Source organism: Natronobacterium texcoconense, assembly GCF_900104065.1.
GTDB classification, from domain to species: domain Archaea; phylum Halobacteriota; class Halobacteria; order Halobacteriales; family Natrialbaceae; genus Natronobacterium; species Natronobacterium texcoconense.
Genome location: NZ_FNLC01000002.1, coordinates 725,379 through 779,352 on the forward strand (window position 1 = coordinate 725,379; position 53,974 = coordinate 779,352).

Genomic DNA, 53,974 nt, shown 5'->3' on the forward strand with positions numbered 1-53,974 from the left:
CCGTCCGATCCTCGAGCGCCTCCTATTCAGGTAATAATCTTGTCATAATAGGTGGCGGAACTTACACGTTCGAGTTGCTGAGTCAATACAAATTCCGTATTCAATATAACTAAAGACTGAACATTTATGAGTTATGCTAATCTAGGCGATAGTATGCCAATCATTTCGAAGGACGATTTCTCCTATCACACCAACGACTGTCCCGACGTCGGTGATGGAATGCGAACGACATCTCTCCCGGAAGAAGTAACGTCGATCGACGACCTCGAGTGTGGCTGCTGGGACGCGTACGACTCGCTCGACGAACTGGAGTGACCCGACACCGACTGCGGTAGCGGCCGATTTTACTCCCTGTGACGTCTTCTCGAGTCCGGTGAAGAATCCGTTATCGACCAGCAGGACGGGAGTCAGTTACGTCCCTGCACCAGTGTCTTCCGCCTACCTGATCGTCGTTCCCGACTCCGCCCCCTCGAGAAACGCCGCCAGGTCGTCGAGACCGAAGATAGCAGCGTCGGCCTCGAGTTCGAGCAGCGCCTGTACCTTCGCGGCCATCCCACCGGTGACGTCGGTTGCCTCGCTCTCCCCGAGCACGTCGGCCGCGTCGTCGAACGTCGCGATCTCGTCGATTACCGCGTCGTCCTCGTCAAGGACGCCCGGAACCGTCGAACAGAGGCCGATCCGGTCGGCCTCGAGTTCCCGCGCGAGTTCGGCGACGAGTTCGTCGCCGCTGACGACCGTCGCCCCGGCACCGGCGTGAGGGATCATATCGCCGTGGAGAACGGGGACGAACCCTTCCTCGAGTATCGTCCGAATCCCGTCGATGGGCAACTCGAGGTTGCCGTCTTCGTCCCGCGAGGCCATCGAGAACGGATGGACGGGCACGGCGTCGACGTCCCGGTCGAACAGTCGACGGAGGACGAACCGGTTTAGCGTCACCATCGCGCCGTGGACGTCCATCAGGGCCCCGACGTCGTGGGTACCCTCGGTCGTCGTGATACCGTGCTCACTGGCGTTGTGATGACCGAAACTACCGCCGCCGTGGACGATCACGAGGTCTCCCAGGCCGTCCTCGCTGGCGGCAGCGACGGCGTCGGCCGCCCGCTCGAGTGCGTCGCCGTCGAGCGTCTCCGGTCGATCCTTCTCGGTGATAACGCTCCCGCCGAGTTTCAGGACGATCATTCGAGTTGCTTCACCCCCTCGTCGGCGAGTTCGGCCCGGAACGCCTTCTCACAGCCCGGCGTGAACGACAGCGCCGTCTCGGTCTCGTCGGTCGGGTCGAGCGCGACGATACAGCCACCGCCGCCGGCACCCGTCAGCTTCGCGCCGTAGGCACCGGCGTCACGGGCCGACCAGACCATCGTATCGAGCGACCGCGATGAGACGCCCAGTGCCGACAACAATCCGTGGTTGAAGTTCATCAGGCGGCCGATCTCCGCGACGTCGCCGTCGGCGAGAACCTCCTCGCCCTGCCGGACCACGTCGCCGATCGTCTCGACGGTATCGGCCGCGAACTCGTACTCTTCCCGCAGGTTTCGCACGCCAGCGACGAGTTCGCCGGTGTCGCCCGCACCACCGTCGAACCCGATCACGATCGGCAGATCAGGAGCCTCGATCGGTCGACAGTCGTCGCCCTCGACCCTGACCGCACCGCCAGTCGCCGAACAGAACGTGTCCGCGCGGGACGCCTGCCCGTCCTGAACTTCGTACTCGGTCCGGTAGGCTCGTTCCGCGAGTTCGTCCGTCTCGAGCGTGACGCCGAGCTCCCTGGCAGCAGCGTCGATAGCGGCGACGACGACCGCTGCCGAGGAGCCGATCCCGGCACCGAGCGGAATGTCGCTCTCGATGGTCACGTCGAATCCGACGTCGTCCTCGCCCGTTACGTCCCGGACCTGTTCGATCGCACCGTCGACGTACCCCATCGCCGCGCTGACCAGCGATTCGGAGGCATCGATGTCCGGGTGTCCGTCCGTCGGCCCGCCGTACTCGACCGTGAAGCCGTCGAGACTGAGATCCTCGGCGTGGACCCGGAGCTTGCTGTCGTCGCGCTTCTCGACGCCGACCCGCGCCCGTAACTCGATAGCACACGGGACGGCAGGTTCGCCGTAGACCACTGCATGTTCCCCGAAGAGATAGACCTTGCCGGGGGCACTCGAAACTGCCATAGGCGGCCGTTCGCACGACGACGGTTAATAGCTATCCTCTCGAGTCGGCCGCGTGTAGTTTAAGCCACCACCGTTCGAACGCGAACCCATGTCTCTGGTCTTGCCGAGCGAACTCGTCGTCGATCGGTTTCTCCCGACGGTGCGTGCGATGATCGCGCGGCGCCTCGCCGATCGCGGTATGACCCAACAGGAGATCGCGACCGAACTCGGCGTCACCCAGGCCGCCGTCAGCAAGTACCTGAGCGGCGACGGCGGCGGAGACGACCGGTTTCGCAACCACTCCGAAACGGTCGCGACCGTCGACCGGATCGCCGACGGCCTCGCGAGCGACGAGATGGACGGCTACGACGCGCTCGCGGAACTACTCGCACTCGTCCGCAGCCTCGAGGACCGTGGCCCAATCTGTGAGATTCACGAAGAAGAGATGCCCGAACTCGAGGGACTGGGCTGTGATCTCTGCGTCCGGGGCCTCGACCCCGACGTCAGAGTCGAGCGCGACGTCCTCGCGAACGTCCGGACCGCCGCGCGGACGCTCGCGTCGATCCCCCGGATGACCGACTACGTCCCCAACGTCGGCACCAACGTCGGGATGGCACTGCCCGACGCCGAGAACGTGACCGACGTCGCTGCCGTCCCCGGACGCATCTACGCCATGGGCGGACGGATCGAAATCCCGGCAAACCCCGAATTCGGCGCGTCACAGCACGTTGCAACCGCCGTCCTCGCCGCCAACGCCGTCGATCCGGACGTACGAGGCGCGATCAACGTCGCAACCGACGACCGACTTCTCGAGCGAGCAGCCGAACTCGGGTTCGAACCGCTCGAGTTCGACGCCGACTACGACGACCGCGGTCGGCACCTCCGGGAGCGGTTCGCCGACCACGGCGGAGTCCCGCCCGTCGCCTACCACCAGGGTGCGTTCGGCATCGAGCCCGTCACCTACGTCTTCGGGCGGACGGCACAGGAGGCAGCCGAACTACTCGAGGGACTGGTCACTGCAGCCGGTATCGACGACGTCCGGCTAGAACCCGACGAGTATCCGATACGGGATCCCGAGCGCGAAAATAGCGATTAGCGCGACCGCCGCGAACACGACTACCGGCGGAATCTTCTCTTCCTCGAACTCGAACACCTTGTCGATCATACCGGACGGTTACGACGGAACGCAGGTAACTCCTTCGTCCTGGCGAGTACACGAAACCGATCTCGAAAGCCACGGCTACACGTACCGGTCGAGACGTCACAGGAGAGAACGGAAAACGAACAGTTCTGGAACTTAGACGCCGCTCTCGAAGTCCTCGAGCGAGTAGGACGGCTCGGCACCGCGGCGGTCGAGGACCTCGTTTGCGAGCAGCCAGTAAACGACCGAGAGGGCCTTGCGACCCTTGTTGTTGGTCGGGACGACCAGGTCGACGTTGCTGACCTGGTTGTTCGAGTCACACATCGCGATAACCGGGATACCCACCGTGATGGCCTCCTTGACGGCCTGGGCGTCGCCGATCGGGTCCGTGACGACGACCACGTCGGGTTCGATGTAGCCGTCGTACTTGGGGTTCGTCAGCGTGCCCGGGATGAATCGACCCGTGCGTGCTCGAGCGCCGACCGCTTCCGCGAACTTCTCGGCCGGGAAGCGACCGTACTGGCGACTCGAGGTGACCAGGATCTGTTCGGGGGAGTAGTTGGCGAGGAAGTCCGCGGCCGTACGGATGCGGCCGTCGGTCTTCGAGACGTCCAGTACGTAGAGACCGTCGGTTCGGACGCGGTGGATGAACCGCTCCATGTCCTTGGTCTTCTGCTGGGTCCCGATGTGGACACCGGCGCCGAGGTAGTCCTCGACGGGGATCAGCAGGTCGGCTTCCTCGTCGGACATCACGTCGTCGTCGAGGGCCGGGCCTGCCTCTTCCTCGGGTTCTTCTGCCTCGGCGTCGGCCTCGTCGGCCTCGGCGTCGGCGGTCTGTTCCGCTGGCTCGACGTCGTCCTGATCGGCGGCGGGGCCGGTTCCTTCGGCCGGCTCCTCGTCGATCTCTTCTTCGGCGGCGTCGAGCCCTTCCTGAGATGCGTTGTCGTCTGTCATGTCGCGTCGTCTGCGATTCTGATGAGCTCGTTGAGCTTTGCGGTTCGCTCGCCGCCGACGGCACCCGTCTTGATGAAGGGTGCGTCGGTCGCGACGGCGAGGTGTGCGATAGTCGTGTCCTCGGTCTCGCCCGAACGGTGGGAGACGACCGAGTCGTAGCCGTTTGCGGTCGCGAGTTCGATCGCGTCGAAGGCGTCGGTTAGCGTCCCGATCTGGTTTGGCTTGATCAGGATGCTGTTTGCCGCGCCCTGGTCGATCCCCTCGTGGAGCCGATCCGTGTTCGTGACGAACAGGTCGTCGCCACAGATCAGCGTCTCGTCGCCGACCTCGTCGGTGAGTTCGGCGAACGCGTCGTAGTCGTCCTCGTCGAGCGGATCCTCGACGTAGACCAGATCGTACTCGTCGACGAGTTCGGCGATGTAGGCGATCTGTTCGTCCGTGTCGCGGCTCTCGTCGCTGTACTCGTAGGTCTCCGAGTCGGAATCGTACAGCTCCGCGCCGGCGACGTCGAGTCCGAGTCCGATCTCGAATCCAACGTCGTCTTCGACCAGCGAGACCGCTTCGTCGACGATCTCGAACGCTTCCGCGTCGTCGATCGACGGCGCCCACGCGCCTTCATCGCCCTTACCGCAGGCGATTCCGCGTTCCTCGAGGAGGTCCGCGACGGCCTCGTGGACGGCGGCGTTGGCGAAGACTGCGTCTTCGACGCTCGGTGCGCCGACCGGCGCAGCCAGAAACTCCTGGATGTCGGTCGCGTCGGCGGCGTGTTCGCCGCCACCGACGACGTTGCCGAGCGGGACCGGGAAGTTCTGGCCGCGGAAGGTGCCACCGAGGTGCTGGAACAGCGGCGCGCCGAGCACGTCGGCACCGGCTTTCGCGGCGGCCATCGAGATCGCGACCGCGCTGTTGGCACCGATCTCCGAGAAGTCGTCGGTCCCATCGGCCGCGTGCAGGATGGCGTCGACTTCGCGCTGGTTACCGGCGTACGCCTCGCCGACGAGACGCGGGACTGCGTGTTCGCGGGCCGCTGCAATCGCTTCGGACGGTGGCCGTTCGACGGCCTCGTACTCGCCCGTACTGGCACCGCTCGGTGCTGCCGCACGGCCGAAGCCACCGCTCTCGGTGAGTACGTCGGCCTCGACCGTCGGGTTGCCACGCGAGTCGAGCGTTCGGCGGAGCCGAACGTCGGTAATCAGCGTCATTTTCGATCCTTCCCTCGCTTGACCGTAAAGGGCAACACGCCAGCGTCGTACTCTTCGGCAGCGATCAGGATCGGTTCGGCCTGATCCGTCTCGATCAACACCGGTGCCCCGTACGATACCTGCAGCGCTCGCGCGCCGAGGATGCGGGCTTTCTCGTATCGGTTGTGACGTTGCTGTTGCATGTTACTGGTACGGAGAGACGACGTCGACGAGGTCGGTGTGACTCACGAGCATGCGCCGACAGCAGTAGCGGTCGACGCCGAGGTCGTCGAGCACTTCCTGGGGATCTTCGTCGCCTTCGTTCGCCCGCTCGTCGAACTCCTCCCAGTGCTCGCCGACGACGCTGCCACAGGTGAAACACCGAACCGGTACCATCATGAGTTGATCACCTTAACGGTAGGACTTCTGGTAGCGAGCCCGAGCGCCCGGGCCGCCCCACTTCTTTGGTTCGGACTGACGAACGTCGTTGACCAGCAGCGACCGGTCGAACTCCATGAACGCATCGCGGAGTTCGGCGTCGTTCGTGTGCTGGACGATACCGCGAGCGATGGCGGTACGGACGGCGTCTGCCTGTCCGCTAATTCCGCCACCCTCGACGTCGACGTCGATGTCCATCTCGCTGCGCAGCTCCTCGCCCACGATGCGGAACGGCTCGAGCATCTTGAGCCGCGACATCTCGGGCTCGACGAGCTCGACGGGCTTGGAGTTAACTCGTACGCGGCCCTCTCCCTCGCGCACGGTGGCGCGAGCGACGGCCGTCTTTTTCTTGCCACTCGTGTTGGTTACCATGTGACGTTAGCACCCAGTTGGTCGGAGACTTCGCCCAGTTGGACGAAGCGAATGTTCGAAAGCCGATCCAGCGACGTATCCTCGAGGACTTCCGCCTCCTGTTCGTCCTCGTAGGGGTTGCCGACGTAGACGCGGACGTTCTCGAGTGCTTCGCGACCGCGGGGCTTCTTGTACGGAAGCATGCCACGGACGGAGCGCTTGAAGATCGTATCCGGTCGCTTCGGGTAGTACGGCCCGCTGTCGGAACCGAGCTGGAGACGCTTCCGGTACGTCTGGAAGACGTCTTCCTTGCTACCGGTGATGACTGCGTCTTCGGCGTTGACGATGGCGACGCGCTCGCCGTCGAGCGCACGCTGTGCGACCTGGCTCGCGACGCGACCGAGAATACAGTCTCGGGCGTCGACGACGACGTCTGCGTCGAACTCTGCGATACTCATCGAATCACCCGTACGTCGGATCCATCGGGGTTCTCTTCGAGCACCTGCTCGAGCGGTACTGGGTCACCGACCTGGTCGATCTTCGTCTCTGCGGACGAAGAGAAATCGACTGCAGCGACGGTGACGTTCTTCTGTAGTGCGCCGGATCCCAGCACCTTGCCGGGAACGACGACGGTCTCTTCTTCGCGTGCGTATCGCTCGATCTGTCCCAGGTTCACCTCAGCGTGAGTGCGCCGGGGCTTCTCGAGACGATCCGCAACGTCTCGCCAGACGTCGGCGTCCGTCTCGCGGGACGTCGACTTCAGGTCGGCGATGAGATCGTTAAGTCTCGGGTTAGTCTTGCTACTCATTGGTTGCCTCCAAATCTGCAATCGACCGGCGACGGAGCGTCACCGGTCGTGGTCGTTGTACTGACCGTGGAATCAATTCGAGAGAAGTGATGCAGGGAGCAGGATTTGAACCTGCGGACTCCTACGAGACAGCGCCCTGAACGCTGCGCCGTTGGCCAGACTTGGCTATCCCTGCTTGCACTTCTGTCTACCCGCCGCCCCTTCAAACCCCTTTCGATTCCATCGGACGAAACCGAGCCGCGAGACGCGAACGCGTCAGCCTCGTAGCACACGGCACTGACGGCTCTCCGTGCGTCCTCGCGCTCGATTTCGTCGGATTCGGGTCGGGGGCGTGGGTTCATACTAGTCTATAGCTGTACTGCTTCTTCGAGTTCGGTCGCGCGCGTCTCGATCGTGTCCGCGGCACGCGTGACCAGCTCTTCGACGGGGAACGAGCCGTCCGTCTCCACGCGGAAGACGAAGGCGTTCGGGACGTCCTCGACCTCGACCTCTTTACCGGGATATCGGTTCGAGAGGTCGTGATCGAACTCGCTCGTCGGAACGAGCTCTCCGTCGTCCTCGATTACGCCACGGACGATCCGGCTTTCTTCCTCCTCGAACTCCGGTACGTCGCCTTTCACCTCCACGCGCTGGAGGTGTCGGTAGCCGACGGCCACACCGCCCTGGTGTTTGGCGTGTTCCTTGCCGCGATCGAGCATTGCCTCGGCTTCGGCTTCCAGGCGCTGGCCGTCCTTGAGTTCGATGATCGGGACGTTCTCGTCCGCTGGCTCGACGAGCTCGTCGCTCGTCTCGAGATCGCCGGAGTAGGCGGTGGCTGGTCCTTCGACGTCGATCGAGAGCGTGACGGTGTCGTCCTCGCCGAACTCGCCTTCCGGTGGGGTCGTCAGCGGGACGAGCCCCAGTCGAAGTGCGAGTTGTTCGTCGAACATGACCGACGAGTTCTCGATGAACCGAACGGTATCGATCGCCATCGTGGGCACGTCGGCGAGCATCGCGCGACGAATCCCGTTGGCGAACGCGGGCGTAACGCCGCGAACGAGAAACCGCGCGTCTCGGTCGTCGCGTTCGACGAACTCGACGTCGTACTCCTCAGTCATGGTCTAGTAGCCGCCCTTGCCTTTGGGAGCGCGCGATCCGTCGTGTGGGATCGGCGTGACGTCCTCGATTCGTCCGATCTCGATACCGGAGCGAGCGAGCGCACGGATCGTCGCCTGTGCGCCCGGACCGGGGGACTTCTGGAGGTTTCCGCCGGGGCCACGGACTCGTACGTGGAGTCCGGTGATGCCTGCGGCCTTGACCTCTTCGGCGACGGATTCGGCCATCTGCATCGCAGCGTACGGCGATGCTTCGTCGCGGTTCTGCTTGACCGCCGTTCCACCGCTGGACTTGGCGATCGTCTCCGCGCCCGTGAGGTCCGTCACGGTCATGATGGTGTTGTTGAACGATGCGTGCACGTGGGCGATGCCCCACTTTTCGTCGTCCTGGCTCATGGTTTACTGACCCTCCGCGCGTTCCGGGTGAAGCTCGTCCGCGAGCGGGCTGTTCTCGTCGAACTCGACGAGGTTCTCCTCGTCGACGTCGACGACGTAGGATGGCACCTGGTGGCGCTGGCCACCGACCACGATGTGACCGTGCGTGATGAACTGGCGAGCCTGCTCGGGCGTGTTCGCGAATCCCTTGCGGTAAACGACCGTCTGGAGTCGGCGTTCGAGGACGTCTTCGACCTCGAGGCCGAGGACGTCGCCGAGTTCGTCGGCTTCGTCGAGGATGCCGACGCGCTTGAGTCGTCCGAGGAACTCCTCGGAGCGGCGGGCGACGACTTCGTCGCCCTGGGCCTGGCCGAGCAGTTCCCGTGCCTCGCGCCGGTAGGAACGAAGCTGAGACTGGGCACGCCAGAGCTCCTCTTTGTTCTTGAGGCCGTAGCGGTCACTCAGGGAGTGTTCGGTGGCGATGCGTTCACCCTGGTAGGGGTGATTCGGCGTCTCGTACTGTTTGGTGTCGGTTCCGAGTGGCATCGTTATTCACCCTCCCCTTCGTCGTCGCCTTCTTCGGCAGCCTCTTCGCGGATCTCTTCGACGTTGACTCCGATGGTGCCCTCCGTACGACCGGTGGACTTGGTTCGCTGACCGCGAACCTTCTGGCCGCGCTTGTGACGCACGCCCCTGTAGGAGTCGATCATCTTCATCCGGTTGATGTCGTGCTGACGAGTCAGCTGGAGATCGTTGCCGATCTCGTGGGTCGTTTCGCCGGTGTAGAAGTCCGACTGGCGGTTGTTGAGCCAGTCAGGAACTTCGTCGGCGTAGTTCTCTACGAGTTCGACGACCTCGTCGATGACGTCGTCGTCGAGTCGACCGAACGTCGCCGTTCGATCGACGCCCGCTTCGTCGGCGATGATTCGGGCGGTCCGTCGACCGACTCCGTTCATCTCCGACAGCGAGCGCTCGACCGACTTCGTCCCGTCGAGGTCGGTTTGACCGATACGGACGAAGTACTGAAGGTCTTCGTCCTCCTCTTGTTCTTGGGGTTCTTCTGCGCTCATGTGTCGTGTATCTGTGTCTGGTCTGCAGGCGTTGCAAAGTCGACTGGCGAAAGGCCAGTCTCGGTAAATCCGACGTCGTGGCGGGGATTCGAACCCCGGAGGCTTGACGCCACATGGTTAGCAACCATGCGCCTTGGGCCGCTTGGCTACCACGACACCGTTTCTGTCTGGTATCGTCGCCCTCTCGGACTCGGGGATCACTCCCCTACACGTATTGCACCCGAACGTACCCCGGTCGACTACTTAAGCGCAACGAAAGTCTCGGGCCGTCGGCGGGATATCCCATGCCAGCCACCAGCACGCCGACGAACCTACTAGTGGGCTGACTTTATTATGGCGGGGCTGCTGGAGGTAACTAGTGCCCCGAGATCGACTCCCCTCCGTCGTTCGGCTGGCCGCCGCCATCGGCGGTATCGCCGCGATCGCTCTGGCCGCTGCGACCGTCGAATCGCCCGTCGAGTTCGGCGATTCGGGCGGTGCCGGCCCCGGCGACGGCGAGGGAGTCGGCGTCACCGACCAGCCACCCGGTTCCCAGCCAGCCGACCCTCTCGACGTGCCACCGTTTCTCGAGTACCTCATCTACGCCCTGCTGATTCTCGGCGCGATTATCGTGGTCTGGTATCTGCTTACCCACAGACGCGACGCCCTCCGCGTGATCGCGCTCTGTCTGTTCGTCGCCCTCGCCGTCTTCGCAATCGTCCAGTTGATGCCCGAGTTACCGCCGCCGGAAGGTGCCGTCGAAGAGCCAGTCGGGGGATTCGACGGCGGCGACGGTGACGGGTTCGGAACCGGGAACGGCGATGCGGTCGCCGGCGAACCGCTGCTTGCGGTCCTCGCGCTCGTGACCGCGATCGTCGTCGGCGGACTCTTTCTCAGCCGTCACAGGGATTCGGAAGCGACTCCCGGCGAGACGCCGGCCGAACCCGACGACGGCGAGGACCGAGTCCCGGGTACCGCAGCCGTCGGCTCCGCTGCAGGTCGAGCAGCCGACCGGATCGAGGGCGGGACCGACGTCGACAACGAGATCTATCGCGCCTGGCGGGAGATGACCCGCCCGCTCGAGGTCGATCGGCCGGAGTCGAGCACGCCTCGCGAGTTCGCCGATGCTGCGATCGAGGCCGGCATCGACCGCGAGCACGTCGAAGAACTCACTCGTCTGTTCGAGGACGTCAGGTACGGCCACGAGGAAACGACGCCGGAGATGGAACGGCGGGCGACGACCGTCCTCCGGAAGATCGAATCGGTCTACACCGACGTCGACGACGAGCCGACCGATTTCAGCGAGCCAGACGATAGCGGCTGGGGGGACAGTCGATGAGGACCGACCGTCGTACCACGTTCCTGTTCCTGGGACTTGCCGCGTTCGTCGGCGCGATAGCGGTCAGTAGTGGCCTGCTGACGATCGGGCTGAGCGAGATGACCGTCGTGGTCGTCTCCCTGGCCGTGCTCGCGATCGCCTACCGGAGCCTCTCCCGGCGACGCGGCGCCCGGACACAGATCGGTACGCCGGAGCCGGAACGAACCGTTACCGTCGAGGTTCCCGGTGAAACGGTCGTCGACGCCCTCTCGACGTTCCGGCGCGTTTCCAGCCGCCACGGAAGCGTCAGTCGGCGGATCTCGGACGGGCTCCGGGACGCCGCCGTCGCCGTCCTCACCCGATTCGAGGGCGACTCGCCGGAGACGGCCGAACGGCGACTCGAGGACGGAACCTGGACCGACGACCCGCTCGCAGCCGCCTTTCTCTCGCAGAAACTCGAGTACACCGACGATTCGATCCGTGCTCGTGTCGGCCGGTTCTTCGGATTCGAGGGGTCGCGGTTCCAGTCGGGCGTCTCCCACACTGTCGCCGAGATCGCTGCGATCGGATACGAGTCCGATGCGGACGCCGACGAGGGGGAGCGGAACCTGCCGAGTTACAGCTACTGGCGCGGATCCGCTTCGAACGACGAACCGTCCCGGCGAACGACCGACGATACGGCCGACGGAATCGAGCCATCCCGACGGGCCGCGACCGGCTACTGGACCGGGATCGGCGTCGTCGCGCTGACTGCCGTCGGGATCGGCGCGATCGCCGAATCGCCGGCCGTCGTTCTCGCCGGCGTCGTCGGCGTCGGCTACGCGGGCTTTGCCCGGGCGTTCGACCCGCCGACGCTCGACCTCTCCCTCGAGCGCGAACTCAGCGAGACGCATCCGGAACCCGGCGACGAGGTCGACGTCACCGTCACGATCACGAACGACGGCGGCGGGTTCGTTCCCGACCTCCGGATCGTCGACGGCGTCCCCTCCGGGATGGTCGTCACCGAGGGGGCGAGTCGGCTCGGGACCGCGCTTCGCCCCGGCGAGTCGACGACGCTCGAGTACACCGTGACGGTCCAGCGAGGGAGCCACGAGTTCGACCCCGCGCTCGTGATCGCGCGCGACCTCTCGCGGTCGACGGAACGGGAGTTCTTCCTCGGCTCCGAACGCGAGGCGGAGACGACCGTCGTCTGCGAACCGGAACTGCGCCCGATCGCCACGTCGGTCCCGATACGGGCGACCGCGACGTCGTTTGCCGGCCGGCTGACGACCGCCGACGGCGGCTCCGGGACGACGTTTCACTCCGTTCGGGAGTACCGCCCCAGCGACCCGCTCTCGCGGATCGACTGGAACCGCCGCGCGAAGACCGGCGAACTGACGACGGTCGAGTTCCACGAGGAACGCTCGGCCCGCGTGATCGTTCTCGTCGACGCCCGGAAAGCAGCCTACGTCGCGCCGACAGCCGACGGCACCCACGCCGTCGACCGCTCGATCACCGCTGCAGGTCGAATCGGTGCCACCCTCTTAGAGGACGGCCACTCGGTCGGACTCGCCGGGATCGGGCCGGTCGGTTCGGGCAAGCAGCGCCGATCGAGCGACGAGGCCTGCTGGCTCGCTCCCGCCTCCGGACGCCACCACGAACTGCAGTTCCGGGAGTTGCTCGCGACGCATCCCCAGTTCGACGCCGCTCCGCCCGAGCGGGAGGTTCCGTGGCTCACCCAGTTGCGAACCCTTCGGCGGCGGCTCTCGGCCGAGACCGGGATCGTCCTGCTCTCGCCGCTGTGTGACGGCGGCTCGGCCGACGTCGCCCGCCGACTCGAGGCGCGTGGTCATCCAGTGACGGTCGTCAGCCCCGACCCGACCGCCGACGAAACTGCCGGCCAGCGACTGGCCCAGGTCGCCCGGCGCGTCCGTCGGTTCGACCTCGAGCGGGCCGGCGTCCGGGTCGTCGACTGGCCCGACGACGAATCGATCGACGAAACGTTCGCTCGGTATGCCCACGCCGGAGGTGGGCTCTAATGAGCGACGCCGACGACCCGGCCGTCGACGACGTGGACGTCGGGCGTCCGGATCCCGACGAAGGCGTCGACCTCACACGTAAACCGACGATCGCCTCGAGCGTCGCCGCCGTCGTCACCGCGACCGTCGCGGCGCTCGTCGCCGGTCTCGTCTCCGTCACTGCACTCGGGGTCGGCGTCGCTGGCGTCGTCGTCCTCGCCGTCGGCCTCGCGATTGGAAACCGGGACGCCGTCGACGTCGGCGCGCTCGTCGTCTTCCTGGGCATCCTGCTCGCTGGCCTCCAGGGTGGTGCAACCGCAGTCGAACCGACGCTCGTCGGTACGATCGCGACGGTTCTCGCCTGGGACCGCGCCCACGCCGCGATCGACCTCGGCGAGCAACTCGGCCGCGAACCACCGACGCTCCGCCTCGAGGCCGTCGGCTTCGCCTCGAGTCTCCTGGTCGGGCTACTGGCGGGCACGTTCGGCTACGCCGTCTACGTCTTCGGTGGCGGCGGCCAGCCCGTTCCCGCGCTCGTGTTGCTGTTGCTCGCGGCGCTTTTCATCACGATCGGGTTAGGTGCCGGGAAGGAACGGGGAGACTGGCGCTCGAGTCGCGGGTACTAGCGGTGGCTGACCGTACATACGTTCGGACCGAGTGTGAAATTCGGGTGCCGTTCGGAATAGGCGATTATTGGAGTTTCCGTCGATCGCCCCGCTGTCAAAAGCCGCGTGCTGCATACGGAGGGTGAAGTCAGCACGAAGTCGTGAAGAATTGTCGTCGCAGACGGACGGCCTCAGTACTCGAACCCGGGCGGACCACTGATGCCGATCCGGTTCCAACTAACGGTGCTGAATCCGCAGGTGTGGCGATTCAGGCGACGTTCCCGCCAAGGTCCGCTCGGATCGGTTCGATATCCTCGCCGTCGAGTGCGCGTCTGTGGAACTCGACAATGTCGCTCACCGCTGGCTCTGGCGTGTGCCCTGTATTCTCGTATACCCTGAAGACCGCGTTTACGTTGTATTCTTCGTAGACGGACTTGCAGTACGGAAACCGCTCTTCGTGAACGTCTTCCCCGTAAGTGAGTACAGCGACTCCACGGAGTTCCGGATCGGTCCATGCGTCGGGGTACAGAAGTGCGTCCTTGTCGTCGTCTTCACCCATGTACAGAAACTGGTCTACGTTGCGGAACGCTTCCAGGTCGAATGGCTTTCCGACTAACTCCTCGACGTTCGCGATACCCACGGGATAGTCCAGGTTTCGTTCCCCGAATCCACGGATCTCGGCACGCTCTTCTGGCAGAATCACCAGCCCATTGATCCCACCGGCCGACACCGAGCAAACGCGGTCGGGATGCAAGGCAGTAAATCGGTTGACGAAGGCTGCTTGCGAGGAGAAACCGTTCAGCATGAACTCCTCGGGAACCGGATAGCCGGCGTCCGCGAGTCGCTCCCGTGCGTCCTCGACCATACAGAGCAGTTGTCGGTCCACGCGCTCGAGTGGCCCCTCGTCGAGTTGCATCGTTCTGGCACAGAGCATGTGGATCATGTGCGTCCAGTCGACTGGTTCCTCGAACGGACGAGGGAAGACGGGAATCAGATATGGGGATCCGAGTTCGTCGGCGATCCGGCGGCCGTATCCGTTCTCGATTCGCTGTCCGGCCAGTTCGAGATGCTCCTCGAAGTCTTCGATCTGTTGTCCGACGTTGTGGGGTTCGACGAGTAAGGGTCTCGTCCCGGAACCGCACTCCGCCCACCGGGTACTCGATTCGCTTCCGATCCCTTCCGGCATGGCGAGATAGTAGGGGTAATTAAACCCACGCTCGGGGTCTGCTTCGACGAGTGTCGCCTCGTTCGACCTGTGACGCTCTTCTTCGCCCCGATCTACCGACGCGGTGTCACTGTTTCCGTCTTGCATGGAATAACGGGCGGACTGCACCCCCATAAACATAATTTGAAAAACATTTCTGTGAGGTCTGTTACTGAACCCCTTTTCAATAGTATTTTTGAGAGTTCCGGCTCGGACGACTGTCGACGGGAACACTGAAAACTGAACCACCCGAAGGACGACCATGGTCGGGGAAGATTCGACAGCGGAGCTCGAAGAGACGTTCAGCGTGGTCGCAAACGATATCCGACTCGACATTCTGTGGACGCTCTGGGAGATCTACACGGACAACCCATCTCCTGACCCCGGCTCTGTTCCGTTCTCGACACTCAAAGACCGGGTCGGTGTCCGGGATTCGGGTCAGTTCCACTACCACCTCGACGAGTTGGTTCCCCGGTTTGTCACACGTCACGAAGATGGCTACACCCTGACCTACGCCGGTGCACGAATCATCGGGGCAGCAGTCTCCGGTATCTACACTGATACGCAAACGACGCTCGAGACGACGGCGGCGGATTCTTGCCCAGATCCCTCCTGCGAGGGAGAGCTCGAACTCGGGTACCACCAGGGTCACGTGCGCGCCACCTGTAACTCCTGCGAGGAGAGACAAATCATGTCTGCTCCCCCGATTCTCGTCGGCGCACACGATGTCGACCGGAATCCGGGACTGCTCGGGTCGTTCACTCTGACGCAGCTCCAGAAGACCGTACGCGGGTTCTGCCATCTCTGTAGCGGTCCGGTCGAGGGAAGCGTAGTCCAGCAGTCCCTCGACGACGAGGTGGAGACCGGCGAGAACGTCGAGATCGTCTACGAATGCCAGGAGTGTGAAGCGGCGTCGTACACTGCTGCAACGACGGCAATTCTGGGCCATCCGGCCGTCGTGTCGCTGTTGTACGACGCAGGTATCGACTACCGAAAAATTTCGCCCTGGCACATCACGCGGACTCTCAACTCCAAAGAACGTGTCAACAGCGAGGATCCAGTCCGGGTAGAAGTTACGGTGTCGATCGCAGACACGAAACTAACTGCCATATTGGACGAGAATCTCACAGTTCTCGACTGTTCCGAGCAGTAGAGGTGCCCTGCTTCCCTCGAATATTCCGAGCAAGAGGGCCGTACTCGACTTCTGACCGTGCCGGCTACCATCGGAGATGAAGATACTCTCGCACTCGTAGGGTTTTTATTGGGTGGAAATCGACACATTGGTCGATGAAGCGGCGAGTCGAGACGGCATGCTCGCCGCGGCCTCATTCAACCCCACACGATCCAGGTCGAAACCTCGCCGAGAGCGTCTAACCGTGGCCCGTGTCCGCTATTCACCAAGTCGTGAAGAATCGGTCCTGAAATCGGTAGAATAACTGACGTCAGTCCGCACGCGCAGCCACGGAATTCCCCATCGAGTAGAAATCGTGCTCCTAACCCTTGCTAAACCCGAACCGACTCCTCGAGGTACTTCTCGTTGATCTCCCACTCGCCGTCCCCGTTCCTGATCATGTACTCGCCGTAGTAGGGGACCCGGTTTGCGACGGTCTCGCGGAACGTCTCGCGGATCTCCGGTTTCGTCATCTCGCCCATCGAACGGAGGTCGTCGTTGCGGTTGAGACAGCCCTTGAGATAGCCCTCGTGGGTTACCCGAACGCGGTGACAGTTGGCACAGAAGGTGGGGTTCTCGACGGGGTCGACGATCTCGACCATCCCGCGGCCGGCGTTGGGGTCGTCACTCGAGTCGCCCTCGCCGATCCAGTAGCGCTTGCGGTCGTGCATCTCCCGGTGTTCGATCTCGTCGGCTTGCTCGGCCAGCCAGTCGTGGACGCGCTGGATGTCGATGTTCCACTCGGGCTTGCCGGTGAGTTCGGGCATGTACTCGATGAGCTGGAGCTGCAGGCCGTCGTTTTCCGCGACGTGGTCGACCATCTCGGGGACGTAGCCCGCAGTGTGCTCGAAGACGACCATGTTGAGCTTGACGGGGTCTAAGCCAGCGTCGAGAGCGGCCTCGACGCCCTCGAGCACCTTCTCGTAGGCACCGCTCTGGGTGACCGCAGCGAAGTCCTCGGGGTCGAGCGCGTCCTGGGAGACGTTCACCCGCTCGAGGCCAGCGTCGACGAGATCCTCGGCGCGACCGGGGAGGAAGGTGCCGTTCGTCGTCAGCGAGACCTCCATCTGGTCTGGCGTCCGTCGGATGATCTCCTCTAAGTCCTGTCGGAGCATCGGTTCGCCGCCGGTGAACTTCACCGAATCGACGTCGAACTCGACGGCGACCTCGAGAAACCGGACGACGTCGTCGGCGCTCATCTCGTCGTCCTGTGGGTCCATCGGGCCGCGGGTGTCTCCCAGCCCCTCGTTGTGACAGTAGACGCAATCGAAGTTGCACCGATCCGTCAGCGAGACGCGTACCCCCGTCACCTCGCGCCCGAACTCGTCGGTGAGCATGCCACACTGTTGCAGGCGGATCCGCTTAAACTCGCCGGGTAAATCGGGACCATCGTAACCAAATTCGGTTTCGTAGAATCGGCTGGCGCCGACGGCACAACACATACCCTCGACCGTCCCGAACCGACACCCATGGACGACGAGATGCTCGACGACCAGCGACGACTCGTCGAACTCATCGAGGAAGAGGGCTGGGACGTAACCGACCTCGAGATTTCCGCCTACGACAGCCCGTGGGCCGACGAAGACGATCCGGAAGCGACGGTGACGATCACCGCTCGAAAGCCCTACGAGAGCGACGGCGAAGAGGGGGACGGTGACGACGAGAGCCCGTTTCGCGTGAACTAGCTACTCTCGAGTTCGAGCAGCCGATCGTACCGCTCGTCGATCGACGGATGCGTGTTCGGAAACCGAAGTGACCGGCTCGCGTCTACCGCCTCGGTCGCCCGGTCGAGCGTCGATCGGGACCGGAACTCGTACTCCCCCGCGTCGATCGGCCCGTCGTCGAACCACTCCGACGACTCGTCCTCGCCGTCGGTCGACTCATCCCCACTCGATCCGGAGAACTGGTAGTCGACGTCCCGAAGGTAGAACTCTTCGTCCTCCGACTCGTCTTCCTCGAGTTCGAACGCCTGTGGCAGGATACACATCGCCTGCGTCCCGTCGCGTGCCCGGAGGTCCGCGTCTTGCGGTGTCGCCTCCTCGAGCGTGACGAGTGCGCTCGCGAGCGCACCGGGCGATCCGGCCAGCACGGCACCTGCACGGTCGGCTGCGAGTTCGCGGTACTGCGAGAGCAGACGATGAACGCTGCGGGCGCCGATCCAGAACGGTGCCGCGACCGTGAACGTGACGACGGAGATTCCCGCGATCCAGAGCGCTTCGCCGGGGCGCTTGCGCCAGTGGCCGTCGGAGAAGTCGATCGCCCAGTCGCGAAGACAGTTACTCACCCGGACGATCGTCTCGGTGATCCCGGCGAGCGCGCCGGCCAGTTCCATGACGAGCGCGTCGCGGTTCGCGACGTGTGCAACCTCGTGGGCGAGGACGGCCTCGAGTTCGTCGTCCGACAGCGCCTCGAGCAACGCCGTCGAGACGACGATCGTCGCGTTCGACGGCCGCCCGACCGCGAGCGAGTTCGGCACGTCGCTGTCGATCACCGCGATCGTCGGCGTCGGAACGCCAGCGCTGGCTGCGAGCCGGTCGGCGATCGCGTACAGTTCCGGGCGATCATCCCGCGGCGTCGGTTCGGCTCCAGTCCGCTCGAGCGTTCGGTGGTAGCCGTAGACGGTCCCGGCAGCCAGCAGCCCGACCGTCACCAGGCCGAGGACGAGCGGCGACCTGCTCACGTGTGTCAGGTCGGCCGAGACGAGTGAACCCGTCCACTCGAGCAGCCGAAGAGTGACCCAGACGAACGCGACGGTCAGTGTCGCGAGGACGAGCAACGACGTGCCGATCCGGACGGCGAGACCACGATCGGCAGTAGCGAGCAGGGAGGGACTCACGACCTTCGTTTGACAGGTCGGAAGAATAATGGTTACGTTCGGTTCTCGAGTTCGATCCGATCGGAGCATCCATCGTAGTCGGACTCGCTCGAAACGATCGGATCGTCTCCAGACGCGACCAGATGGAGCGCATCGAAGGGCGTAAATCCGTCGTCCTCTACGTAGCTGGCCGCTGCGAGAACGTCTTCGGTCTCGCTACGGATATCCACGAGCGACCGAGCAGCCGTCACCGTTCGAAGGACGTCCCAGTTTTCTCGATACGCAACCAGCATCAGTTCGATCAGCGTTTCCCGGCCGGTCCACAGCTCGTCTTGCCGCTTTTCGTATACCTCTTCCGCGGCTTCCTGGAGCCAGTCGTCATCTTTGATCAAAGCGAGCAGAAAGTCCGTCTCGGCGTACGTCACTGTCCAGCCTCTTCGAGCGCTTCGTCAAGTGCGCCCTCTTTGAGTTCGTCGGCCGTTTTGTCGCTCTTGCGGGCCTCTTCGCGAAGTGCCTCGAGCGGATCGTCGGGAACGGGAACGAGAACGAGACGGTCACCCCGGTCGATGAGTTCGAACTCCTCCCCGAACTCCTTCCGGACGGACTTGGGGAGATAGATACGCCCGTCGTCGGTGCTGACTCGCATAGTTGCCAGTACGCGCCAAAATGGCATTATTCTTCCGCCAGCACGAATAGAATGGAAACACTAGCAATCGAGTGGGAAAATAGGGCGGTGTTTTCCGTCAGTTTATCAGCCCTTGATGTTACAGACGGGGAACGTCCGTGCCACCTTGTCGCCGATGCCCAGCGCGTCCGAGACGCGGACGACCTCGTCGACGTCCTTGTAGACGCCCGGCGCCTCCTCGGCGACCGTCGCTCCGGACTGGGCCTTGACGTAGATCTGGTCTTGCTCCTCGAGTTGCTGCTGGACGTCCCCGCCCCAGAACTCGTCTTTGGCCTGGGTGCGACTCATCAGCCGACCTGCGCCGTGGGCGGTGGAGCCGAAGGTGAGGTCCATCGAGTTCTCGCCGCCACGGAGGACATAGTTACCTGCGCCCATGCTGCCGGGGATGATGACCGGCTGGCCGACGTCGCGGTAGGCCTTCGGGACCTCGGGGTGGCCGGCGGGGAAGGCTCGAGTCGCGCCCTTGCGGTGGACGAAGAGTTCCCGCTGTTCCCCGTCGACTTCGTGGGTTTCCTTCTTTGCGATGTTGTGAGCTACGTCGTACAGGAGATCCATCTCCATCTCTTCCCAGGGGCGGTCGAAGACGCGCTCGAACACCTGCCGCGTGCGGTGCATGATCAGCTGGCGGTTGACCCACGCGAAGTTGATCGCGGCGTTCATCGCCTTGTAGTAGTCGTCGGCGAGTTGCGATCCTGCAGGTGCCGCGGCCAATTCCTTGTCTGGAAGCTGATTCAGCAGCCCCTGATGTTGCTGTTCGATCTTCCGCAGGTAGTCGTTGCAGGTCTGGTGACCCAGTCCCCGCGATCCGCAGTGGATGAGGACGACGATCTGGTCCTCCTCGAGACCGTAGGCCTCGCCGACCTTCTCGTCGAAGACGTCGGTAACGCGCTGGACCTCGAGGAAGTGGTTACCCGAGCCAAGCGAGCCGATCTGGTTCTTCCCGCGGTCCTTTGCCTTCTGGCTGATCTTCGACGCGTCGGCCTCCTCCCGGTGGCCTTCGTCCTCGCAGTGCAGCAGGTCTCCCTCGACGCCGTGACCGTTCTCGACGGCCCACTCGACGCCTCGCTCGAGGACCTCGTCGACGGTGTCGACGCCGGCTTCGACGATGCCGCCGCCGCCCAGCCCCGACGGAACGTTGGCGAACAGCGAGTCGACGAGTTCCTCCTCGTGACCTTGCAACTCGTCGTAGGTGAGGTTCGTCCGCATCATCCGGACGCCGCAGTTGATGTCGTAGCCGACCGCTCCCGGCGAAATACAGCCGTTTTCGGCGTCGAGTGCGCCGACCCCACCGACGGGGAAGCCGTACCCCTGGTGACCGTCGGGCATACAGATCGCGTAGTTCGTGATCCCCGGCAGGTGGGTCGTGTTCTTGATCTGCTCTAGGGTCTTGTCCTCCTTGATCTCGTCGAGCAGCGCCTCGCTCGCGAGCACTCGTGCGGGCGCTCGCATATCGCCCTCCTGTGGGATCTCCCAGACGTACTCACGCACCTGCTCGAGCGTGATACCGTCGGCGTCGTAGGTGGATTTGCTCATACTCGAGACTCCGTCCGCGACGATGAAAGATGTTCGTCTTCAGACGATCGAACTGACTGTCGGTGTCAGCGATGGGTTGTCGATCGTCTGGAGAGCAGTTCGCCGGTTGCAAGCAACACTGTCGCGCATCCAAAATAGACAGTAGGCCTTCCTGAAACCCAAATCCCGATCTGTATTGGATCGGACGCTTGAAAGAAAGAAGTCATGACATTTTTCTAAGAGAGGTTCGTGCAGGGAGTATGAGCTCACAGAACCCGGGTTCGGACTGGGAATCGGCAGCGAGTAGTGACGGAACCGTCCAGCCATCCGGTGGTGACGACGACGGATTGTTCGGCTTTTCGATCAGTTATCCCGGACGAAACGGGTGGAAAACCGTATTTATCGGCGGCGTCCTCGGACTGTTCTTCTGGTTGATCGTTCCGGCACTGATCCTCGCTGGCTACTTCGTTCGAACGACGAAAGCAGCGGGAGAGGGACGGCCCGAACCGCCAGAGTTCGACGACTGGGGCGGAATGCTGGTCGACGGGCTGGGGCTGTTTCTGGTGTTCATCCCCGTCATCGTCGTTTACAGCCTGGTCGTCGTCGTAGCCATGGAAGTCCACCTCGCGGCCTACCTCGTGGCCAGCATCGCGCTCGCCTACCCGTTGCCCGCGATTTACGTCAATTACTCGATGAGCGATTCCTGGCTCGGCGCTTACGACGTGTCGGGACTGCAGACCCTTGTTACGGACAAGACGTACGTATTCGGCTTTCTCCTGTACGCATTCGTCATCAACGGAATCGGTGTCATCGTGGCGATGGTCCTGCTCGGACTCTCGCTGTTGACGATCGTCGGCTGGATCATCCTCTGGCCGATGATCTACTTCTACTGGTACGGAATCGACGCGTCCCTCTGGGGGCGAGTCTACAACCGGATCCACCGAGCCTGATCTGACTGCAGACGACCAATCCCGTTTTCACGCGAATACTACTCCTCGAGTTCGACCTCGAGCAGGAACTCCCCTAACTCGTCGGTGACGGTTCGCGGATTCGTCGCCAATCGTCGCTCCTGAACGAGCGTGTTCTCGACGATTTCGTCGACGTCGGAGCGCTCGAGGCCGACCTCGTCGAACGAACCTGGCAGTCCGATCGAGTCCCGGAGGCGTTCGCACTCGGCGATCAGTGCCTCGGGTTCGGGTTCCTCGCTACCGACTCCGAGACCGGCGGCGACGGCGGTATACTCCTCGCGACGCACTGGCAGGTTGTAGGTCAGTCCAGCGCGGATCGACGCACCGAGACACTCGCCGTGCGGGCGGTCGGTCATCCCGCCGACCGTACTCGCCAGCGCGTGGACTGCTCCCAGTCCGGATGCGGAGAAGGCCATTCCCGCCAGGTGCGAGCCGAGACTCATCGCGCGCCGGGCCTCGCGGTCGTCGCCGTCGAAGACGGCCCGTTCGAGCGAGCCGTGTACCAGCACGAGCGCGCGCCAGGCGAGGCTCCGGGAGACGGGATTCGCCCCCTGATAGGTGATCGGCCGAGGCTCGACCCAGCGATAGTCGCGAGCAAGCAGCGACTCGAGGGCGTGGACGAACGCGTCGAAGCCCGAGCGTGCGGTCACCGCCCGCGGCAGTCCGAACGTGAGTTCGGGATCGACCAGCGCCACGTCGGGTCGGAGGTGTTCGTCGCTGGCACCGCGTTTGACGCCGTCGTGGGTGACGACCGCCGTCTGGGTGGCCTGCGAGCCGGTGCCGCTGGTCGTCGGGACCGCGATTAGCGGCGCGATCGGTCCGGGGACTGCGTCGACGCCGACGTAGTCTGCGGGGTCGCCTCCGTGGGCGAGCAGGACCGCTGCGAGTTTCGCCGTGTCGAGACAGGAACCCCCGCCGACGGCGACGACGCCGTCGACCGCTGCGGTCGGGAGATTCTCGAAGTCCTCGGTCGAGGGTTCCGTCGAGGCGTAGTAGACGATCGGTTCCGCGTCGATTCCGTCGGTGACGCGCTCGAGGAGGCCAGCGTCCTCGACGCCGCGGTCGGTGACGATCAGGGGGTTCGAGACGCCGTAGCGCTCGAGAACGTCGTCCAGGTCGGCCGTGACACCGTCGCCGAACCGCGTGTCCGTCGTCGTAAACCGGAACGGGGTCGATCCGGGCTCGCCGAACTCGTATCCGTGCATGGTGGTGAGTGACGGGGGAAGCGAAAAAGTGTACTGCCGCCGGCACCGGTCAGACGTCGAAGACGACGTAGGCTTCCCACCCGTCGTCGACTCGCTCGAGTCGCATCTCCGAGTACGTCACAGCCTTGATCTCGCGGGCGGTGATTTCCGTGAGCGGAATCCCGCGGGCGCTGGCCTCGAGCGACCAGTCACCCCCGTCGGACTCGTCGATCGACTCGACCCGGTGCTCGACGGGGAGTTCGTTCCGAACGTCCCTGAGGTAGACGAGTTCGTCCAGGTAGTCGAACAGCAGTGCCTCGCGACGTTCGGCGGTTACCGACACCGAAAACCGGCCGTCGCCGTCGTCGGGCATCGTCTCGCAGGACGCGGCCGCCAGTCCGTCGGCGACCGCGGCGAAGACGTCCTCGAGCGTCTCACCGGTCGCTTCGACCGCGATGTCGGCCGTGTGGTCTCGCAGTTCGAACGGCATTTCCCACGGCTACGGGGCCCCGATCCGTATGCCCGTCGTTTCGAGTATCGGACTCCGGGGAAATTCCCTAGTTAGTTGTTTTAGCCCGTTCCAGCCGGGGAACCAGTCCCGGAGGAATTATATTGGCGACGATGTTAGGGTGTGGTAGTGAGCGTCAACATCGACAGTCGAGTCGTCGCGCCGGGGAGCGACGACTACGTCGACGAAGCCTGGCAGCTCAAGGAACGGATCAGTAGCCAGGAAGGGGTTCTCAAACAGCGCCACGACTTTTTCACCGACGCATACCGCCGCTCGAAGGTCCACTGTTACGTCTTCAACGACGAACTCGTCGGGTTCGCAGCCGTTCGGCGCGACGGCTACATTCTCTTTCTCGCGGTCGCACCCGAATGCCGCGGCGAGGGGATCGGCAAACGGTTGGTCGCTCGAGTCGCAGACGACCACGATTCGATCACCTGTCACGCCCGTACGAGCAACGAGAACGCCCTCCAGTTCTACGAACACCTCGGGTTCGAGATCAAACGGCGAATCGACGACTATTACGAGGACGGCGGCGACGCCTACTACCTGAAACTCGGTTCCGACGTCGGCATCGCCGACCGGATCTCCGAGTTGATGCGCCGGTAGCCCGGAATCGTCGGTAGAGCGTCCTCGATAGCCCTGCTCGAGGAGTTACTACTCGTTTCCGTTCGCGGACCCGTTCCGATCCCGAACGACGCCCTCGACGAACCCGCGTCGCAGGATCGTCAACAGCAGGTACGTCTCGTACTTCTGGCTCCGGCAGTGCTCGCAGGGAGCCATCTCGTCGGCGATCCGTTCGATACTCTCGCCGTGGTCGGCCTCGAGTTCCGAGACGATCTCCGCAATCTCGGGTGCGATCTCGGCGGCCATCGCCGCGACGTCCTCTCGGCGGTCGTCGGGGATCGCGTACGAAAGAACGATGGTGTTCGCCCGGTAGTACTTGGTCGTTCCACCGCCGCGTTCCTCGAGTCGCGCGACCTCGACGAGACCGGCGTCCCGTAGTTCGTTGACGTGGTGCCGGACCGTGTTGAGCGTCCGGTCGTACCCCCGGCGCTCGAGTCGCTCGTCGAGGTCCGACACCGAGAGTGCTTCCTCTGCGAGCATGTCCAGGATCATCGCCCGGATCGGTTCGTCGACCGCACTCGAGACGTTCGTGTCCCGGACCGCGACGTCTTCGATCGCGACGTCCGACGTGAATTCTGCCATCGATTGTCGGAAGTTGGTGGTCGTTCCGTATAAGTCGTCAGACTGGCGGGACCCCCTAGACGAGTCGTTTCACCGGTGAAAGCGGACGTCACTGGACGAAAACACATCATTTGAGTGATATACTTGTGCCGCGGGTTCGTAGAACCGCTCGAGAACAGATGACGGACATCACCGAATACCGCGTGACCGACTTCGATTGTCCGACGTGTGCGAGCAACGTCGAACGATCACTCTCCCGAACTGACGGCGTCGAACACGTCGAGGTCCACTACACCACGGGCCGCGTCGAGATCGAATACGACGGCTCCGCCGTGGATCCGGAGACGTTCGAACGGGCCATCTCGAACCAGGGGTACACGCCCCGCCCACGGTGACGACGCGTGAACGCGAAGCGTCAGTTCCAGAAGTACCGACAGCCGGTAGTCGTCGCCGCTAGCGGGCTGCTGTTCGCGGTTGGTTGGAGTCTCGGCTATCTCTTCGGTCTCGAGAGTGCGAGCGCCATGTTCATGGTACTCGCAGCCGCCGTCGGCGGCTACGACGTCGCGAAGAAGGCCTACTACACGCTGCGGGCCCGGACGGTCGGTATCAACACGCTCGTCACCCTGGCCGCGGTCGGTGCGATCCTCATCGGCGAGTACTGGGAAGCCGCGGCCGTCGTCTTCCTGTTCGCGCTGGGGAACTATCTCGAGGCACGAACGATGGGCAAGACCCGGTCGGCGCTCGAGGAGTTACTCGAGTTGACGCCGGATACGGCGATCGTTCGGCGCGACGGCGAAGAGGTAGAAGTCCGCGCACGGGAGGTCGAACCGGGCGAAACGGTCGTCGTCAAACCCGGTGCAAAAGTGCCCGTCGATGGCGAGGTGACGGGCGGCGAGAGCGCGATCGACCAATCCCCCGTCACCGGCGAGAGCGTCCCCGTCCACAAGGACGCGGGCGACGAGGTCTACGCCGGCACGATCAACCAGGAGGGAGCCCTCGAGGTCGTCGCGACCGGTACCGGTCGGGACACGACCCTCGAGCGGATCATCCGCCGCGTCGAGGAGGCCCAGGAGGCGAAGGCGCCGACGGAGACGATCATCGAGCGGTTCGCGACGTACTACACGCCCGCGATCGTCGTGCTGGCGGTCGGCGCGTACGCGGTCACCGGGAACGCGATCCTCGCGCTGACGCTGCTCGTGATCGGCTGTCCCGGCGCGCTGGTGATCGGACCGCCGGTCAGCATCGTCAGTGCGATCGGTAACGCCGCGCGCTCGGGCGTCCTCATGAAGGGCGGCGAACACCTCGAGACGGCCGGCAAGATCGACCTCGTCGCGTTCGACAAGACCGGTACCCTGACGAAGGGCGAGACGACCGTCGCGGACGTCGAGGGATTCGCCGTCGACGAAGACGACGTCCTCCGGTACGCTGCGATCGCAGAGAAACGGAGCGAACACCACCTCGCCGACGCGATCCTCGAGGCCGCTCGAGACCGCAGCACCGGGTCGGACGGAGCGTACGCGACCGACGGTGGACTCGCGCTCGAGTCCCGAACGATCCCCGACCCGGACGAGTTCGAGGTCGCCCCCGGGAAAGGCGTCGTCGCCCGGCACGACGGCCGCCGAATCGTCGTCGGTAACCGGGCGCTGCTCGCGGAACACGAAATCGACCTCCCCGGGGAGGTCGCCGCCTACGCCCGCGAACGCGAAGAGAGCGGCGAGACGGCAGTCTACGTCGTCCTCGGGGACGACGCCGTCGGCGTCGTCTCGCTACGAGACGAACTCCGTGAGGACGCAGCGGACGTCGTCGCCGCGCTGCAGGACGCCGGCGTCCGAACGGTGATGCTGACCGGCGACAACGAACGCACCGCTCGAGCGGTCGCCGATACCGTCGGAATCGACGACTACCGGGCAGCCCTGCTCCCCGAGGAGAAACAGGAGACCATCGAGTCGTTTCGGGCGGAGGATCACGTCGTCGCGATGGTCGGCGATGGGATCAACGACGCTCCGTCGCTCGCGACCGCCGACGTCGGGATCGCGATGGGCGCTGCGGGAACGGACACCGCCATCGAGACGGCGGACATGGCGCTGATGGCCGACGACCTCGAGCGCATCCCGTATGCCGTCGGCCTCAGCAAGGCGACCCGCTGGAACATCGGCGAGAACGTCACCATCGCCGTGGCGACGGTCGTCCTACTGCTTGCCGGCGTCTTCGCGGGCTACGTCCACATGGCAAGCGGGATGCTCGTCCACATCGGCAGCGTGTTGCTGGTCATCCTGAACGGCATGCGACTACTGCGGTACTAACCACCACAATGAGCAAACCGACTCACGAAACCGACCGAACGAACTGGACCGTCGACTACGACGTCGAACCGATCCGACTGCGCGACCCTGCGGCCGAGGCACTGGCCGTCCTCGAGCCCGGCGATCCGATCGTCGTCACCTACGAGGACGTCGTGAAAGCAGCGGGCCACTCCTGTCCCACGACGGCGGGCGCATATCGTATCGCGAAAGACGGGCTCGAGGCGCTGTACCCGGACGCCGACGAACTCCCCGTCCGCGGTGACGTCGCGGTACTGGCCGGCGGCCCTCGCGACGATTCGGCCTACGGCGTAACGGCGCGGCTGATCTCGTACGTGACGGGAGCCGCAGGCGAGGACGGCTTCGGTGGTCTGGCAGGCGGCCACGGCGACCGACAGCATACGTTGCGGTACGGCGCGATCGGCACCGACGGGATCAGCTTCGAGTTCACGCGAACGGACACCGACGAAACCGTGCGAGTCACCTACGACGTCGCCGCGATCCCCGACGGCGGGCCGGCGATCGGAAACCTGCCGAAATTAATCGACGGCACGGCGACCGACGAGGAACGCGCGGCGTTCGCCGACGACTGGCACGGGCGAGTAGGGGAAATTCTCGAGGGCGAGCGGTATGTCTCGGTCGAACGTAGGACAGAATCGTAGAGGATAGAGGAAGTTTCGCCGAACAAGGTGCAATTCTCCGGTTTTGGCGCAGAAATTGGACTACGACTACGCGCCGTGATGTCCCTCCGGCAGGCCACGCCGCTCGAACATATTCTCCCGCAGTGTCTCGCCGTCGTACCCCTCGCGGATCATTCCGCGCTCGCGAAGGACCGGAACGACGTACTCCGCGAAGTCCTGCAGGGTGCCCGGACGAGTCACTTCCTTGAGGTTGAAGCCGTCGACGCCGACCTCGTCTCGCCAGGACTCGAGTTCGTCCGCGACGGTCTCGGGGCCGCCGACGATCACGGGTGAGGTGGTGCCGAGGCCGGCGAACTGCGCGACCTCTTCGACGGTCCACTCGCGGTCGGGGTCGTTCTTCGTGAAGGCGTTGATCGTCCCGCGGATGGCGTCGGTCTCGATGTGTTCGACCGCCTGGTCTGGCTCGAGTTCGGAGAGGTCCATGTCGATGAAGCCCGACAGCAGGGAGAGTGTGCCTTCGACGCTGATGTGTTCCTTGTAAGTCTCGTACTTCTTCTGGGCAATTGCGTCGGTCTCGGCCGTGACGACGACGATGCCGGGGAAGAACTTCAGGGAGTCGGGGTCGCGGCCGTGTGCTTCGACGCGCTCCTGCATGTCCTCGATGTAGTCGCGGGTAGCTTCCTTCGTCGGCTGGGAGACGAACACGCCCTCGGCGTTTTTCGCCGCGAACTCGCGGCCGCGATCCGAGGACCCGGCCTGGTAGATGACCGGCGTTCGCTGTGGCGAGGGCTCGCAACCGTGCGGGCCGGGAATCGAGAAGTACTCGCCGTCGTAGTCGATGGCGTGGACCTTTTCGGGGTCGGTGTAGGTGCCGGCGTCGGCGTCGCGGACGACCGCGTCGTCCTCCCACGAATCTTCCCAGAGACGGTAACAGACGTCCATGAACTCGTCGGCACGGTCGTAGCGTTCGTCGTGTTCCATCCGGTCGCCCAGTCCCAGGTTTTCGGCGGCGCTCTCGAGATAGGAGGTGACGACGTTGAACGCGATGCGGCCGTCGCTGACGTGATCGAGCGTCGAAAGTTCACGGGCGAGCTGGTAGGGGTGGACGTAGCTCGTCGAGCGCGTGATCGCGAACCCGATGTCGTCAGTCACCTCGGCCATCGCGGGGACGAGCGCCTGCGGCGCGTTCGAGGGGGTCTGAATCGCCCGCCGAATTGCGGGGTCGCGGTCGTCGTCGTAGACGTCGTAGATGCCCCGCACGTCGGCGAAGAAGATAGCGTCGAAACCGGCTCGTTCGGCCGTCTGTGCGACATCGGTCCAGTACTCGCGGTCGGTGTACCGGTGAGATTGATCCCCCGGAATCGTCCAGGAACCCGGCGAGACGTGCTCGACCGAGTTCATCGTAAAGAGATTGAAGTGCAAGTGGTCGCTCATCGTCTGCACGTTTCCCTGTTCGGGAAAAAGGAATCCGACACCGGAGAAATTCGGGTGCGATCGACGACGCGGGGATTCGCTCGAGTAGACTCCTCACGAGCGGTCGAGTCGTGCCCGAGGGAGTCGGCCTCGAGCGCCCGACGCCCGATCAGCAGGAACAGTAGTAGTCCGGCCCGCCGAACTCCGTCTCGAGCACCTGCAGCGCCGGGCCGGGATCGGACGGCCGGTAGACGCCCGTCGTCAGCCCCTGCGTGGACTCGAACTCGCCGGACAGCAGTGCGGTCCACTCGTCGTTCGAGAGCACGTCGGGGAACGACGGCGAACTCGCGAGCAAGGAGAGGTAGTCGGGGAGGTAGATCCAGCGGGCCTCCTGCGGTTCCGGCGACTCGTACTCGAGTCCGACGGCGTCGGCGTAGGCCGCGTACGGCAGGTTCGCACCGGCCTCGACGGGCATCGAGATCCACTTCCAGGGCCGGGTGTTGACGTCGAGCAGGACGTACTCCTCGCGGTCGCTGTCGTAGACGAACTCGGCCTCGCTGATGCCATAGTAGCCGCTCTCCTCGAGGACGGATCGAGCACGCGCCTCGAGTTCGGGGTCCTCGACCGTGTCGACGACACAGGAGGTGCCAAAGCCCTGCGGGTAGCGGACGCGGGCGTTGCCGACGACGCTCAGGACGTCGCCGTCGGGGGAACGGTAGGAAGCCAGCGATCGGTCCTCTCCCGTGGCGACGGGGACTTTCTCCTGGGCCATCACGCGAACGCCGGCCTCCTGTGCCCCGGTGACGACCTCGAGGAACTCCTCGCGGTCGGCCACTTCGACGACGTTCGTGCCGAGCAGTTCCTCGAATTCGCGCTTGCGAGCGGGTTTGACGACCAGCGGGAAGCCGAGCCGATCCGCGGCGTCGTCGGGGTCGACCTCGGAGAGCCGGTAGGTCTCGGGGTAGGGCACCTCGAGTTCCTCGGCGGTCGCGTACAGCGACTCCTTGTCGAGGACGTCGGCAATCACGTCCTGTTTCGCAAAGGGAAGTCGGACGCCGTCGGGTTCGGTTTCGGCGAACGCGTGGACCCATTCGTCCATACAGGGGAAGGCGACGGGGTCGTGGTCCAGCACGTCGGCGACCGACTCGACGTCCTCGCGGAAGCCGTCCGGGTCGTCTAGCGGGAAGGTTACCTCGCCTGCGGCGACGACGGCCTCGGAAGGCGGTGCGACGCCGTCGCCGGTGCGATCCAGGGCGATTACGGGAACGTCGTGGGTGGCGAGCGCCCGTGCGACGCTTACGCCCGTGATGTGGGCGTTGGAGACGATTGCTGGCGGCCGATCGAACGACGCTTCCTCGAGCGTCTCGCGGAGGTCCGCGAGCGACGTGAACTGTGTCATAGTCGAACCTGCGCATCGGCCGGACTAAACCCTGCGGTCCCGGACGTCCTGGCCGCCGTCGCCGACGGCGAAAGAGTTCGCGATTCGTTCTCACGGTCCACTACTGACCGTCAGTTTCGGCAGGATTATACTTCCCCACCTACGACTACCCGAGGCGCATGGAGGAGCGAACGAGGGCCTATCTTCGAGGGCGGTTCCGCGATCACTATCGACGGACGGAGCTTACGCCACCGCCCGCGGCCAACGAACGCGAGTGGGGCTATATCCCCTGGACCGAGGGACCCGACACGACTATGGTCCGCCATCGTTCGCTGCTCGAGTTAGGGGAGCTTTCGGAGTTTCTCGTCCGGAAGCGCCCGCAACACGTCTACTTCTCCGCGGGTCGCTTCCGCGACCCTGGGGCAGCCTCGATGAACGAAAAGAACTGGCAGTCGGCCGACCTGGTCTTCGACCTCGACGCCGACCACTTGCCGAGTGTCACCCTGGGCGAGGACTCCTACGCCGAGATGCTCGCGAAGTGTAAAGACGCGCTGCTCCGCCTGCTGAACTTTCTCGAGGACGACTTCGCCTTCGAGAACATGGAAATCGTCTTCTCCGGCGGCCGGGGATATCACGTCCACGTCCGCGACGAGAACGTGCTCCACCTCGAGCGAGAACACCGCCGCGAGATCGTTGACTACGTCCGCGGGATCGGCCTGGACTTCGAGGAACTGATCGAGACCGAGACCGTCGCCGGAATCGGCCGAAAGACACCGACGGAGCGCCGAACACTCCAGATCGAGGGCGGCTGGGGCCGACGCACCCACGACCATTTCATGGATTTCGTCGACGAACTCCTCGAGATGGACGAAGCCGACGCCCTCGAGCGCCTCCAAGAGTTCGACGGCATCGGCGAGGGGAAGGCACAGGCGACGCTCAACGCCGCGCGGAACAACCGGGAGGGACTCGAGGAGGGTAACGTCACGGTCCACACTGCCGTTTCTCAGCTGGCCGAACGGTTCGCCTCGAAAGCCGTCGACCGGGACAACGCGCCGATCGACGAACCCGTGACCACCGACACGAACCGACTTATCCGCTTGCCGGGGAGTCTCCACGGCGGCAGCGGACTGAAGACGGTTCGACTCGAGCGCGACGAACTCGAGGACTTCGACCCCCTCGTCGATGCCGTCCCGGAAACGTTCGAAGGACAGGAGATCACGGTCGACGTCACCGACGGCGGCGAGGTCGAACTCGGAGGAGATAGCTTTACAGTCTCGGAGGGAGACCAGTCACTACCGGAGTACGTTGCCGTCTTTCTGATGACACGCGGCAGGGCCGAAAAGGAGAAAGAATGAATCTAGACGAACTGCGCTCGGTCCAGAGCAAGGAGCGCCAGAAAGACAGCCTCCAGAATCTGCGCCCCTCGTTCTACCAGGAGGTCGGCGACTACATCGCCGACCTCGAGGACGAACGAGACCGCGTAGCCGAGCGTGCTGACGATCCGTTCTCCTCGCCGGAGGTCGGCCGCCTCACCGACGAGATCGAGACGGCCAAGGACGTCGTCGAGGCGATCTACGAGCGCCGGATGGGAAAACTCGTCAAGCAGGCCAGCCTCGCTGCGGCGGGGATGGCAGCCAACGACGAGGGACTCACCGCCGAGGAAGCAGACCTCTTCGACGACCTCGTCGACCGCATCGAGTCGAACAAGGGACGCGTCCTCGACGTGCTCGAGGGAGAGGAGGTCGTCGCGGCCGACGACGCTTCCACGAGCACGGCAGACGCTCATCCTGACGACAGTCCCGGGACGGCAACGGAGCCAACCGCCGACGTGACGTCCGACGCCCCACCAGATCAGCCACCCGCAGACGACACACCGCCGGCACCGCCACAGGAGCCGCCGGAACCCGGACTCGAGGACCCACCGGAGCCGGAACCCTCGAGCGGCGTCTCGGCCGCGGACGTCATGGGCGGCGAACCGGATTCGATCGGTGATTCGTCGAGTTCTGACGGCGAGCACGGCGGGACGGAATCCGACGCGCTCGAGTCGCCGGATTCGGATGCGGACACAGCCACTGACGACGCCGACGGCGACGTCGACCGCGTCACCGTCCGCATCACGCGCGACGTCGGCCCCATTCTCGGTGTCGACGACCGCGAGTACACGCTCTCGGCCGACGACGTCGTCACCCTGCCCGAACAGAACGCCGATCCGCTACTCGAGCAGGAAGCGGCCGAACCGCTCGAGTAGATCCGTTTTCGTTACTGACCGGCGTCGGACTGGTTCTCGAGGAACAGTACGGTGCTGCAGCCGAGCAGAAAGACGCCGAGCAGGAGGTGAAACCAGCCGTCGGGCAGCCGATCCGACAGCCCGAGTAGGACGTCGAGAAAGAGCACGAGAGATATCGAGACGAGTATCGTCACTTCGAGGTTGTTCGACGGTTGGCGTTTCATTCGCGATTCCTGTCGGTTTAGCGACACGTAAGTCTGTCTCCCACGTCGAACCTGCACTGGTGGCAAACCACAACGCCTACAGTGACCCTCCCCAAGGGACGGCTATGCTCGACATCGGCGACGAGGCACCCGAATTCGAACTTCCGAACCAGCACGGCGAGACGATCCGACGCTCCGAGTTCGACGGCCGGGTCGTCGTCTACTTCTATCCACGCGCGAACACCGACGGCTGTACGACGGAAGCCCTCGAGTTCGAGGAGCGACTCGCCGACTTCGAGGACCGGGACGCCGCGGTCGTCGGTATCAGCGACGATCCGGTTTCCGATCTCGAGTCGTTTGCGGACGATCACGACCTCACGTTCGACCTGCTCTCGGACGAGCACGGCGAGGTCGCAACGCTGTACGACTCCTACGGCGAAAAGAAGATGTTCGGCAACACGTTCGACGGCGTCTTCCGGAACACGTACGTCGTCGGGCCGGACGGCCGGATCGAAGCGGTCTACGAGAACGTCTCGCCGGAAGGACACGCCGACGAAGTGCTTGCGGGCCTCGAGAACGCCGACGCCGTCGCGTCCGACTGACGCGACTGGCTTCGAGTAGCGCTTACTGGAACGTTCGACCGAGCTGGTCCGCTTCCTGGGCGGGTTCGGCTCGCTGGAACTCCTCTTCGATCTCCTCGTAGCGCTCGCGCGTCTCGGTGGTCACGCTCGGACCGACTTCCTCGAGGGCGTTCTCGAAGTGTTCCTTGCTGATACGGACGTTACCGACCGTGTCGTCGATCTCGTCGGGGTCGACGGAGTTGATGAACTCGCGGCTGGCGGACATCGAGGCTTCGCGACAGACGGCTTCGATGTCGGCACCGACGTAACCCTCGGTCTCGCTCGCGAGCCAGTCGAGGTCGACGGCCTCCGCAAGCGGCTTGTCGCGGGTGTGAACCTCGAAGATCTTCTTGCGCCCGTCCTCGTCGGGAACCGGGACGTGGACGTGACGGTCCAGCCGGCCAGGACGGAGCAGTGCCGAGTCGATCAGGTCGGGACGGTTCGTGGTGGCGATGACGACGACGTCCTCGAGTTCCTCGAGGCCGTCGAGTTCCGTCAGTAGCTGGGAGACGACGCGTTCGCCGACGCCGGAGTCGGTCTGGCCGCGGCCGCGTTCGCCCGCGATCGAGTCGATCTCGTCGAAGAAGATCACGGTCGGGGCGTTCGATCGTGCCTTCTCGAAGACCTCGCGAACGCCTTTCTCGGACTCGCCGACGTACTTGTTCAGCAGTTCGGGGCCCTTGATCGAGATGAAGTTCGACTCGGCCTCGTTCGCCACTGCCTTCGCGAGCAGCGTCTTGCCGGTCCCCGGTGGCCCGTACATGAGGACGCCTTTCGCGGCCTCCATGTCCATCTGCTCGAAGACCCCGGGATAGTCCAGCGGCCACTGGATGGTCTCGCGCAGCCGTTCTTTGGTGTCGCCGAGTCCGCCGACGTCGTCCCAGGTGACGTCGGGAACTTCGACGAAGACCTCGCGCATCGCCGAGGGCTGGATTCCCTTGAGCGCGTCCTTGAGGTCGCCCTCGGTTACCTGCAACGACTCGAGGACGTCGGCGTCGATCTCCTGGGATTCCAGATCGAGGTCGGGACGGATGCGCCGCAGGGCGTTCATCGCGCTCTCGCGAGCGAGGCTCTCGAGGTCGGCGCCGACGAAGCCATGGGTGTTAGCGGCGTAGTGCTCCAGATCGATCGACTCCTCGAGGGGCATCCCGCGGGTGTGGACCTGCAGGATCTCCCGGCGGCCGTCCTTGTCGGGGACGCCGATCTCGATCTCGCGGTCGAAGCGACCGCCACGACGGAGCGCAGGGTCGATGTCGTCGACGCGGTTGGTTGCGGCGATGACGGTAACGCGACCGCGCTCCTCGAGGCCGTCCATCAGGCTGAGCAGTTGCGCGACGACGCGCCGTTCGACGTCACCGCCGGCCTCCTCGCGTTTGGCGGCGATGGAGTCGAGTTCGTCGATGAAGATGATCGCGGGGGCGTTCTCCTCGGCCTCCTCGAAGACCTCACGGAGTTGCTCCTCGCTCTCGCCGTAGTACTTGGACATGATCTCCGGCCCGGAGATCGTTTCGAAGTGGGCGTCGATCTCGTTGGCGACGGCCTTGGCCATCAGCGTCTTGCCGGTCCCCGGTGGGCCGTGCAGGAGGACGCCTTTCGGCGGCTCGATGCCGAGTTGCTGGAACAGCTCGGGGTGACGCATCGGCAACTCGATCATCTCCCGGACCTGGTCGAGTTCGTTGTCGAGGCCGCCGATGTCCTCGTAGGTGACGTTCGGGACGCCTTCGGCCGAGGCGTCGCCGCCGGCACCGACCTGTTCGGCCGGCGTCTCGGAGAGTTCGATGCTCGTCGAGTCGGTGATGACGACGGTGCCGCCCGGCGTGGTGCTCGCGATCTTCAGCGGCACCGACTGGCCGGAACTGGCCATCGGACCGAACGATAGCGAGAAGGGGACGGTCTGGCCCTCGGTGACGGCCTGCCCGCTCAGTTTGTCGCGGACGAGCGGGCCGATGTCGCCGCGAATGCGGAGGTTCTGCGGGAGCGCGACAGTGACCGACTTGGCGGGTTTGACGTCCGCCTGTTCGATCGTCACGCTGTCGTCGATCCCGACGCCTGCCTCCTGGCGCAGACGGCCGTCGATCCGGACGATCCCCCGTCCCTCGTCTTCGGGGTAGCCCGGCCAGACGCGGGCGACGGCCTGGCTGTCGCCACCGCCGCTGATGACGATGTAGTCCCCGTTCTCGAGGTCGAGTTCACGCATCGAGACGCGATCGATCGCGGCCAGTCCGCGCCCGGCGTCTTTCTGTTTGAGTGGTTTGACGGTGAGTTTCATAGATCGCCCTCCAGTTCGACAGTGAGGACCCCGTTTTTGATAAACGTGTTCGCGTCGTCTGCCGCCTCGGGGAGATCGATCTCGTACTGTTCCTCCCCGATGACGACAATGACGGTGTCGGCGACGAGGTCGACGGTGGCCTCCTCCTGGGAGCCGAAGTCGACCGCGAGCACCGCACCGTCGTCGTATTCGTACTGACGGGCTAGGTGCCCGTCTTCGCCGGTGAATTGCTCGAGAGTCATGTTGGTACTAACTCAACGTAAGTTGTTCGAATATATAAATTTGTCGTCGACTAATCGCAGTACTGCGTCGGGTATCCCGAAAACAGCGTTGTTCGCAGTTCACAGCAGGCGTCGGACAGAGCGGCGGACAGAGAACCACTGTCGACTCGAGATCGGTACCGAAGTCGGTGGCTTTTCACGCCACGATCACCGACTGACGGGTATGATCGACGACGAGACGCCGGTACTCGACAACCACCTCCATCTCGATCCGGACAACCACCGGGGAATCGACGCCGTCGAGGACTTCGCTCGCCTGGGCGGGACACACCTGCTCGTGGTCAACAAACCCTCCTGGCACCTCGACGTCGAGGCCGACCGTGGCGAGGACTTCCGGCCGGTCTTCGAACGTACCATCGAGGTCGTCGAGGAAGCCTCCGCAGTTCTCGAGGGTCGTGCCTGGCCCGTCCTGGGTGTCCACCCCGGGCTGATCTCGCGGCTCGTCGACGAGCGCGGCTACAGTCCAGAGGAAGCCCGCGAAATCATGCAGAGCGGGATCGACGTCGCGGCGGAGTACGTCGCCGACGGCGAGGCGCTCGCGCTGAAGTCCGGTCGGCCCCACTACGACGTCGACGATAGCGTGTGGGAGGCGTCGAACGACGTCATGCGCCACGCGTTCGAACACGGCGGCGACCTCGACTGTGCCGTCCAGTTGCACACGGAAGCCAGCGAGGAGATGACCGAGGTCGCAGACTGGGCCGAGGACGCCGGTATGGAACGCCACCAGGTCGTCAAACACTACGCGGCCGGGCGTCTCGAGGGCCCCACTCCGAGCGTCATGAGCGAGAAAGACCGACTCGAGCGGGCGGCAGAACGCGGCGAGCCCTTCCTGATGGAGACCGACTACGTGGACGACCCTGACCGGCCGGGTGCCGTGCTGGGGCCGAAGACGGTGCCCCGACGGGTTCGCTGGCTGCTCGAGGAAGGCTACGAGGAAGCCGTCCACAACGCCCACGTCGAGACGCCGAAACTCGTCTACGGAATCGACACCGAAACGACGCTCGATCGCCGTTCTGACGGCTCCTAACGACGATTCGTGGTGTTCCGGTGGGACTAGTTTTGCCTCAGTGTAGAGAAAGGCATTTCAAGCGGCCGGTGTAGGTGTCTGTATGAGCAATCCCCCGACCGAGTTCTACTCGGAGGAGCGCTGGCAGAACTGGATCGATCGCATCAAAGACGAAGACATCGATCCGGAAGACGAAGACTCGGCTCGCCTCCTGCTCAACCTGCAGGACGACACGGCGATAGCGATCGCGAAGATCGTCGCCGCCTACGACGACGGGGACCTCGACGAAGAAGAAGCGCTCGAGGAGATCGCCGACGTTCGCGAGATCGTTCTCGGCGAGGTCGACATCGAGAACGAGGAGAAACTCATCCTCGTCGACGGCGTCCAGACGAGTCTCGTCTGCGTCTTCTTCGCGGCCGAGGAGTACGTCGCGAACGCCCCGGCCGAGGAAGGAAGCGTCGGCGACTACCTCGGCGCTGCGGCCGACGCCGAAGCCGAAGAGGACCTAGACGCCGCACTCGGCTACGCGGCACAGGCTGGCACGCTCATCATCGACGGCGAGGAACTCGACATGCAGGTCGCCGAAGACCTCGAGTACGGCCTCGTCACCGAGTGGATCAACGGTCTCGACAGCCTCCAGAGCGCGATGAGCGATCCCGAAGTCGTCGAAGAAGAAGACGAGTAACGCCGAGCTTTTCCCGTCGTCACTTTCGACCACGGCCGATTTCTACGTCGAGTAGTGTCACCTCTCTTCGACCGGATGCGTCACTCGATAACGTCGATCGTCGAAAGCTCGAACGACAATACCATATATCTCCTCCCGCATTATCCCGCTATGACAGCAGTCGGTATCGACGCGGTCGAAATCTGGACCGGGAATCTCGAACTCGACTTGCCCGGCACGTTCGCCCCGCAGAAGGGCGAAGACCCGGAAAAGTACACGAAAGGTCTCGGTCTCTACGCCAGTTCCTTCCCCGACAGCTACGAAGACATCGTCACGATGGGAGCAAACGCTGCCCATCGCCTGATGGAACGCAAGGGCCTCGAGACCGACGATATCGGTCGTATCGACGTCGCGACCGAGAGCGCGTTCGACAACTCGAAGCCGGTTTCGACGTACGTCGCTGGTTGTCTCGAGCAGGTCTTCGAGGGTGACTTCCACCACGCGAACAAGGGCGAACGGAAGTTCGCCTGTATCGCAGGGACCCAGAGTCTCGACGACGCCTGCAACTGGATTCGCGCGGGCCGCAACCGCGGCCGCGCGGCACTGGTCATCGCGACCGACACCGCCCTCTACGCTCGCGGTGACGCCGGCGAAGCGACCCAGGGCGCCGGTGCCGTCGCGATGTTGATCGACGAGGACCCCGACCTGGTCGAACTCTCGACCGAACAGGGCTACGGCTCGGCCGACGAGACCGACTTCCTCAAGCCAAACCAGCAGTTCCCCTCCGTCGACGGCAAACGCTCCGTGCAGGTGTACCTCGCCCGCATGCGCGAGGCGCTCGAGGACTACGAGAGCGTCGCCGGCGACGTTCACGTCGACGACGTCGCGTACGCGCCGTTCCACACCCCGTTCCCGGGCATGGTCCGGAAGGCCGCCTTGCTCGCGTACCGACACATCGTCCGCGACACGACCATCGAGGACGAACTCGCCGACGAGATCGGTCGCCAGCCCCGACCCGAGGCGTTCGACGACGACGAGGCCTACCGCGACGCGCTCCGGGAGTACATGGACGAACTCAAGGAGACCGACCGCTACCAGGAGTGGTACGCCGAGACCATCGATCCGACCCTGACCGTCTCGCGCAACGTCGGCAACTGGTACACCGGCTCCGTCCACGTCGCCCGCGTCAGTGCCCTCAAACACGCTCTCGACGAGGGTCGAGACATGACCGGTGAGACCATGCTCATCGGCTCCTACGGCAGCGGTGCTCAGGCGGAAATTCACGCCGAAACAGTCTGTGACGGCTGGGAAGAAGAGATCGAGGCGCTGAACGTCGATGCCCAGATCGAGGAGCGCTACGACCTCGAGTGGGAGGACTACGAGGAGATCCACGACGCCCACAACCACGACGTCGACTCCGACGTCGAGGAGCTCACGACGCCCGAAGGAGAGTTCGTCTTCGACGGCTGGGGACGAATGGGCGAGCGCAAGTACCGCTACGTCGAGTAGTACCGTTCCACGCGTCGACTGATGGGGCGAATCGACCCACACCGCCGGATTCGCCCCATCAGCTCAGGCCTGGATCGCCACTAGCGACCGTCGACTTTTCGACCGACTGTCTCGAGACGACGCCGGCGACGGCGTCGAGGCGAAACCCATTAGCGCGTCCAGCAGGTAGCTCGACTGACATCGAATCCTCGAGGTCGACCACGCATGGATCCACTCACACTCCTCGGTATCGACGTGGCGCTGTTCTTCGTCATCGGCTTGCTCGCCGGCGCTCACTGTATCGGGATGTGTGGGCCGCTGGTGACCGTCTACGCGAGCCAGATGGACAGCGGCAGTGACGCGGTTGCCGACGGCGGGCGAACGGGTCATCTGTCGACCTACGAGGTCCGCCAGCACGCACTGTTCAATCTCGGCCGGATGGGGAGTTACACGATCCTCGGGGCAGCCTTCGGCGCGCTCGGGAGCGTCCTGTTCGTGACGACCGCGGAGTTGACGTCGATCGTCGACGTCGCACGCGGCGGCGTCGGCCTCGTCGTCGGCGCGTTCGTCGTCGTCACCGGAATCTACTACCTGCTCGGACGGACGACCGGCGGCATCCACCTGCCGGGCCTGCAGCGACTCACCGGCTGGCTCACCGCTCGCGTCGACCGTCTGGCGAACGGCCCCGGCATAATCGGGCTGGGTGCGGTCCACGGACTGCTCCCCTGTCCCGTGCTCTACCCGGCGTTCCTCTATGCGTTCGCGATCGGATCGCCGACCGGCGGCGCGCTCGCGCTGGCCGCGCTCGGGGCCGGAACGATCCCTGCAGTCTTCGCCTACGGGACCGTCCTCGAGACCGTCGACGTCGCCCACCGGCGGCGCGTCCACCGGCTGCTCGGGGTCGCGTTCGTCGTCTTGGGCTACGTCCTGCTGGCTCACGGGCTGATGGCGCTTGGCTATCCCGTCCCCCACCCCGAGTTGCCGTTCTACGACGGCATCGACGCGCCGGGCACCGGACACGACCACCACTGATCGACGATGACTGACGAACCACTCGACGAAACCGGATCTGCTCCCGACGGTAGCGACACGACCGACGACGGCTGTACGCTGTGTGATCTGCCGGTCGAGGGCAGCGGCGTCGTCGCGGACGGCAACGCGTTCTGCTGTGCCGGCTGTCGCGAGGTCTACGACGCCCTCGGCGACGTCGAGGACGTTAGCGCAGAAGACGTCCGCGAACGCCAAACCGTCGATACCGACCCCGACGACGACCCAGCCGTTCCGGACGACCACGAGGCGACCTACCTCGAGGTCGACGGGATGTACTGTGCGACCTGCGAGGCGTTCATCGAGTCGGTCGCCACGGAGACCGACGGCGTCAGCGCGGCGAGTGCCAGTTACGTGACCGACACGGTCCGGATCGACCACGATCCCGACGCCGTCGACGGCGAGGAACTACAGGACGTCGTCAGCGGCCTCGGCTACAGTGCCTACGACCGCGACGACGCGTTCAGTCGCCGCCAGGCCGACAACTGGGCGATGGCACGGATCGCGGTCGGCGTCCTGATGGGGATGATGGTGATGTTGCAGTACGTCGTCATCATCTACCCGACCTACTTCGGCGGGCTCTTCTACGACGAGCGCACCTACCAGTTCTTCACGGAAACGCTCGCGAGCGACCTCGCGACGCCGTTTTACCTCATGATCGCCGCGCTGACGACGGTCGTCCTCGGGGTCACTGGAAAGCCGATCCTGCAGGGCGCTTACGTCGCCATCAAGACGCGGACGCCGAACATGGACCTGCTGGTCTCGATCGCAGCCGTCAGCGCCTACCTCTACAGCACCCTCTCGATCGCCGTCGGCGGGCCACACATCTACTACGACGTCACCGTCGCGATCATCGTCATCGTCTCCGTCGGGAGCTACTACGAGTCGGAGATCAAACGCGAGGCGACCCAGCGCCTCTCCGATCTGACGACCGTCCAGGTCGACGACGCACGCCGCGTTCTCGAGAACGGCGACCACGAGGACGTCGCCGTCGGCGACCTGGTGGCGGGCGACCGCGTACTGGTTCGGACCGGCGAACGCGTCCCCGTCGACGGCGAGATCGTCGACGGCGAGGCGGCGGTCGACGAGGCGGTCGTCACCGGCGAATCTCTGCCCGTGACCAAGGAGGCCGGAGACGACGTCGTCGGCGGGTCGATGGTCGCCGAAGGCGCGCTGACCGTCCACGTCGGCGAGGATGCGACGAGCACCCTCGACCGGATCACCGAACTCGTCTGGGATCTCCAGAGTGGCACCCACGGCATCCAGAAGCTCGCGGACAAACTGGCGACGATCTTCGTCCCGCTCGTGCTCGTCCTGGCGACGGTCGTCACCGCGATCTACCTCCTGACAGGTGCCGGCGTCGCAACCTCCCTGCTGATCGGGCTCACCGTCCTGATCGTCTCCTGTCCGTGCGCGCTCGGGCTGGCGACCCCACTAGCCGTCGCCGCAGGGATCCGCGACGCCCTACGAAACTCGATCGTCGTCTTCGACGACAGCGTCTTCGAACGCATCCGCGACGCCGACACCGTCGTCTTCGACAAGACCGGCACCCTGACGACCGGCGAGATGTCCGTCGTCGAGACCGACCTCGAGGACGACCTGCTCGAGCAGGCCGCGGCGCTCGAGCGCCGATCCGCCCATCCGGTCGGGCAGGCGATCGCGGCTGCAGCGCCGATCGCGGACGGAGGAAGCGTCGAGGCGGCCTCGAGCGAGAGCGAACCCGAAGACGCGAGCGACGAGCGCGTCGACTCCTTCGAAAGTCACCGGAACGGTGTCTCGGGCGTCGTCGACGGCGAGGCGGCCGTCGTCGGCCACCCGGATCTGTTCCGCGACCGCGGCTGGGAAATGCCCGACTCGATCGCGGACCGTATCGACGACGCCCGCGAGACAGGGAACGTGCCGGTCGCCGTCGGCCGTGACGGAACGGCCGAGGGCGTCGTGGTCGTCGGCGACGAACTCCGCGAGGAGTGGGGCGAGACGCTGTCGACGATCGCCGAGACAGACGTCGAGGTCGTCGTCCTCACCGGCGACGATCCACGTGCGGCGACCCGGTTCCGTGAGAACGACGCCGTCGACCGCGTGTTCGCCGGCGTCCCGCCCGAAGGAAAAGCCGAGACCGTCGAACGGCTCAAGGGAACCGGCCGAACGGTCATGGTCGGCGACGGGACCAACGACGCGCCGGCGCTCGCGGCCGCCGACCTCGGCATCGCGCTCGGCGGCGGCACTGCGATGGCCGCCGACGCCGCAGACGTCGCGCTCGTCGACGACGACCTCTCGTCGGTCGACACCGTCTTCGAACTCGCCCGCGCAACCGACCGCCGGGTCAAGGGCAACATCGGCTGGGCGTTCTGTTACAACGCCATCGCGATCCCGCTTGCCGTTACCGGACTGCTCAATCCGCTTTTCGCGGCGATCGCGATGGGAGCGAGTAGCCTGCTGGTCGTCACGAACTCCTCGCGGTCGCTGATCGAGGACTGATGGTCAACGGAATCATTGCAGAGTAGCGCATACGACAGGGTATGGCAGACAGGCCCGACCTACCCTCGTGGGACTTCGACCGCCCGGGGCTCGCCGCCCTCGTCGCCACAACGGTCGTGCTGGCAGCGCTCGTCATCCTGCCGTACGTCCAGTACGTCCTGCTTGGGATCGTCCTCGCGTACATTCTCGTGCCTGCCCAGCGTCGTCTCGAGCAGTACGTGGGGTCGATGATCGCTGCCGGCGTCCTCGTCGCAGTTGCGATCCTCGCGATCTTGCTCCCGGTCGCGTACGTACTCGCGCTTGCGTTCCGCGAGGCACTGCAAGTCGTCGAGGCAATCCAGGAAGGAGACCTCGACGTGGCAGCGATCGAGGCACGTCTCGAGGCGACGGGGTATCCGGTCGATCTCGCCGGCATGTACGGCGAGTACCAGGAACCGATCACGACGGGGATCCAGGGGCTGGCTACGGGCGGTCTCGAGATTGTTGGCGGCCTACCGGGAATCCTGATCGGACTCACGGTGACGCTTTTCGTACTGTTCGCGCTGTTGCGTGATCGCGAACGGTTGATCAGCTGGATTCGGGAGGTCGTCCCGATCGAAGACGAGATCCAGCGGGAATTGCTCGCGGGCTACGACCAGTTGATGTGGGCATCGGTCGTCGGTAACGTTGCGGTCGCGATCATCCAGGCGATCGCACTCGGTATCGGGCTTGCGATACTGGACGTTCCCGCGGTGGTCTTTCTGACCGTCGCGACGTTCGTCCTTGCACTGCTCCCGCTGGTGGGTGCCTTTGGCGTCTGGGTGCCACTCTCGGTGTATCTGGTTGCGGCCGGTCGGCCCATCGCGGCGGCCGGGCTCGTCGCCTACGGTTCGATCGTCAGCGCCTCAGATACCTACCTGCGCCCCGCGCTCATCGGCCGGACGAGTGCGTTCAACTCCGCGATTATCGTCGTCGGTATCTTCGGCGGGATCATCGTCTTCGGCGCGGTCGGCCTGTTCGTCGGTCCCGTCGTCCTCGGCGGTGCGAAAATCACGGTCGACGTCTACGTTCGAGAGCAGTGGGATCGAGCGACTGAGGCCGACACTCCGGCAGAAACGAGCCAGTCCACGCAGGCAGCCGGCGAGTCGCTGAACGACGAAACCGAGCGGCACGAACCGGATTCCGACGACGAATCGCCGAGCGACGACACTGTCGATCCGGCGCTAGAGGAACAAGACGAGTCCGACGCAGACGAGACCGAACTCGGAACGGATACGGCGACCGATCCCGACTCCGCTCCATAGCCGTCGGATACCCGTTCGGTACAAGTCCCCATGCGAACGAGCCGCGTCCGAAAGGGTGCGTTAATTATCCCCTGGCTGTTATCCCCGTATATCGTGTCTCGAATCGACAGCCGCGTACTCCACAGGCGGGGGCAGACAGTCGACGCTACCGGTGGTTCCGAGGGCGGAGTCGGAATCGGACGCGAAACCACATCTGCAGTCGAACGAGACAGCCACAACCCATGACCGAATCACAGACGACGGGGAGTCCGTACGCTCCCCATACGGACGACGAACAGGCGGCGATGCTCGAGGCCGTCGGCGCCGACACAGTCGAGGAACTGTTCGACATCCCCGACGCAGTCGAGTTCGACGGGGAGTTCGGCATCGACACGCGAACTGAACGCGAGACCAGGGAACTGGTCCGATCGATACTCGACCGCAACGACGACCTCACCGAACTGCTCGGGCGCGGTCACTACGGCTACTACGTGCCGTCGGTGGTCGACCACCTCGCGGATCGCTCGGAGTTTCTGACCTCCTACACCCAGTACCAGCCCGAAGTGTCCCAGGGGTTCCTGCAGGCACTGTTCGAGTATCAGTCGCTGCTGGTCGAGTTGACCGGCCTCGAGATCGCAAACTGCTCGATGTACGACGCTGCGACGGCACTTGGCGAGGCCGCGACGCTGGCCGAACGCGTCCGCTCGACCAGCGGGACGCGCGTGCTCGTCCCCGACCTCCTGCGTGACGGTCGGCGAAGCACGCTCGAGAACTACGTCGCCGGCACGGACCTCGTCGTCGAGGAGTACCCAACCGAAGACGGCGGCGTCGACTTCGGGGCGCTCGAGGAGACCGTCGACGAGGACGTCGTCATGGTCTACGCCGAGAATCCGACGGTCCGGGGAACGATCGAGGAGCGACTCGCCGAGATCGGCGACCTCACCGAGGAGAGCGACGCCCTGTTCGTGCTCGGCTCGGATCCGGTCGCACTGTCGCTGCTTCAGCGGCCGGCCGACGTCGGTGCCGACGTGGTCGTCGGCGACGCCAGCGTCCTCGGCCTGCCGACGAGTTACGGGATGGGGCTCGGCCTCTTTGCCTGTCGTGAGGACTACCTCCGGCAGGTGCCCGGCCGACTCGTCGGGGCCAGCGACGACGCGACCGACCGCCGTGCCTACACACTGACGCTGCAGACCCGCGAACAGCACATCCGACGCGAGCGAGCGACGAGTAACATCTGTACGAACCAGGCGTGGGTCGCCCTGCGAACCGCGATGCACGCCGCCTCCCTCGGCCCCAACGGGATGGTCGATCTCGCGAAACGCGGCGTTCGGCGGGCCGAGGAACTCGCAGATCGGCTCGACGAACTCGAGGGCGTCACGGCACCGGTCCACGACCGGCGGCACTTCCGCGAGTTCGTCGCGACAGTCGACGAGCCAGCGGCGACGGTCGCCGCGGATCTCGAGGACCGCGGCTTCGCGGTCCACGTCGTCGACGACCACGAGATCCAGATCTGCACTGCGGGTGCAAGCGACGAGGAAATCGATGAGTTCGCCGAGACGTTCTCGGAGGTGGTACGATGAGCGACGAACAGGTTCGATACGATCAGGCTCGCTACGTCGAGGACGGCCAGTACGAACCGCTGCTCTCCGAGAAGGACCTGACGCGGGTCGACGTCGACGACGACTCGCCGCTACCCGACGACCTTACCCGGGACTCCCTCGAGTTGCCGGAACTCTCCGAGCCCGAACTGGCTCGTCATTACACGCGACTCTCCCAGATGATCTACGGGATCGACACCGGTCCCTACCCGCTGGGGTCGTGTACGATGAAGTACAACCCCAAGTTCACCGAGGACGTCGCGGCGCTCCCCTCGGCTGGGGTCCACCCCGACCGCTCGGAGGAGTCGGTCCAGGGCACTCTCGAACTGCTGTACCGGTTGCAGGACTACCTCGGTCGGATCGGCGGCATGGACGCCGTCACGCTTCAGCCGCCAGCGGGTGCGGCCGGCGAGTTCGTCGGCATCCGCGTCGCCACGGCCTACCACGAACACAACGGCGAGGACCACCGCGACGAGGTCATCATCCCCGAAAGCGCCCACGGGACCAACTTCGCGACCGCCGCGCTGGGCGGCTACGACGTCGTCTCCCTGCCAAGCGACGACGAAGGACGCGTCGACCTCGAGGCGCTCGAGGCCGCCCTCTCGGAGGACACGGCAGCGCTGATGCTGACGAACCCGAACACGCTCGGGCTGTTCGAGCGCGATATTACGGAAATCGCGGAGATGGTCCACGACGTCGGCGGCCTGCTGTACTACGACGGGGCGAACCTCAACGCCCTGCTCGGCCGCGCTCGTCCGGGCGACATGGGCTTCGACGTGATGCACTACAACGTCCACAAGACGTTCGCGACGCCCCACGGCGGCGGTGGCCCCGGTGCGGGTCCCGTCGGCGTCGCAGAGAAACTCGAGCCGTTCCTGCCGGCGCCCCGCGTCCGGGAAGCCGAGGGCGACGCGGACTACGAACTGTTCGATCCCGAACACACCATCGGCAAGGTCCACGGCTACCAGGGCAACTGGCTCGTGCTGATCAAGGCGTTCGCCTACATCGCTCGCCTCGGCGACGAAGGACTGGCGGATGCGAGCGCCAAGGCGGTACTCAACGCGAACTACCTCGCGAGCCAGATCGGTTACGACGTCCCCTACGAGCCGTTCCACCACGAGTTCGTCGCCAGCGCCGGTGACCAGGACGCCGCCGACGTCGCCAAACGGATGCTCGACTACGGCGTCCATCCGCCGACGACCAAGTGGCCCGAGATCGTTCCCGAGGCGCTGATGACCGAGCCGACGGAAGTCGAGAGCAAGGATACGCTGGACCGCCTCGCCGCAGCGTTCGACGCCGTCGCCGAAGAAGACGACGAGACGCTCGAGGCCGCTCCCGAGCGGACGACCGCACGGCGGATCGACCAGACGAACGCGGCTCGAGATCCACAGCTGTCCTGGCATACGCTCGAGGACGGCGAGTAACTGGCAGCGAACGGTTCTTTTTCGGTCGATCGCTCGAGTGACGTGTCTCCAGAAGTCGAAGAGAGACGGCAGAATCGGACCGGGACGCCGATCGATCGCTACGACTGCGCAGCGCTCGAGTCGACTGCGGTTCCGTCGTCGCCGATGCGGACGAAGCCGTAGTCACAGTCCGGGCAGTGCCACTTGACTTTCTCACCGAGGTGCAGCGTCGTACTCGCCGCACGGTAGAACGTCTTCTCTCCCCCGCAGTCGGGGCAGTCGTGGTCGAGTTCTAGGGCCATACGGCGGGGTTGTGGGCGGAGTGAGTTTATGCTTTCGTCATCGGTCGCGCTCGCCAGGATACCCCGCCATAGGGCGGGTCTCCCGTCGGCTAGCTGTTAAGTAACTGCCGGGCGACGATCCAGCCATGCCGATCTACACAGGACGTGGCGACGATGGCGAGACCGACCTCCGGGACATGAGCCGGGTGTCGAAGACCAGTCCCCGCATCGAGGCCTACGGCACCGTCGACGAACTCAACGCCCTGCTCGGGAGCGTCCGTCCGACGGGATACGACGACGTCGACGACCAGCTCCGGACGATCCAGAACCACCTCCACGTCGTCCAGGCCGACTTCGCCAACCCCGACCCCGAGGAGGACGATCCCGTCATCCGGGAGGAGCACGTCGAGACCGTCGAGGAGTGGATCGACGACCACGACGACGAACTCGAGCCGCTGACCTCCTTCATCCTCCCGTCGGGATCGAATCACGGCTCGCGGCTCCACCACGCCCGCGCGGTCTGTCGACGCGCCGAACGTCGAGCTGTCGAGCTGGCGGAGGAAGAACAGATCAACGAACAGGCCGTCCAGTACCTGAATCGGCTCTCGGATGGCCTGTTTACGCTGGCTCGCGTGGTCAACCAGCGCGACGGAGAAACGGAAGAAGCGCCGCAGTACTGACGGGCAAGATACGGCCTAGGGCCGCGATCTATGCGGTTTCAGCTGCGTTTTCCGGTACTGCCTCGAGGATCGTCTCGGCGACAGCCAGGTTCCGGTCCGGTTCGACGCTGTTCGCCCGGTCATCGTACTCGAGCACGTCCGCGTCGTCCAGCAGGGGCAGATGAACGTGATGCAGACCGACCTCGAGACGCTGGTTCGACGTCGGGGACGCAGTACTCGACGTAGACAGTTCCGCAGAGAGATGTGTGACGACGTCTGCGGTCTCGATACAGGTTCCCTCCCGTACGAGATACTCACAGACTTTCCGACGGCGATAGTCGGCGAGCGCTTCTAACACCGTATCGATGGTTCCAGGATGTGACATCCATTCGGGTTTCCCACGGTCATTGTCGTGGGAGGGGAGCCTTCCAAGTCAGGCTTTTAAGTGCGGTCCCTCGGAAACATCGATTCGATCAACGCCGAAACCGCCCGACGTAACCGTTCCGAAACCGACTGCGATGAAATCCCCAGCCGATTCCCGAGTTCGGTCTGGGTGATTCGTCGAGGGACCTCGAAGTACCCAGAGTCGTACGCCGTCAGCAGTGCTTCGTGCTGGGTCGACGAAAGTGTCGCCTCGAGTCCGTTATCGCGGTCTTCACTCCGGTACAAGGAGAGCAGCGTAAACGTGCCGCCGTTGTCGACGTACCGCCGTCGGTACTCGACGAGCGTCGATCGGTCGGGAAACTGCATCCGGACTCGCCAGCCGTCGTTCGTCCCCTGGGCATCGAGCAGGACGACGCCGTCCGCAGACCACATCGGAAACGTGGACTGTCGATGGCCCTCTTCCGTCAGATCGACTCGATAGAAACTCCGGTCGTCCGTCTCGTCCAGTCGACGAAACTCCGCGGCCGTCGAATCGTCCTCGAGGGCGTCTTCGAACCGCTCCTGACTGACGCCCGACGCCCAGAACAGCAGGCGGATCGTACCCTCGTCGGTCAGGTACTGTGCTGCGTGTCTGAGCAAAACGTCGGAAAACTCGGCCAGGGTGCTCTGGAGGATCGTAGAAGACACGACGTACCTGGCGACCAGCATACCAAACTGATTAGCATACACATTTATAAATGAGTTCAATACAGTCCGGTTCAGTCACGTGATCTGATCGGTACAACGTCGCGAGCGCTCGTCTGGCAGATTTTCTGACCTTCGCGAAAGGACTTTATTCTCTCGAGACCTATCATCGGTGCAGATGAACGCACGCAACCACTTCGAAGACAGCCTGTACTACCTCCGACGAGCCGGCGAACACGCAAAACTCGGTTTCGAGGAAACTCTCGAGACGACCGAACACCGCGCTCGAGTGCTGGTCGGTCGGGGAACGGAATCCGAAGAAGAAATAGAAGAACCGAGCCGCCTCGAAACCGTCGGTCAGCGCGTCGAGACGGAAGCTCGAGATCGCGTCTCGAGCGCTCGAGAACAGGTCGCCCGCGTTCGATCCGAGGAGCAGTCGGCCGACCGGTGAAAGGAAGTCTTAAGTCGGACGCGCGGGTACGACAGCCTGCGGGTTGGTGATCTAGTCCGGTTATGATACCTCCTTCACACGGAGGAAGTCGGCAGTTCAAATCTGCCCCAACCCATTTTTCGAGCGACAACTTGCGAGGAGCGTAGCGACGAGCACGTCGCTCGAAAAATTGTTATGGGAGATTTGAACGAGGCGAGACGGCGCAGCGAAGCGAGCACGTCTCGACGTTGTTCAAATCTGGCCCAACGTCACGATCCTATCGCTCACGAATTTGCTCGCGACAGAAATAGTGGGTTATCGGGCAGATTTGAATCAGACGAATTACAGCCGAGAGGCGAGAATCACACGACTTCACGAAGAACGACCTCGAGATCCCGCTCTAGCTCCGACGCCTGGAGTATCGTGATCGGCTTGTCGGCTTGATCACCGAGCGAAGCCGTATCGGACTCGAGATCCTGAACGACAAGGAGACCGTTCCACCCCGAGCCAAAGCAGTTCTGGGCATCGGGGTCGCTCTTGTGCTCGAAGACGAATTCCTCGTTGACACGCAGGAACGCGAGATATTCGAGCGTCTCCTTGACTCCCTGTCGTATCGTATCGACGTTCGTGCTGTTTTTCACTTCGGTTATCAGGTACTCGTGGTCGCCGTTCTCGGAGATGATCTCGAGGACGATGATGTCGGGTCGACCGGTGTGGTTTCGAAACTCTCGGCCGAAGTAGTCGCTCGCGATTTCCTGGGCGGTGAGCTGAACCTTCTCGGTTCGCGACAGCTCGTCTTTGTCCTCCTCGGGAACGGCGAGAAAGGACAGATCGCGGTCTCGGGCGGAGTTGTCGTGGTAGAGGACGATCTCCTTGTCGCCTTCGAACCGTGCAACCTCCTGTCGGTCCGTGGCGATCGTCTTGAACTGGGGCTGGGTCTCCCGTAGCTCCTCGAGCGTCGCGACGAACCGGAACAGGACGAACAGTTCGAACAGCGAGTCCGTGTCGTCGGGTGCGATCGCCGTTTCCTCGAGCAGCGTTCGAATCGCGTCGGGTTCGCCTCGGAACAGTTCCTGTCGAGAGCGGAGGAGCGACGCGGCGTTCCGGTAGAGATCGTGTCGCGAGTTCGCGGCAGTCGTGAGCATACGCTCGGTCGGTTCGTACGCTTCCGGATCTCGAATCCGTCGGACGTGAACGTTCCGTTCGACGATTCGCTGCAACTCGTCGATCAGATTCTCGTTGCCGTTCCACGTCTCGCTGACCCACTCGTACTCGCCACGGAGATACTGTTCTGCCTCCTGAATCGTAGTGTGAACGACCGAGATGAGGTGTTTGAGAACGACGTTCTCCGGAATGTCGTAATCCTCGGATCGATTCTCACAGACGAAGATCGAACTATCTCGAGGATAGTCGGAGTATCGTTTCTCGATCGTGTCCTGCCAGTTGATTCGGCCGTCGACGGTTCCGCGTCGAGTTCGTGACCGCGTCCGGGTTTCCGTTCGAACACTGCGGAGCTGTTTCGGCAGTTCCCTGACGAACGAGACGACGTCCTCCTTGAGGATGAAATGGAGATCGAGAAGGAGTTCGTACTCCTCGAACCGCTCGTCTAGCTGCTCGGGCTTGATCGACTTCGCCAGTTCGCGTTCGGGAAAGCTCCCATGCATCGCGTATGCCAGGATGTCCTGGGTGAGCTCCTCGAGCAGTTCGTCTCTATTCATCGGTGAGCGGAACCTGAAGCATCTCTCCTGCTGCTCGCTCGAGTAACGATTCGTCGACGTCCTGAACGGCTGCGATCCGACGAACGATTCGCTTTCGTTTCGGAACCCCCTCCAGCTGCGGGAAGACGTAGCTGATGACGGCCTGAGTGAGATGATACTCGAGTTCCGCTTCTGGGTGATGGGAGACGTATCGGAGAACGTCTTCGATGATCGCCGGTCCGATCGCTCGTTCGTCGATTGCGTGGTTCGTCTCACGCCAGACGCGCCCGACGGCCATCGCCTGTTTCCGACCGACGTCGATGTTCCAGCTATCAGCGTAGTCGAAGACGATGTCCTCCAGTATTTCCTCGTCGGCCTGGCTTTCGGGAAGTCGAGGCGCTGGGACTCTGACGAACGCGAACCGACGCATGAACGCGTAACTCATCTCGTACAGCGAGGTCTTGTCGTACGCGTTCATCGTCGCGAAGATGCGCCACGAGCTCGGGACGTGGTACTGGTGGGCTGCAGGAGCCCCGTTCGATCGCTCGGCCGTCGAGAGTTCGATTTCGTGACCGTTCTCGGTGTAGGGGAGTTGGACTGATTGTCCGGAGAGAAGCGTGAAGAGTTGGCCGAACGCCTTGTCGATGTCGGCTCGGTTGAGTTCGTCGATGACGATCAACTCGTTCGACTGCGTGCCCGTATCGCTGTCCTTGAGCCGATTGAGAACGATACCTGGTTTGAACGAGAGGTTCTCCTGTCCCGTATCGGACTCGCCCGGCATGTATCCGCCCACGGTGTCGAACGTCGACCAGTCCGCGGTCGCAGTCGTCATTTCGAAGTCCGTGTAGAGATGCGGGTGTGTCCGGACCAGATAGTTACAGACCCGCTCTGCGATTTCGGTCTTTCCAGTTCCCGGCGGCCCAGTCAGGAGGACGTGCTTACCTGAACGGAGCGCAGTCGAGATGCTCTCGAGGATCTTTCGCCCCTGGTCGTTTCTGAAGTACAGTCCCTCGAGTATCTCCTCCGGGATCGATCCGTCGAACGTGTCGTAGACGTTGACCGGGGATGCATCGGCCAACTCCGCGGCCATAGCTTCGATCAGCGTTACCGGTCGCTCGCGATCGGGTTCGCCGTCCTCCGTTCGGAACGCTGCAAACGTCGACTGGACCGGAAACTCGGTGCCGGAGACGTCCGTGCAAATCCCGTTTGCCCGTTCGATAGGCAGACAGTTTGCCGTGAGAGCAGCTATCTCGCGGCCGATCACGTCGCGGTCTTTCTCCTCGAGTGAACGGGCGGTGTCGATCTCTTCTACCGAGCCACACCAGAACACCCGATCGAAACTCGCAACGAGCGGGAACTCCTTTTCGTCCGTGTACTCGTCGCCCCACCACGGCTCGTCCTTTTCGAACTTCTCGCCGAGGATTCCAGCCCCGATCAGCCCGCTCGTCTGGTCGGCAAGATCGGGGTTCGACGGTTCGGCCCGTGAGTGAAAGAGCACGACGTCGCCGGACTCGAGTTGCCTCCAGTTGCTCCGGTCCTCGAACGAGACCGAACTGTACTCGAGTGCCGTGAGCCAGTAGTCCGGCGGTGCCGTGAACTTGTAGACGGTCGATTCCGTTGCTTCGATATGCTTCGTCAGTGGATGATCGACGATCGTCGACTGATCAGGTTCGTCCTCGGTGACGACCGGATACCGTTTTTCACCCTTGATCCGTTCGAGGAACGCCTCGACGGAGGAAAATTCGGAGGAGAAGCTCGATCCGCTTCGATCGAAGTTGATCGCGCTGAAGGTGTCGTTCGGCCAGCCCTTGAACCCGATCGTGTCCCAGAACTCCGCACGGTCGAGTTCGGCCTCGTAGATCGGCTCGAGAAACATTACGTGCGGGAACGATTCGTCGGTGACCTCTCCCCAGCCGACGACCTGCGTGAACGTTTCGGCCGTGTCCTCGTCAAGGACGGTCGCGTGAGCGATTCGGGCCAACGTCGTGTACGATCCGTCTCTACGGCCGTTTCGGTCGGCAAACAGCAAGTAATCGCCCTCGTCGGCTGGCTCGTCTTCCTGATTTCCCCACACACGTAGCGTGTCGTGGTCACCCGGTACGTCACAGATGTTCTCGAGGCACTCCCGTCTCACTCCCTCGAGAACGGTTCGTTCGAAGTTGGTCCGAATCGGCCCGTCGCCAGTCTTCACTGGCACCTGATAGATCGTCGGCTCGCCGTCCTCCGTGAACCACGCTGTCACGTCCTCGTCGGTCATAGCTCCGTGACACCTGCCGATCGTGACTGTTCTGGTTCGTGCTTCTCGAACGAACCTACCGCGGTCTCGAGAGAGTCCCAGCCCGCGATATCCGTCGCGGTAATCTGCTGGAGAGTCATACGGCGATGGATACACTCACATCTTATGAATGTACGGCCCTCGGATACGACGCACCCGACATCACTCACTCGAGACCGAGACAGACGGTTGCAATCGAGTTACGCGTCCTCGAGCCGCTCAACAGTATCCACGACTCCCGCCACGAGATTCTCCGGCGAAAACCCTCGAACCAGCCGCGACTCGAGTCGCTTCCGTGCGGTAATCCGTTTGTGTCTCGCTTCCGTACTTCCGACACCCTTCGGCCGTTCGATCTCCACGATATCGGCAATCGGGTCGACGATGGAGCCGCGGGTGACGTCCTCGTAGACGCGTTCGGTCTCGAGGTCGGCGAGCCAGAGCGTCCACTGGAAGCCGTCCGTCCCGATGGCGGCCAGCACGCCGTCGTCGCCGGCCGCCTCGCGAAACGCTTCGTCGTCGAGGTAGCCAGCGATCGCCTCGGTCGCTGCCCCCGGTGATTCCCGACGTTCGCGGTTGATGGCCGTCACCTCGAGGACACAGGT

Annotated in this window: 61 protein-coding genes and 3 tRNA genes (2 of these 64 only partly in view); 27 read left to right on the plus strand and 37 right to left on the minus strand. The window is 64.0% G+C overall.

Going from position 1 to position 53,974, the window contains the following annotated elements; all coding sequences use genetic code 11:
• Both BLR35_RS10870 and BLR35_RS20690 read left to right on the plus strand, forming a co-directional pair.
• A protein-coding gene (locus BLR35_RS10870) for an amino acid permease (protein ID WP_090381594.1) crosses the window boundary here: on the plus strand, window positions 1-34 show its final stretch. It extends 2,273 nt beyond the left edge of the window; the window shows 34 of its 2,307 coding nt (coding positions 2,274-2,307); the start codon falls outside the window, past its left edge; the stop codon is at window positions 32-34.
• A gap of 119 nt (window positions 35-153) precedes the next feature.
• Window positions 154-315 (plus strand): hypothetical protein, encoded by a 162-nt coding sequence (locus BLR35_RS20690; protein ID WP_170831019.1) that lies wholly within the window; start codon window positions 154-156, stop codon window positions 313-315.
• 123 nt (window positions 316-438) lie between these two features.
• Here BLR35_RS20690 and BLR35_RS10875 read toward each other — a convergent pair whose 3' ends face one another.
• Both BLR35_RS10875 and mvk read right to left on the minus strand, forming a co-directional pair.
• Window positions 439-1,179 (minus strand): isopentenyl phosphate kinase, encoded by a 741-nt coding sequence (locus tag BLR35_RS10875; RefSeq protein ID WP_090381597.1) that lies wholly within the window; start codon window positions 1,177-1,179, stop codon window positions 439-441.
• Window positions 1,176-2,162 (minus strand): mevalonate kinase, encoded by a 987-nt coding sequence (gene mvk / locus BLR35_RS10880; protein WP_090381600.1) that lies wholly within the window; start codon window positions 2,160-2,162, stop codon window positions 1,176-1,178. Before mvk ends, BLR35_RS10875 begins: the two co-directional genes overlap by 4 nt.
• Window positions 2,163-2,250: 88 nt before the next feature.
• On the opposite strand from mvk, the gene BLR35_RS10885 reads away from it, so the two are divergent.
• A complete protein-coding gene (locus tag BLR35_RS10885; protein WP_090381603.1) occupies window positions 2,251-3,237 on the plus strand; it encodes a thiamine-phosphate synthase family protein in 987 nt (328 codons plus the stop codon).
• A 201-nt stretch (window positions 3,238-3,438) separates the two neighbouring features.
• Here the strand turns inward: BLR35_RS10885 and rpsB are convergent, their stop codons facing one another.
• The 13 genes from rpsB to BLR35_RS10950 form a co-directional block, all read right to left on the minus strand.
• Window positions 3,439-4,236: a 30S ribosomal protein S2 gene (gene rpsB / locus BLR35_RS10890; protein WP_090381605.1), complete on the minus strand. Its 798-nt coding sequence runs from the start codon at window positions 4,234-4,236 to the stop codon at window positions 3,439-3,441.
• Entirely contained in the window at window positions 4,233-5,438 is a 1,206-nt protein-coding gene (eno, locus tag BLR35_RS10895) for a phosphopyruvate hydratase (RefSeq protein ID WP_090381608.1), read from the minus strand. Before eno ends, rpsB begins: the two co-directional genes overlap by 4 nt.
• Window positions 5,435-5,620 (minus strand): DNA-directed RNA polymerase subunit K, encoded by a 186-nt coding sequence (locus tag BLR35_RS10900; RefSeq protein WP_090381609.1) that lies wholly within the window; start codon window positions 5,618-5,620, stop codon window positions 5,435-5,437. Before BLR35_RS10900 ends, eno begins: the two co-directional genes overlap by 4 nt.
• 1 nt (window position 5,621) lies before the next feature.
• The gene (locus BLR35_RS10905) at window positions 5,622-5,816 is read right to left on the minus strand and encodes a DNA-directed RNA polymerase subunit N (protein WP_005579710.1); all 195 of its coding nucleotides are present in this window, start codon (window positions 5,814-5,816) and stop codon (window positions 5,622-5,624) included.
• A 12-nt stretch (window positions 5,817-5,828) separates the two neighbouring features.
• On the minus strand, window positions 5,829-6,227 hold the full coding sequence (locus tag BLR35_RS10910) for a 30S ribosomal protein S9 (RefSeq protein ID WP_090381612.1): 399 nt from the start codon (window positions 6,225-6,227) through the stop codon (window positions 5,829-5,831).
• Entirely contained in the window at window positions 6,221-6,664 is a 444-nt protein-coding gene (locus BLR35_RS10915) for a 50S ribosomal protein L13 (protein WP_090381613.1), read from the minus strand. Before BLR35_RS10915 ends, BLR35_RS10910 begins: the two co-directional genes overlap by 7 nt.
• Complete coding sequence (locus BLR35_RS10920) at window positions 6,661-7,014, minus strand: 50S ribosomal protein L18e (protein ID WP_090381615.1); 354 nt, start codon at window positions 7,012-7,014, stop codon at window positions 6,661-6,663. The genes BLR35_RS10915 and BLR35_RS10920 overlap by 4 nt, the downstream gene beginning before the upstream one ends.
• 90 nt (window positions 7,015-7,104) lie before the next feature.
• Window positions 7,105-7,189: transfer RNA gene (locus tag BLR35_RS10925), tRNA-Leu, on the minus strand.
• Between the two features lie 172 nt (window positions 7,190-7,361).
• Window positions 7,362-8,111: a DNA-directed RNA polymerase subunit D gene (locus BLR35_RS10930; RefSeq protein WP_090381618.1), complete on the minus strand. Its 750-nt coding sequence runs from the start codon at window positions 8,109-8,111 to the stop codon at window positions 7,362-7,364.
• Between the two features lie 3 nt (window positions 8,112-8,114).
• On the minus strand, window positions 8,115-8,504 hold the full coding sequence (locus BLR35_RS10935) for a 30S ribosomal protein S11 (protein WP_005579703.1): 390 nt from the start codon (window positions 8,502-8,504) through the stop codon (window positions 8,115-8,117).
• A 3-nt stretch (window positions 8,505-8,507) separates the two neighbouring features.
• Complete coding sequence (locus BLR35_RS10940; protein ID WP_090381620.1) at window positions 8,508-9,029, minus strand: 30S ribosomal protein S4; 522 nt, start codon at window positions 9,027-9,029, stop codon at window positions 8,508-8,510.
• A gap of 2 nt (window positions 9,030-9,031) precedes the next feature.
• Window positions 9,032-9,553: a 30S ribosomal protein S13 gene (locus tag BLR35_RS10945; protein WP_090381624.1), complete on the minus strand. Its 522-nt coding sequence runs from the start codon at window positions 9,551-9,553 to the stop codon at window positions 9,032-9,034.
• Between the two features lie 73 nt (window positions 9,554-9,626).
• A tRNA-Ser gene (locus BLR35_RS10950) sits at window positions 9,627-9,709 on the minus strand.
• 202 nt (window positions 9,710-9,911) lie between these two features.
• On the opposite strand from BLR35_RS10950, the gene BLR35_RS10955 reads away from it, so the two are divergent.
• From BLR35_RS10955 to BLR35_RS10965, 3 genes are read left to right on the plus strand one after another with little or no spacing between them, the layout of a single operon-like run.
• The gene (locus BLR35_RS10955; RefSeq protein ID WP_090381627.1) at window positions 9,912-10,871 is read left to right on the plus strand and encodes a DUF4129 domain-containing protein; all 960 of its coding nucleotides are present in this window, start codon (window positions 9,912-9,914) and stop codon (window positions 10,869-10,871) included.
• Window positions 10,868-12,868, plus strand: a complete 2,001-nt coding sequence (locus BLR35_RS10960) for a DUF58 domain-containing protein (protein WP_090381628.1) — start codon at window positions 10,868-10,870, stop codon at window positions 12,866-12,868. The genes BLR35_RS10955 and BLR35_RS10960 overlap by 4 nt, the downstream gene beginning before the upstream one ends.
• Window positions 12,868-13,473, plus strand: coding sequence for a DUF7519 family protein (locus BLR35_RS10965; RefSeq protein ID WP_090381630.1), 606 nt, complete (start codon window positions 12,868-12,870; stop codon window positions 13,471-13,473). The genes BLR35_RS10960 and BLR35_RS10965 overlap by 1 nt, the downstream gene beginning before the upstream one ends.
• Before the next feature lie 247 nt (window positions 13,474-13,720).
• On the opposite strand, the gene BLR35_RS10970 is transcribed toward BLR35_RS10965, so the two are convergent.
• Window positions 13,721-14,764, minus strand: coding sequence for a hypothetical protein (locus BLR35_RS10970; protein ID WP_090381631.1), 1,044 nt, complete (start codon window positions 14,762-14,764; stop codon window positions 13,721-13,723).
• A 154-nt stretch (window positions 14,765-14,918) separates the two neighbouring features.
• On the opposite strand from BLR35_RS10970, the gene BLR35_RS10975 reads away from it, so the two are divergent.
• Window positions 14,919-15,809 (plus strand): DUF7351 domain-containing protein, encoded by an 891-nt coding sequence (locus tag BLR35_RS10975; protein ID WP_090381634.1) that lies wholly within the window; start codon window positions 14,919-14,921, stop codon window positions 15,807-15,809.
• A 350-nt stretch (window positions 15,810-16,159) separates the two neighbouring features.
• Here the strand turns inward: BLR35_RS10975 and moaA are convergent, their stop codons facing one another.
• Entirely contained in the window at window positions 16,160-17,164 is a 1,005-nt protein-coding gene (moaA, locus tag BLR35_RS10980; RefSeq protein WP_090382937.1) for a GTP 3',8-cyclase MoaA, read from the minus strand.
• Between the two features lie 132 nt (window positions 17,165-17,296).
• Between moaA and BLR35_RS10985 the strand changes: the two genes are divergently transcribed.
• Complete coding sequence (locus BLR35_RS10985) at window positions 17,297-17,512, plus strand: hypothetical protein (protein WP_090381635.1); 216 nt, start codon at window positions 17,297-17,299, stop codon at window positions 17,510-17,512.
• Here the strand turns inward: BLR35_RS10985 and BLR35_RS10990 are convergent.
• The 4 genes from BLR35_RS10990 to BLR35_RS11005 form a co-directional block, all read right to left on the minus strand.
• On the minus strand, window positions 17,509-18,663 hold the full coding sequence (locus tag BLR35_RS10990) for a M48 family metalloprotease (RefSeq protein ID WP_170831020.1): 1,155 nt from the start codon (window positions 18,661-18,663) through the stop codon (window positions 17,509-17,511). The genes BLR35_RS10985 and BLR35_RS10990 overlap by 4 nt on opposite strands.
• 32 nt (window positions 18,664-18,695) lie before the next feature.
• On the minus strand, window positions 18,696-19,067 hold the full coding sequence (locus tag BLR35_RS10995) for a hypothetical protein (RefSeq protein ID WP_090381641.1): 372 nt from the start codon (window positions 19,065-19,067) through the stop codon (window positions 18,696-18,698).
• The gene (locus BLR35_RS11000; protein WP_090381644.1) at window positions 19,064-19,288 is read right to left on the minus strand and encodes an AbrB/MazE/SpoVT family DNA-binding domain-containing protein; all 225 of its coding nucleotides are present in this window, start codon (window positions 19,286-19,288) and stop codon (window positions 19,064-19,066) included. Before BLR35_RS11000 ends, BLR35_RS10995 begins: the two co-directional genes overlap by 4 nt.
• 105 nt (window positions 19,289-19,393) lie before the next feature.
• Complete coding sequence (locus BLR35_RS11005; protein ID WP_090381646.1) at window positions 19,394-20,860, minus strand: RtcB family protein; 1,467 nt, start codon at window positions 20,858-20,860, stop codon at window positions 19,394-19,396.
• Window positions 20,861-21,099: 239 nt separating this feature from the next.
• On the opposite strand from BLR35_RS11005, the gene BLR35_RS11010 reads away from it, so the two are divergent.
• A complete protein-coding gene (locus BLR35_RS11010; RefSeq protein ID WP_090381650.1) occupies window positions 21,100-21,789 on the plus strand; it encodes a DUF4013 domain-containing protein in 690 nt (229 codons plus the stop codon).
• 38 nt (window positions 21,790-21,827) lie between these two features.
• Here BLR35_RS11010 and BLR35_RS11015 read toward each other — a convergent pair whose 3' ends face one another.
• Complete coding sequence (locus BLR35_RS11015; RefSeq protein WP_090381652.1) at window positions 21,828-23,012, minus strand: iron-containing alcohol dehydrogenase; 1,185 nt, start codon at window positions 23,010-23,012, stop codon at window positions 21,828-21,830.
• Between the two features lie 49 nt (window positions 23,013-23,061).
• Window positions 23,062-23,481: an archease gene (locus tag BLR35_RS11020; protein WP_090381654.1), complete on the minus strand. Its 420-nt coding sequence runs from the start codon at window positions 23,479-23,481 to the stop codon at window positions 23,062-23,064.
• A gap of 147 nt (window positions 23,482-23,628) precedes the next feature.
• Between BLR35_RS11020 and BLR35_RS11025 the strand changes: the two genes are divergently transcribed.
• Complete coding sequence (locus BLR35_RS11025; RefSeq protein ID WP_090381657.1) at window positions 23,629-24,105, plus strand: GNAT family N-acetyltransferase; 477 nt, start codon at window positions 23,629-23,631, stop codon at window positions 24,103-24,105.
• A gap of 48 nt (window positions 24,106-24,153) precedes the next feature.
• Here BLR35_RS11025 and BLR35_RS11030 read toward each other — a convergent pair whose 3' ends face one another.
• Entirely contained in the window at window positions 24,154-24,705 is a 552-nt protein-coding gene (locus BLR35_RS11030) for a winged helix-turn-helix domain-containing protein (protein WP_090381659.1), read from the minus strand.
• A 158-nt stretch (window positions 24,706-24,863) separates the two neighbouring features.
• On the opposite strand from BLR35_RS11030, the gene BLR35_RS11035 reads away from it, so the two are divergent.
• From BLR35_RS11035 to BLR35_RS11045, 3 genes are read left to right on the plus strand one after another with little or no spacing between them, the layout of a single operon-like run.
• Entirely contained in the window at window positions 24,864-25,079 is a 216-nt protein-coding gene (locus tag BLR35_RS11035; protein WP_090381661.1) for a heavy-metal-associated domain-containing protein, read from the plus strand.
• Between the two features lie 6 nt (window positions 25,080-25,085).
• Window positions 25,086-26,987 (plus strand): heavy metal translocating P-type ATPase, encoded by a 1,902-nt coding sequence (locus BLR35_RS11040; protein WP_090381663.1) that lies wholly within the window; start codon window positions 25,086-25,088, stop codon window positions 26,985-26,987.
• Between the two features lie 8 nt (window positions 26,988-26,995).
• Window positions 26,996-27,646, plus strand: a complete 651-nt coding sequence (locus BLR35_RS11045) for a hypothetical protein (protein ID WP_090381666.1) — start codon at window positions 26,996-26,998, stop codon at window positions 27,644-27,646.
• A 66-nt stretch (window positions 27,647-27,712) separates the two neighbouring features.
• Here BLR35_RS11045 and BLR35_RS11050 read toward each other — a convergent pair whose 3' ends face one another.
• On the minus strand, window positions 27,713-29,059 hold the full coding sequence (locus tag BLR35_RS11050) for an LLM class flavin-dependent oxidoreductase (protein WP_090381669.1): 1,347 nt from the start codon (window positions 29,057-29,059) through the stop codon (window positions 27,713-27,715).
• A 148-nt stretch (window positions 29,060-29,207) separates the two neighbouring features.
• Window positions 29,208-30,437: a carboxylate--amine ligase gene (locus BLR35_RS11055; RefSeq protein WP_090381672.1), complete on the minus strand. Its 1,230-nt coding sequence runs from the start codon at window positions 30,435-30,437 to the stop codon at window positions 29,208-29,210.
• 158 nt (window positions 30,438-30,595) lie between these two features.
• On the opposite strand from BLR35_RS11055, the gene priS reads away from it, so the two are divergent.
• Window positions 30,596-31,771, plus strand: coding sequence for a DNA primase small subunit PriS (gene priS / locus BLR35_RS11060; protein WP_090381674.1), 1,176 nt, complete (start codon window positions 30,596-30,598; stop codon window positions 31,769-31,771).
• Window positions 31,768-32,664: a hypothetical protein gene (locus BLR35_RS11065; RefSeq protein ID WP_090381677.1), complete on the plus strand. Its 897-nt coding sequence runs from the start codon at window positions 31,768-31,770 to the stop codon at window positions 32,662-32,664. Before priS ends, BLR35_RS11065 begins: the two co-directional genes overlap by 4 nt.
• Window positions 32,665-32,675: 11 nt before the next feature.
• On the opposite strand, the gene BLR35_RS11070 is transcribed toward BLR35_RS11065, so the two are convergent.
• Window positions 32,676-32,867: a hypothetical protein gene (locus BLR35_RS11070; RefSeq protein ID WP_090381679.1), complete on the minus strand. Its 192-nt coding sequence runs from the start codon at window positions 32,865-32,867 to the stop codon at window positions 32,676-32,678.
• Between the two features lie 104 nt (window positions 32,868-32,971).
• Between BLR35_RS11070 and BLR35_RS11075 the strand changes: the two genes are divergently transcribed.
• Window positions 32,972-33,448, plus strand: a complete 477-nt coding sequence (locus BLR35_RS11075) for a peroxiredoxin (protein ID WP_090381682.1) — start codon at window positions 32,972-32,974, stop codon at window positions 33,446-33,448.
• A gap of 22 nt (window positions 33,449-33,470) precedes the next feature.
• On the opposite strand, the gene BLR35_RS11080 is transcribed toward BLR35_RS11075, so the two are convergent.
• Together BLR35_RS11080 and BLR35_RS11085 are read right to left on the minus strand one after the other, a co-directional pair.
• Entirely contained in the window at window positions 33,471-35,735 is a 2,265-nt protein-coding gene (locus BLR35_RS11080) for a CDC48 family AAA ATPase (RefSeq protein WP_090381685.1), read from the minus strand.
• Window positions 35,732-35,977 carry a DUF7127 family protein gene (locus BLR35_RS11085; protein WP_090381687.1) on the minus strand — a complete coding sequence of 82 codons (246 nt, stop codon included), beginning with the start codon at window positions 35,975-35,977 and terminating at the stop codon, window positions 35,732-35,734. The genes BLR35_RS11080 and BLR35_RS11085 overlap by 4 nt, the downstream gene beginning before the upstream one ends.
• Before the next feature lie 202 nt (window positions 35,978-36,179).
• Here BLR35_RS11085 and BLR35_RS11090 point away from each other — a divergent pair, with 202 nt between their 5' ends.
• The 3 genes from BLR35_RS11090 (at window position 36,180) to hmgB (ending at window position 39,195) form a co-directional block, all read left to right on the plus strand.
• On the plus strand, window positions 36,180-37,043 hold the full coding sequence (locus BLR35_RS11090) for a TatD family hydrolase (RefSeq protein ID WP_090382938.1): 864 nt from the start codon (window positions 36,180-36,182) through the stop codon (window positions 37,041-37,043).
• Window positions 37,044-37,125: 82 nt separating this feature from the next.
• A complete protein-coding gene (locus BLR35_RS11095; RefSeq protein WP_090381690.1) occupies window positions 37,126-37,707 on the plus strand; it encodes a DUF2150 family protein in 582 nt (193 codons plus the stop codon).
• Window positions 37,708-37,857: 150 nt separating this feature from the next.
• Window positions 37,858-39,195: a hydroxymethylglutaryl-CoA synthase gene (hmgB, locus tag BLR35_RS11100; protein WP_090381692.1), complete on the plus strand. Its 1,338-nt coding sequence runs from the start codon at window positions 37,858-37,860 to the stop codon at window positions 39,193-39,195.
• A gap of 58 nt (window positions 39,196-39,253) precedes the next feature.
• Here hmgB and BLR35_RS21120 read toward each other — a convergent pair whose 3' ends face one another.
• Window positions 39,254-39,376, minus strand: coding sequence for a hypothetical protein (locus BLR35_RS21120; RefSeq protein WP_280139363.1), 123 nt, complete (start codon window positions 39,374-39,376; stop codon window positions 39,254-39,256).
• 23 nt (window positions 39,377-39,399) lie between these two features.
• Here BLR35_RS21120 and BLR35_RS11105 point away from each other — a divergent pair, with 23 nt between their 5' ends.
• The 5 genes from BLR35_RS11105 to gcvPB all read left to right on the plus strand — a co-directional run bounded on the left by BLR35_RS11105 (window position 39,400) and on the right by gcvPB (window position 46,983).
• Window positions 39,400-40,206: a sulfite exporter TauE/SafE family protein gene (locus BLR35_RS11105; RefSeq protein ID WP_090381695.1), complete on the plus strand. Its 807-nt coding sequence runs from the start codon at window positions 39,400-39,402 to the stop codon at window positions 40,204-40,206.
• A 6-nt stretch (window positions 40,207-40,212) separates the two neighbouring features.
• Complete coding sequence (locus BLR35_RS11110) at window positions 40,213-42,699, plus strand: heavy metal translocating P-type ATPase (RefSeq protein ID WP_090381698.1); 2,487 nt, start codon at window positions 40,213-40,215, stop codon at window positions 42,697-42,699.
• Between the two features lie 41 nt (window positions 42,700-42,740).
• The gene (locus BLR35_RS11115) at window positions 42,741-43,982 is read left to right on the plus strand and encodes an AI-2E family transporter (RefSeq protein WP_090381700.1); all 1,242 of its coding nucleotides are present in this window, start codon (window positions 42,741-42,743) and stop codon (window positions 43,980-43,982) included.
• Window positions 43,983-44,203: 221 nt separating this feature from the next.
• The gene (gene gcvPA / locus BLR35_RS11120; RefSeq protein WP_090381703.1) at window positions 44,204-45,541 is read left to right on the plus strand and encodes an aminomethyl-transferring glycine dehydrogenase subunit GcvPA; all 1,338 of its coding nucleotides are present in this window, start codon (window positions 44,204-44,206) and stop codon (window positions 45,539-45,541) included.
• Window positions 45,538-46,983: an aminomethyl-transferring glycine dehydrogenase subunit GcvPB gene (gcvPB, locus tag BLR35_RS11125; protein ID WP_090381705.1), complete on the plus strand. Its 1,446-nt coding sequence runs from the start codon at window positions 45,538-45,540 to the stop codon at window positions 46,981-46,983. Before gcvPA ends, gcvPB begins: the two co-directional genes overlap by 4 nt.
• Window positions 46,984-47,081: 98 nt before the next feature.
• Here gcvPB and BLR35_RS11130 read toward each other — a convergent pair whose 3' ends face one another.
• Window positions 47,082-47,264, minus strand: a complete 183-nt coding sequence (locus tag BLR35_RS11130) for a DUF7838 family putative zinc beta-ribbon protein (RefSeq protein WP_090381706.1) — start codon at window positions 47,262-47,264, stop codon at window positions 47,082-47,084.
• 125 nt (window positions 47,265-47,389) lie between these two features.
• On the opposite strand from BLR35_RS11130, the gene BLR35_RS11135 reads away from it, so the two are divergent.
• Window positions 47,390-47,923, plus strand: a complete 534-nt coding sequence (locus tag BLR35_RS11135) for a cob(I)yrinic acid a,c-diamide adenosyltransferase (RefSeq protein ID WP_090381709.1) — start codon at window positions 47,390-47,392, stop codon at window positions 47,921-47,923.
• Between the two features lie 28 nt (window positions 47,924-47,951).
• On the opposite strand, the gene BLR35_RS11140 is transcribed toward BLR35_RS11135, so the two are convergent.
• Both BLR35_RS11140 and BLR35_RS11145 read right to left on the minus strand, forming a co-directional pair.
• Complete coding sequence (locus BLR35_RS11140) at window positions 47,952-48,287, minus strand: DUF7344 domain-containing protein (RefSeq protein WP_090381711.1); 336 nt, start codon at window positions 48,285-48,287, stop codon at window positions 47,952-47,954.
• 56 nt (window positions 48,288-48,343) lie between these two features.
• Window positions 48,344-48,994 carry a helix-turn-helix domain-containing protein gene (locus BLR35_RS11145; protein WP_090381714.1) on the minus strand — a complete coding sequence of 217 codons (651 nt, stop codon included), beginning with the start codon at window positions 48,992-48,994 and terminating at the stop codon, window positions 48,344-48,346.
• Between the two features lie 154 nt (window positions 48,995-49,148).
• Here BLR35_RS11145 and BLR35_RS11150 point away from each other — a divergent pair, with 154 nt between their 5' ends.
• Both BLR35_RS11150 and BLR35_RS11155 read left to right on the plus strand, forming a co-directional pair.
• Window positions 49,149-49,421: a DUF7553 family protein gene (locus tag BLR35_RS11150; RefSeq protein ID WP_090381716.1), complete on the plus strand. Its 273-nt coding sequence runs from the start codon at window positions 49,149-49,151 to the stop codon at window positions 49,419-49,421.
• A 40-nt stretch (window positions 49,422-49,461) separates the two neighbouring features.
• Window positions 49,462-49,536 (plus strand) — tRNA-Val (locus BLR35_RS11155).
• Between the two features lie 226 nt (window positions 49,537-49,762).
• Here the strand turns inward: BLR35_RS11155 and BLR35_RS11160 are convergent.
• The 4 genes from BLR35_RS11160 to BLR35_RS11170 all read right to left on the minus strand — a co-directional run.
• Window positions 49,763-51,118, minus strand: a complete 1,356-nt coding sequence (locus BLR35_RS11160) for a hypothetical protein (protein ID WP_090381718.1) — start codon at window positions 51,116-51,118, stop codon at window positions 49,763-49,765.
• The gene (locus BLR35_RS11165; RefSeq protein ID WP_090381721.1) at window positions 51,111-53,354 is read right to left on the minus strand and encodes an AAA family ATPase; all 2,244 of its coding nucleotides are present in this window, start codon (window positions 53,352-53,354) and stop codon (window positions 51,111-51,113) included. Before BLR35_RS11165 ends, BLR35_RS11160 begins: the two co-directional genes overlap by 8 nt.
• Window positions 53,351-53,473: a hypothetical protein gene (locus BLR35_RS21125; protein WP_280139364.1), complete on the minus strand. Its 123-nt coding sequence runs from the start codon at window positions 53,471-53,473 to the stop codon at window positions 53,351-53,353. Before BLR35_RS21125 ends, BLR35_RS11165 begins: the two co-directional genes overlap by 4 nt.
• A gap of 99 nt (window positions 53,474-53,572) precedes the next feature.
• Window positions 53,573-53,974, minus strand: partial view of a hypothetical protein gene (locus BLR35_RS11170; protein ID WP_090381723.1) — the 3' portion only. 330 nt of this gene lie beyond the right edge of the window; the window shows 402 of its 732 coding nt (coding positions 331-732); its start codon lies off the right edge, out of view; its stop codon occupies window positions 53,573-53,575.

Bases quoted from the DNA above. Each gene is read 5' to 3' on its own strand.
- BLR35_RS20690 (WP_170831019.1), top strand. From the start codon at position 154: ATGCCAATCATTTCGAAGGACGATTTCTCCTATCACACCAACGACTGT.
- BLR35_RS10875 (WP_090381597.1), bottom strand. From the start codon at position 1,179: ATGATCGTCCTGAAACTCGGCGGGAGCGTTATCACCGAGAAGGATCGA.
- mvk (WP_090381600.1), bottom strand. From the start codon at position 2,162: ATGGCAGTTTCGAGTGCCCCCGGCAAGGTCTATCTCTTCGGGGAACAT.
- BLR35_RS10885 (WP_090381603.1), top strand. From the start codon at position 2,251: ATGTCTCTGGTCTTGCCGAGCGAACTCGTCGTCGATCGGTTTCTCCCG.
- rpsB (WP_090381605.1), bottom strand. From the start codon at position 4,236: ATGACAGACGACAACGCATCTCAGGAAGGGCTCGACGCCGCCGAAGAA.
- eno (WP_090381608.1), bottom strand. From the start codon at position 5,438: ATGACGCTGATTACCGACGTTCGGCTCCGCCGAACGCTCGACTCGCGT.
- BLR35_RS10900 (WP_090381609.1), bottom strand. From the start codon at position 5,620: ATGCAACAGCAACGTCACAACCGATACGAGAAAGCCCGCATCCTCGGC.
- BLR35_RS10905 (WP_005579710.1), bottom strand. From the start codon at position 5,816: ATGATGGTACCGGTTCGGTGTTTCACCTGTGGCAGCGTCGTCGGCGAG.
- BLR35_RS10910 (WP_090381612.1), bottom strand. From the start codon at position 6,227: ATGGTAACCAACACGAGTGGCAAGAAAAAGACGGCCGTCGCTCGCGCC.
- BLR35_RS10915 (WP_090381613.1), bottom strand. From the start codon at position 6,664: ATGAGTATCGCAGAGTTCGACGCAGACGTCGTCGTCGACGCCCGAGAC.
- BLR35_RS10920 (WP_090381615.1), bottom strand. From the start codon at position 7,014: ATGAGTAGCAAGACTAACCCGAGACTTAACGATCTCATCGCCGACCTG.
- BLR35_RS10930 (WP_090381618.1), bottom strand. From the start codon at position 8,111: ATGACTGAGGAGTACGACGTCGAGTTCGTCGAACGCGACGACCGAGAC.
- BLR35_RS10935 (WP_005579703.1), bottom strand. From the start codon at position 8,504: ATGAGCCAGGACGACGAAAAGTGGGGCATCGCCCACGTGCACGCATCG.
- BLR35_RS10940 (WP_090381620.1), bottom strand. From the start codon at position 9,029: ATGCCACTCGGAACCGACACCAAACAGTACGAGACGCCGAATCACCCC.
- BLR35_RS10945 (WP_090381624.1), bottom strand. From the start codon at position 9,553: ATGAGCGCAGAAGAACCCCAAGAACAAGAGGAGGACGAAGACCTTCAG.
- BLR35_RS10960 (WP_090381628.1), top strand. From the start codon at position 10,868: ATGAGGACCGACCGTCGTACCACGTTCCTGTTCCTGGGACTTGCCGCG.
- BLR35_RS10965 (WP_090381630.1), top strand. From the start codon at position 12,868: ATGAGCGACGCCGACGACCCGGCCGTCGACGACGTGGACGTCGGGCGT.
- BLR35_RS10970 (WP_090381631.1), bottom strand. From the start codon at position 14,764: ATGCAAGACGGAAACAGTGACACCGCGTCGGTAGATCGGGGCGAAGAA.
- BLR35_RS10975 (WP_090381634.1), top strand. From the start codon at position 14,919: ATGGTCGGGGAAGATTCGACAGCGGAGCTCGAAGAGACGTTCAGCGTG.
- moaA (WP_090382937.1), bottom strand. From the start codon at position 17,164: ATGCTCACCGACGAGTTCGGGCGCGAGGTGACGGGGGTACGCGTCTCG.
- BLR35_RS10985 (WP_090381635.1), top strand. From the start codon at position 17,297: ATGGACGACGAGATGCTCGACGACCAGCGACGACTCGTCGAACTCATC.
- BLR35_RS11000 (WP_090381644.1), bottom strand. From the start codon at position 19,288: ATGCGAGTCAGCACCGACGACGGGCGTATCTATCTCCCCAAGTCCGTC.
- BLR35_RS11005 (WP_090381646.1), bottom strand. From the start codon at position 20,860: ATGAGCAAATCCACCTACGACGCCGACGGTATCACGCTCGAGCAGGTG.
- BLR35_RS11010 (WP_090381650.1), top strand. From the start codon at position 21,100: ATGAGCTCACAGAACCCGGGTTCGGACTGGGAATCGGCAGCGAGTAGT.
- BLR35_RS11015 (WP_090381652.1), bottom strand. From the start codon at position 23,012: ATGCACGGATACGAGTTCGGCGAGCCCGGATCGACCCCGTTCCGGTTT.
- BLR35_RS11020 (WP_090381654.1), bottom strand. From the start codon at position 23,481: ATGCCGTTCGAACTGCGAGACCACACGGCCGACATCGCGGTCGAAGCG.
- BLR35_RS11030 (WP_090381659.1), bottom strand. From the start codon at position 24,705: ATGGCAGAATTCACGTCGGACGTCGCGATCGAAGACGTCGCGGTCCGG.
- BLR35_RS11035 (WP_090381661.1), top strand. From the start codon at position 24,864: ATGACGGACATCACCGAATACCGCGTGACCGACTTCGATTGTCCGACG.
- BLR35_RS11045 (WP_090381666.1), top strand. From the start codon at position 26,996: ATGAGCAAACCGACTCACGAAACCGACCGAACGAACTGGACCGTCGAC.
- BLR35_RS11050 (WP_090381669.1), bottom strand. From the start codon at position 29,059: ATGAGCGACCACTTGCACTTCAATCTCTTTACGATGAACTCGGTCGAG.
- BLR35_RS11055 (WP_090381672.1), bottom strand. From the start codon at position 30,437: ATGACACAGTTCACGTCGCTCGCGGACCTCCGCGAGACGCTCGAGGAA.
- priS (WP_090381674.1), top strand. From the start codon at position 30,596: ATGGAGGAGCGAACGAGGGCCTATCTTCGAGGGCGGTTCCGCGATCAC.
- BLR35_RS11065 (WP_090381677.1), top strand. From the start codon at position 31,768: ATGAATCTAGACGAACTGCGCTCGGTCCAGAGCAAGGAGCGCCAGAAA.
- BLR35_RS11070 (WP_090381679.1), bottom strand. From the start codon at position 32,867: ATGAAACGCCAACCGTCGAACAACCTCGAAGTGACGATACTCGTCTCG.
- BLR35_RS11075 (WP_090381682.1), top strand. From the start codon at position 32,972: ATGCTCGACATCGGCGACGAGGCACCCGAATTCGAACTTCCGAACCAG.
- BLR35_RS11080 (WP_090381685.1), bottom strand. From the start codon at position 35,735: ATGAAACTCACCGTCAAACCACTCAAACAGAAAGACGCCGGGCGCGGA.
- BLR35_RS11085 (WP_090381687.1), bottom strand. From the start codon at position 35,977: ATGACTCTCGAGCAATTCACCGGCGAAGACGGGCACCTAGCCCGTCAG.
- BLR35_RS11090 (WP_090382938.1), top strand. From the start codon at position 36,180: ATGATCGACGACGAGACGCCGGTACTCGACAACCACCTCCATCTCGAT.
- BLR35_RS11095 (WP_090381690.1), top strand. From the start codon at position 37,126: ATGAGCAATCCCCCGACCGAGTTCTACTCGGAGGAGCGCTGGCAGAAC.
- hmgB (WP_090381692.1), top strand. From the start codon at position 37,858: ATGACAGCAGTCGGTATCGACGCGGTCGAAATCTGGACCGGGAATCTC.
- BLR35_RS21120 (WP_280139363.1), bottom strand. From the start codon at position 39,376: ATGTCAGTCGAGCTACCTGCTGGACGCGCTAATGGGTTTCGCCTCGAC.
- BLR35_RS11105 (WP_090381695.1), top strand. From the start codon at position 39,400: ATGGATCCACTCACACTCCTCGGTATCGACGTGGCGCTGTTCTTCGTC.
- BLR35_RS11110 (WP_090381698.1), top strand. From the start codon at position 40,213: ATGACTGACGAACCACTCGACGAAACCGGATCTGCTCCCGACGGTAGC.
- BLR35_RS11115 (WP_090381700.1), top strand. From the start codon at position 42,741: ATGGCAGACAGGCCCGACCTACCCTCGTGGGACTTCGACCGCCCGGGG.
- gcvPA (WP_090381703.1), top strand. From the start codon at position 44,204: ATGACCGAATCACAGACGACGGGGAGTCCGTACGCTCCCCATACGGAC.
- gcvPB (WP_090381705.1), top strand. From the start codon at position 45,538: ATGAGCGACGAACAGGTTCGATACGATCAGGCTCGCTACGTCGAGGAC.
- BLR35_RS11130 (WP_090381706.1), bottom strand. From the start codon at position 47,264: ATGGCCCTAGAACTCGACCACGACTGCCCCGACTGCGGGGGAGAGAAG.
- BLR35_RS11135 (WP_090381709.1), top strand. From the start codon at position 47,390: ATGCCGATCTACACAGGACGTGGCGACGATGGCGAGACCGACCTCCGG.
- BLR35_RS11140 (WP_090381711.1), bottom strand. From the start codon at position 48,287: ATGTCACATCCTGGAACCATCGATACGGTGTTAGAAGCGCTCGCCGAC.
- BLR35_RS11145 (WP_090381714.1), bottom strand. From the start codon at position 48,994: ATGCTGGTCGCCAGGTACGTCGTGTCTTCTACGATCCTCCAGAGCACC.
- BLR35_RS11150 (WP_090381716.1), top strand. From the start codon at position 49,149: ATGAACGCACGCAACCACTTCGAAGACAGCCTGTACTACCTCCGACGA.
- BLR35_RS11160 (WP_090381718.1), bottom strand. From the start codon at position 51,118: ATGAATAGAGACGAACTGCTCGAGGAGCTCACCCAGGACATCCTGGCA.
- BLR35_RS11165 (WP_090381721.1), bottom strand. From the start codon at position 53,354: ATGACCGACGAGGACGTGACAGCGTGGTTCACGGAGGACGGCGAGCCG.
- BLR35_RS21125 (WP_280139364.1), bottom strand. From the start codon at position 53,473: ATGACTCTCCAGCAGATTACCGCGACGGATATCGCGGGCTGGGACTCT.